Origin of the sequence: Nocardiopsis potens DSM 45234 (genome assembly GCF_000341105.1) — a bacterium.
In the GTDB taxonomy this organism is placed as follows: Bacteria; Actinomycetota; Actinomycetes; order Streptosporangiales; family Streptosporangiaceae; genus Nocardiopsis_A; species Nocardiopsis_A potens.
On sequence record NZ_ANBB01000013.1, the window covers coordinates 1 to 55,710 of the forward strand.

Genomic DNA, 55,710 nt, shown 5'->3' on the forward strand with positions numbered 1-55,710 from the left:
TCTGTCGTACCGGGTGCGTAATGTCCGGGGTGTTCGGCCGACCGCGCCCCGCCGGGGCCGGTCCGAGGCCGTTCCCGGACGGACGGAGGCACCCCCTGATGACCGCTGCCGTGAAGGGCCCGGCGAGCTACTTTCCCTCGATCGAGAAGAAGTACGGGCGCCCGGTCGCGGAGTGGCTGGAGCTCGTCCGCTCCTCGCCGCTGACCGGCCACATGGAGCTGGTCTCCTGGCTCAAGAGCGAGCACCGGATGGGGCACGGGCACGCCGGCGCCCTGGTCGCCCACGTCCGCGCGGAGGCCGCCGGGGCGGCCTGAGCCCGGCTCCCCGGTGACCCCTCGGAGCGTTGACGGGGAGACCCGCCCCGAGCCGGGAAGAGGTCAGAGCGCCAGGAGGCCCACCGCGCCGGCGACGAGGACCACCGCCCAGGCCGGGGCCCGCCACACCGCCAGCGCCGCGAAGGCCGCCGCCGCCACCGCCATGGTCCGGGCGGAGGTGACCCCCTCGGTGAACACCGGGTCGTACAGGGCGGCGCCGAGCAGCCCGACCACCGCCGCACCGGCGCCGGCCATCGCCCCACGCGCCCAGGCCGCCGCGCGCAGCCGCTCCCAGAACGGCAGCACCCCGGCGAGCAGCAGTGCCGAGGGGGCGAAGACCGCGACCAGCGCGACCGCCGCACCGGCCGCGGGGCTGCCGGCGACCGGCATCAGCGCGCCGAGGTAGGCGGCGAAGGAGAACATCGGCCCCGGCACCGCCTGGGCCGCGCCGTAGCCGGCGAGGAAGGACTCCCGGTCCACCGCGCCGCCGCCGACGAACTCGGCCTGCAGCAGCGGCAGCACCACGTGGCCGCCGCCGAAGACCAGCGACCCGGCCCGGTAGAACCCGTCGGCCAGGGCGGTCGCGGGGGCGGGGACGGCCGCGGCCAGCACCGGGAGCCCGGCGAGCAGCACGGCGAAGGCGCCCAGGAAGGCCAGGGCCCTCCGGCGGCCGACCGGGGCCGCCGGGCCGCCGTCCGCGCCGCCCCCGGCTTCGGGGGCGGTCCCGGGGGCGGCGGGGCCGCGCAGCCACAGCAGCCCGGCCGCGGCGCCCAGGAGGATCGCCGCGAGCTGGCCGACGGCGGAGGGCAGCAGGAGCACAAGCACCATGGCCCCGACCGCGACCGCGGCCCGCCTCTTTCCCGCGGCCAGCGTCGAGGCCATGCCCATGACCGCGTGGGCGACCACCGCCACGGCCGCCGCCTTCAGCCCGAGCAGCCACCCCGCGCCGTCCTGGGCGCCCACGGCCTGCACGCCGAAGGCGAAGGCGGCCATCAGCACCGCCGAGGGCAGGGTGAACGCGGTCCAGGCCGCCGCCATCCCGGCGAACCCGGCGCGGCGCAGCCCGATGGCCATGCCGACCTGGCTGGAGGCCGGCCCGGGCAGGAACTGGCAGAGCGCGACCAGGTCGGCGTAGGCCTGCTCGCCGATCCAGCCGCGGCGGACCACGAACGCCTCGCGGAAGTAGCCCAGGTGCGCCACCGGCCCGCCGAAGGAGGTCAGCCCCAGCCGGAGGAACACCCCGAACACCTCGGCGGCCGACCCCTGCGGCGCGGGGGCCCGGGTGCCGGTCCGGCTCATCCCGGCTCCCCGCGGCGGTGCGGGGGCGGTACTGGGGTCATGCTCGTCTCCTCGGCCGGTGCGCCCGGTGCCGCTGGGGACCGGTGTACCGTCCGAGGCTACCGGCGCCGCGCGGCGCGGAAGTGAACGGGCGCGGACCCTCCGCGGACCGCCGGGGAGCGGGCGGGGTCAGCGCCGGCCGACCGCGGCCAGGACCGCCGCGGCGGCCTCGGCGGCGGTGAGTCCGTCCGTCTCCACCTCGGTGCCGGCGATCCCGGCGCGGTCCAGGACGGCGTCGAGTTCCGCGTGCCGGTCCAGGTGCCACCGGAGGCCGTCCGGGTCGCCGCGGTGGCGGCGGGCCAGCCGGCGGCGGAGCTCGGCGGGGCCGGTGCGCAGCCGGCAGACGGCCAGGCCGGTGCCGACCGCCTCGCGGCAGCGCCGCAGCTCCTCGGGGGTCTCCACGACTCCGGCCAGGATCAGCATCCGGGCCCCGGCCTCCCGGTGCCCGGCCGCGACGCAGCGCAGGTTGCGCATGAGGAGGCCGAAGTTGAACCGATCGCCGGCGGGGGCGGGCCAGAACCGGCAGAGCTCGTCCAGGTCGATGACGGCGTGCGGGGTCCCGGCCTCGGCGAGCAGTGCGCCGGCGGCGTCGGCGGTGGTGGTCTTGCCCGCTCCGACGGTTCCGGTGATCAGCAGGGCGGGCGGCCCGGGGTGCTCCGCGGAGGGGGTGTCGTGCACGGGGTTTCTCCTGGTGGTCCCGGTGCTCGGGCGGCCGGATGCGGGGGCGCCGCATCCGGCCGGGAGGGGGCGGGGGCAGCCGGCCAGCGCGGTGACCGTGACGTCGATGTTGCCGCGGGTGGCCTTGGAGTAGGGGCACATCTGGTGGGCGGCGTCCACCAGCTTCTGCGCGGAGGGCTGGTCCTGGCCGGGGATGGTGACGGTCAGCTCGACCGACAGGCCGAACCCGTCGTCGCCCTTGCCCAGGGAGACCGCGGCGGAGACGGTGGAGTCGGCGGCGTCGACCTTGTTCTGGCGGGCCACGTTCTTCAGCGCGCCGTGGAAGCAGGCCGCGTAGCCGACAGCGAAGAGCTGCTCGGGGTTGGTGCCCGGGCCGTCGTCGCCGCCCATGCCCTTGGGGACCGACAGCTCGACGTCGAGGCGGCCGTCGTCGGTGCTGCCGCGGCCCTTGCGCCCCTCGCCCTGGACGCTGGCCTTCGCGGTGTAGAGAACGCTCATGTTCACTCCTCGTGGCGTGGTGGTCGCGCCGCCTCCGCGGAGGCGGCGCCGGTGAGCGAGGCGGTGACCCCTTCCAGGCGTTCGCGCAGGTCCCGTGCGTCCTCGGTGGACAGGCCGGCCGAGCACAGCAGCCGCTCGGGGATGCCGGCGGCGCGTTCGCGCAGCCGCGCGCCGCGCTCGGTGGGCACCGCCCGGACCACCCGCTCGTCCTCGGTGGAGCGCTCCCTGCGCACCAGGCCGGCCGCCTCCAGGCGGCGCAGCAGCGGCGAGAGGGTGCCCGAGTCCAGGTGCAGGGCGGTGCCCAGCTCCTTGACCGGGACGGCGCCCCGCTCCCACAGCACCAGCATCACCAGGTACTGCGGGTAGGTCAGGCCGAGGTCGGCGAGCAGCTCGCGGTAGAGCCCGGTGAACGCCCGCGACGCCGAGTAGAGCGCGAAGCAGAGCTGGTTGTCCAGCGAGAGCGCGTCACTCCCGTACTCGTCGTGCACGTCAGGGTCCTTCCTCGTTCGCCGATGAACCTAGCATATTAGGTTGTGCGCAATCTAGTTGCACAAAACCTGTTTTTCGAGAATCCTTCACGGAGCCATCCGGGAATGAAAACGGTTTTCGTTGGCTTGTAGAGTACGGGCAGACGCCGGGAGACCGACCCCCGACCGGGCGCCGCCGGGCGCCGCCGGGCGCCCGCCCAGCGAGGAGGCAGCATGAAGAAGGACATCCACCCCGACTACCAGCCGGTGGTCTTCCGCGACAAGGCCGGCGACTTCGCGTTCCCGACCCGCTCGACCGCCACCTCCCAGGAGCGCATCACCTGGGAGGACGGCCGCAGCTACCCCGTCATCGACGTGGAGGTCTCCAGCGCGTCCCACCCCTTCTACACCGGGAAGGGGCGCGTGGTGGACACCGCCGGGCGCGTCGAGCGGTTCCGGCGCCGCTACGGCGGCTGAGCACCGGCCCGCGCCGGGGCGGGGATCAGATCGCCTTCCACCGCTGCAGCAGGTGGAAGGCGCCCCACCCCGGCAGCACCGGGAACCAGAACGTCAGCACCCGGAACAGCAGCACCGCGGGCAGCCCCACCGCGACCGGCACCCCCGCCACCGTGGTCAGGCCGGTCAGCAGCGCCGCCTCCACCGCGCCCAGCCCGCCCGGCGTCGGCGCGGCCGACCCGATCGCGTTGCCCGCCAGGAACACCACCGCCACCGCGGCGATCCCCGCCTCGCCCCCGAACGCCGCCACCGAGAAGTACAGGGCCAGCACGAAGAAGACGGTCAGCAGCACCGTGCCGCCCACCCCCATGGCCAGCCGCTGCGGCCGCTGCAGCAGGTCCAGCAGCTGCGGCAGCACCCCGCTGAAGTAGGGCCGCACCCGCTCCAGCACGAACGCGCGCAGCGCCGGCACCAGCAGCACCGCCGCCGCCACCGCGACCACCGCCACCACCAGGCCGATCAGCGTCCCCGACGGGGAGAAGTCGGTGAACCGCCCGGTCCCGGTGATGTAGGCGCAGAACAGCAGGATCGGCACGTGCGTGATCAGGCCGACCGCCTGGGACAGCCCCACCGCCGACACCGCCAGCCCCGGCGAGGCCCCCCGGCAGGCGACGTAGCGGGTGTTCAGCGCCAGCGTGCCCAGCCCGGCCGGCGCCGCGATCCGGATGAACGACCCGGCGTACTGCACCAGCACCGTCATGCCCAGCGGCAGCCGGAACGGGACGAACCCCATCAGCGCCAGCGCGGCGGCGAACATGCACCCGGTGGCCGCGGCGAACGCCGCCCCCGCCCAGGCCGGGTCGGCCGCGGCGATGGTGGACAGGTCCACGCCGGCCAGCTGGTTGGCGAGCACCAGGCCCACCACGGTGGCCACCGCGAAGCTGAGCACCGTGCGCGGGCGCATCCGCTCCAGGCGGGCCGGGCGGGCCGGGGCCTCCGGCGCCAGCCCGATGATGCGGGTGCGCAGCTCCCCCAGCACCTCCCCGCGGCCCCGCAGCCGCCGGCGCAGCCCGAACGGCAGCGCGGCCGGCTGCAGCAGCGGCAGCACCGCCGCCACCGCCTCCAGCCCCTGCACCCGGACCGCCGCGTCCACCGCCCGCTCGGCGCCCACCCGCAGCGCCAGCAGGGTCAGCAGGGCCGCGCAGTCCAGCGAGGTCTTCAGCGGCGGCGCCGCCACCGCCCCCGAGGACAGCCCGGTGAACGCCGCCCGCCCCGCCGTCGTCCAGCCCACCGTGTCGCCGTTGAGGGAGCCGTGCGCCACCCGGTGGCGGTGGAGCAGCCCCAGCTCCTCCCAGAGCCCATCCAGGACCGGGTCGGTGAGCTCGGCGGTGTCGGCCTCGTCCAGGGTGCGCAGCCGCATGTGCTCGGTGACCAGCGCCGCGGTCCCCGCCCCCGGCTCCCCGACGGCCTCGACCCGCGGTGCAGCCGCCCCTGCGGCCCGCGCCGCGAAGCACATCAGCGCGGTGTGCTCCAGCCGCCGGCCCAGGCTCAGCATCAGCGGCGGGGCGACCGGGCCGCGCAGCAGCGCCACCCGCACCAGGCGCTTGAGCACCCGGGGGGTGTCGTCGGCGCACAGCAGCACGATGTCCAGCCGGCGGTCCGGCAGGTCGGCGGTGAACCGCAGGTCGCCCTCGCCGCCGGTGCCGGCCGGCTCCAGCGCCAGCGGCTCCAGGCCGAACCGGCGCAGCTCGCGCAGGAGCGCCCCGGCCAGCGGGGCCGGCCGGGAGGCGCCGACCGCGTACCCGGCCAGGGACGCCCCGGTCGCCCCGACCAGCGCGGTCAGCGCCAGCGACGGCACCGTCAGGAACCCGGACAGCAGCACCGACAGGGCGGTCACCGCGATCCCGCTCCACAGCGCGGTGCGCAGCCGGCGCACCCGCACCGCGCCCAGCGCGGCGACGTAGCCGATCGCGGCCGCCAGGTAGGCGTGCAGCGGCGAGCTGAGCGGGCCCGCCTCCACCGTCCCGGTGAGCAGCTCCGGCGGCCCGCCGGGCCCCGACAGCGCCAGCACCGCGGCGTTGACCGCGCCCGCGCCGCCGTAGCCGAAGGCCGCAGCGGCCAACCCGCGCAGCAGGTCCCGGAAGGCCCGGCGGACCATCCGCTCCACCGCGACCACCGCGGCCAGCACCAGCACCGCGATGTTGGACACCGCCGCCACCAGCGCCAGCAGCGACGGCGGCAGCAGCGCGCGCAGTTCCTCCGGGGCCGCCGGGTCGCTCGGGTCGGCCCCCAGCGCGACCGCCGCCGGCACCGCCAGCAGCAGGACCGTCCCCGCCGCCGCGACCAGCAGGTCGGTCGGCCTGCGGTTCCCCGCCCGGATCCCCCCCAGCGACTCGCCCGCGCTCCGTCTCGGCCCCTCTGATTCCGCTCTCACGCCCCCAGACTGCCGCACCCCGGGGGAGACCCGCGCCAACGGCCCGCCGCACGCCCGCCCGGGACGCTCCCCGGGCGGGCTCAGTGCCCGGACAGCGCCGAGATCAGGTCGCTCACGTGCACGACCCCGGCGACCTGGCCGAACTCGTTGACCGCCACCAGGTCGTCGTAGACCCGCTCGCCCGAGGCGCCCGCCTCGCGGAGCGCGACCAGCGCCGGGGCGTGCCGGGGGATCGTCCGCGGCGGGTCGGCCAGGCGCTCGGCCGGGCGGCCCGCGTGCAGGGCGTGCCCGTAGGGCCCGGTCACCGCCAGCAGGAACCTCGACCGGTCCAGCACCGCCGCCGGGCGCTCCCGGTGGTCGATCAGGATGACGCTGTTCAGCGCCGGGTCGTTGGTGAAGACCTCCAGCACCGCCTGCGCCTGGGCGTCCAGGGGCATGTCCGCGGGCGGCCGGATGAACTCGCTGACCCGCGGCCCGCCGTTCAGGTCCGGGCCGCCGGCCCGCACCGGCATCTCCGGGATCTGGCGGACCCGCACACCCGGCGCCCACCCCTCGTCGGCGAAGAGCGGGCCGCTGCCCAGGCGCACCCCCGCGTCGCGCAGCGCCGCCAGCTGCTCCGCCGTGGACACCCCCGCCGCCAGCGGGAACACCCCGCCGCCGCGGCCGATCCGGGCCAGCCCCTCCACCTTCGCCGTCCGCCGCTCGTCGCCGGGCAGGCCGGCCACCGTCTCCGGGGAGAAGCGGAACAGGAACGGCTCCATGTCCAAGATCAGGTCCGGGGAGAGCACATCGGTGCCGAAGGCGCAGCGGAACCCGGCGCCGCGCACGTGGCGCACCGCTCGCACCACGTCCGGGCGGCCCAGGCCGGCGAGGTCGGCGCCGAGCATCAGGGTGACGTCGCGGGGGCGGCGGCCGGAGCGGCGCAGCGCGGTCTCCAGCAGCGCGGGGACCTGCGGGCTCGCCGCGGCCGCCGCGGCGGGGACCGGCAGCACCAGGGGCAGCAGCGGCTCCTGCGCGGCGACCCTGCGGCCCACCGCGGCGAGGCGCTCGGCCTCCACGGAGACGTCGAGGGGGCCGCGCGCGGCGGCGGGCGGCGCCGCCTCCACGGCGAGCACCGCCCCGGACTCCAGGTCGATCACGGGGCTCAGTACGGGCGTCTGCGTGGCGTCGGGCGATGCCTGGGCGGACGGCGGAGGTTGCGGCCGTGCATGCGGCAGCGCCGACGGGGGCGGGGTGGACACGGCACCATCCTCCCCCGGCGCTCCCCCTCCGTCACGGGTCTCCCGGCAGAGTTCAACCGCCCCTGGCCCACTGTTCAACGGCCGCTCAACCCCGCCCCTCCGTGTTTCCGCACGGTATCGCCCTACCGACCGGCCGTGGCCGTATGAGGACACGCTCCGTTCACCCCCGCGGGCGGCGGTCCCGCCGCGGACCGCCATTACGGTCATGCCGCCACCGCGCCGCCGAACGGCCCTTGCCGGACGCCGCCGGGGCGGTGCGTTACCGTTCGCCACGACCGCCGACCGAGCATCGACGGAGGAACCGCGGCGATGGAGGAGACGGGCATGACGGTGTTCCTGGAGACCGAGCGCCTGGTGCTGCGCCGGTTCACCGAGAACGACGACGGGCTGCTCTTCGGCCTGGACGCCGACCCCGAGGTGATGCGCTACCTGACCGGGGGCCGGCCCACCCCGCGCGAGGAGGTGCGGGAGCGGATCCTGCCCGCGATGCTGGGCTGGTACGAGCGCTCCTCCGACCGGGGGTTCTGGGCCGCCCAGACCCGGGAGGGCGGCTTCCTCGGCTGGTTCCACCTGCGCGAGCCCACCGGCGCCGACCCCGACCGGCCCGAGCTGGGCTACCGGCTGCGCCGCTCGGCCTGGGGCCGGGGCTACGCCACCGAGGGCTCCCGGGCGCTGGTGTCGGCCGCGTTCGCCGACCCGGCGGTGGACCGCGTGTTCGCCCGCGCCATGGCGGTCAACGCCGGTTCCCGCCGGGTGATGGAGAAGACCGGGATGCGCCTGGTCCGCACGCTCGACGAGGGCGGCCACCCCGTCCCCGGCTCCGAGCACGGCGTCGTGGAGTACGCCATCACCCGCCCGGAGTGGGAGCGGTCCTACCGCCCCTGACCGGAACCGGCGGCCCTTCCCCGCCCCGGCGGCCCCTGCTCGGAGGCCGCCAGGTGTGCGGGGTCCTCCGGCCCGGCCCGCAGGACAGCGGTCCCGCCCTCCCGAGGAGGAGCGGAGCGGCCCCCTGGCCCGGCCGCACCCCGGCGGATCCGGAGCCGCCCCGCCGCCCGGCGGGAGACCGCCCGCCGGTACCTGACAGGACCTGGCAGGATCCCGCCGCATACTGGGGGCATGCGCGCCGACCGACTCCTCTCCTTCCTGCTCCTGCTCCAGAACCGGGGCCGGATGACCGCGGCCGAACTCGCCGAGGAGCTGGAGTGCTCCGAACGCACCGTCTACCGCGACGCCGAGGCGCTCGGCGCCGCCGGCGTGCCGATCTACGCCGACCGGGGCACCGGCGGCGGCTACCGGCTGATGGAGGGCTACCGGACCCGGCTCACCGGGCTCACCGAAGGCGAGGCCGACTCGCTGTTCTTCACCGGCCTGCCCGGCCCCGCCGACGCCCTGGGCCTGGGCTCGGAGCTGGCCCTGGTCCGGCTGAAGCTGCTCGCCTCGCTCCCCGGCGAGCTGCGGGAGCGCGCCGAGCGGGTCGGCACGCGGTTCCACCTGGACGCCACCGCGTGGTGGCGCACCCCCGCCGCCACCCCGCACCTGGCGGCGCTGGCCGCCGCGGTCTGGCAGGAGCGCACCGCGGAGATCGGCTACCGGCGGTTCGACGGGAGGACCGTCCGGCGCACCGTCGATCCGCTGGGCATCGTGCTCAAAGGCGACACCTGGTACGTCCTGGCCCGCCCGGCCCCCGCCGCCGGCCCGGCCGGGGCCGCGCCCGGGACAGAGCGCGCCGGCGGGCCGCCCGGGCGGCGGGGAACCGGAGAGCGGCGGGATTCGGACCGGCAGGTGCGCACGTACCGAGTCGACCGGATCACCGAGTTCACCGACACGGGGCTGCACTTCACCCGCCCCGACGGCTTCGACCTGCCGGCCCTGTGGGCCGCCTGGGCGGAGGAGTTCGAGGCCTCCCGCTACACCCTGCGCACCCGGGTCCGCCTCACCGAGCGCGGGCTGGGCCTGCTGCCCGTGCTCTCCTCCCAGCGCACCGCCGCGGGCGCCGAAACCGCGCGCCGCCTCCCCGACGGCCGGTACGAGGCCGACCTGGTGGTGGAGTCCGTGCCCATCGCCGTGCACGAGTTCTCCGCCTACGGCGCCGAGCTGGAGGTCGTCGACCCGCCGGAGCTGCGCACCGCCCTGGCCGAGCACCTGCGCGCGGCCGCGGACCGCTACGCCCCCGCCTCCGGCGCGCCCCCGGAGCCGCCCCGCGGGCAGGACCCGCCGGACTCCCCCGCCGGCCCCCGCGGCGACACCCCCGAAAACGCGGTTTGACCCTCCAGCGACGGGAGACTCCACAGTGGTCCCCATGGACGCACAGCACGGCCCGGAGGGCCTGCACACCATCGGCGAACTGGCCCGGCGCACCGGCCTGAGCGTGAAGACCATCCGGTTCTACGCCGACGAGGGCATCGTCCCGCCCACCGCCCGCAGCGCCGCGGGCTACCGGCTCTACGACGCCGAGGCGGCCGCGCGCCTGGACCTGGTCCGCACGCTCCGCGAACTCGGTTTCGGCCTGCCGGACATCCGCGGCGTGCTGGACGGCGGAGGGGGCCTGGACCGGGTGGCCGCGGCGCATGCCGAGGCGCTCGACGCCCGGATCCGCATCCTGCGCCTCCGCCGGGCCGTGCTGCGCACCATCGCCCGGAAGGAACCGACCGCAAGGGAGATCTCCCTGATGAACCGCCTCGCCCAGCTGTCCGCCGAAGAGCGGCAGGCGATCCTCGACGACTACCACGATCACGTGTTCGGCGGCCTGGACATGGCCGAGCAGCCCGCCGCCAAGATCCGCTCGATGCGGGTGGAGCTGCCCGACGACCCCACCCCCGAGCAGGTCGACGCCTGGGTGGAGCTGGCCGAACTGGTCCAGGACCCCGGCTTCCGGGAGCGCACCCGGCAGATGGCCGAAGAGGGCGCCCGGGCCCACGCCGCCGGCGAGGACCCGCAGCCCGGCCCGGAGGCGCAGCAGGCCGCCGGGATCGTCATCGAGACCGGCCGCGCCGCGCTGGAGGCCGGCACCGCGCCCGACTCCGCCGAGGGCCGCGCCGCGCTCGCCGCCGCCATGGCCCGCCTCACCGGGGCCGACCCCTCGATCGAGGACACCCCGCAGGGGCGGGCCCGGCTCGCGGACGACTACGCCGTCTTCACCGACGCCCGCGTGGAGCGCTACTACCGGCTCCTCGGCCAGGTGAACGGGTGGCCCGCCTTCGAGCCGAGCGTCCCCGCCTTCGAATGGTTCATCGCGGCCCTGCGCGCCTCGGCCGCCTGACCCCGCGGGGCCGGCGCGGCGCCTCCGTGCCGGCCCCGCCCGTTCCGGACGCGCCTGCGGCGCCGGGCGGACCGGTTCCGGGGCGGTGGCCCGGCCCCCTTTTCCAGGGCCGGGACCGGGTCCGTCCGCCGCTCGCGCCCCGGCCCTCGCTCCGCGCTCGCCCGGGAAACGCCGTGGGCCCCCTCCGCACGATCGCGGAGGGGGCCCACGGCGCCGGGCCGGCGGCCGGCTAGAAGGACTCGAAGAACCCGTAGTAGCTCAGCGCGCCGTTGGTGGCGATGAGCGCGACCGCGGCGAGCATGACCCCCACGATGAAACCGCTGCGCAGCGAGCGGATCAGGTACTCCAGCGACAGCACGTTGTTCAGCAGGAAGTAGCCGAGCTGCATCGCCAGCACGAACCCGGCGAAGTTGAAGCCGTCCATCAGCTCCTCGCCCCACAGCCCCTCGTAGTACCAGGGCTGCCCGGTCCACACGTCGGTGGCGGTGAACCACTGCCAGGCCTGGGCCGCGCCCCAGCCCAGCGGGATCTGCAGGATCGGGATGACCAGCAGCGGCACGAGCTTGACGAAGCCCCACACCCCCGGGCTGGACGCGCGCCGCGCGTCGGAGCGGGCCCGGCGGGCGGCCTCCTCCTCGGCGCGCAGCCGGTCCCGGTGGGCGCGCTCGGCCTCGCGGCGGCGGCGCTCCTCCTCGCGCTGCGCCTCCTGGCGGCGCCGCTCCTCCGCCTGCCGGTAGTGCTCCTCCTCGGCCCGCCGGCGCTGCTCCTCCTGCTGCTGGGCGCGGGTGGCCGAGGCCGTCTCCCGCCCGGAGCCGCGGTACAGGTCGCCGTAGGCGTCGTCGGCGGCCGGCGGCATCGCCGAGGTCGCCCCGGGCCCGCCGGACGGGTCGTAGGCCGCGGTGCGCCCTGCGCCCTGCCCGTACTGCGCGGTGGGCTGGGGGCCGGCGGCCGGCGCCTGCCCCGGGTACTGGGCGGTGCGCCCGTCGGCGCCCATCACCGAAGTGGCGTCGCCTCCGCCGGGCCCGCCCATGGCCTGGCCGGCGGCGTAGCCCGCCGCAGCGCCGGCGGCGCCGGCCGCGCCCGCGCCCAGCACCGAGGTGCGGCCGTCCGCGGCGCCCTCGGTGGCCCCGGTCGCGGTCGGGGCGCCGCCCAGTGCGGCGTTGACCTTCTCCACCTGGTCGCGGATGCCCTGCTGGAAGACGGGCGGCAGCCAGGAGGCCCCGCCGGGGGCGTCGCCGAGGAAGTCGAGCAGCTGGCCGGGGGTGGGCCGGTTGCGGGCGTCCTTGGCCAGGCAGGCGGCCACCAGCCGCTGCAGCGACGCCGGCACCGCGCTGATGTCCGGCTCGTTCTGGATGATGCGCATGACCATGGTGTGCATGGCGCCCTCGCCGAACGGCCCGGTGCCGGCGGCCGCGTAGACCAGCACCGCGCCGTAGGCGAACATGTCGCTGGCCGGGGTCATGTGCTCGCCCTGGACCTGCTCGGGCGACATGAAGCCCGGCGTGCCGATGATGGACTGGGTGGCGGCCGTGCCGTCGGTGGCGCGGGCGATGCCGAAGTCGATGACGCGCGGCCCGTCCTCGGCGAGCAGCACGTTGCCCGGTTTGAGGTCGCGGTGGATCAGCCCGACCCGGTGGATCTCGCTGAGCGCCTCGGCCAGGCCGGTGGCCAGCACCCGCAGCGAGTACTCGGGCAGCGGGCCGTGCGCCTGGACCGCGTCGTCCAGCGGGAGCGAGGGCACGTAGGAGGTGACCAGCCAGGGCACCTCCCCTTCGGGGTCGGCGTCGATGACCGGGGCGGTGAAGGCGCCGCTGACCTGGCGCGCCGCGGTGACCTCGCGGGCGAACCGCTCCCGGAAGGAGGGGTCGGCGGCCATGTGCGGGTGGATCCGCTTGATCGCGACGGCCCGGCCCCCGGCGGAGCGGCCGAAGTAGACCTGGCCCATGCCTCCCGCGCCCAGTCGGCCGATCAGGCGGTACCGCCCGATGCGCTCCGGGTCGCCGTGCTCCAGTGGGCCCACGTTGAAACCTCCGTTGATCGCCGCCGCGGGGTGGCCGCCCCTTCCCGCGATCGTAGCCGGATCTTCGGGCGCGGCCCGTGTCCTCAGGAGGGCGCGTTCGTCCTTTTTTCCCGGCGCCTCACCCCTCATCGGAAGACGCCCAGTCTAGGGGGTGGGAGTACGCTCCAGGCCGACCTTACTGCGTAGATCCTAGTGGGGCGCGCCATGTCCCGCGGCCCGTTCGACGCCCCTTTCCGCAGGAGTCAGCCTGCGGACCATGGCACGCCTGCTCCCTCCCGAGCAGTGGTTCGCCACCCTGCCCACCGCCTACCTCACCGCCTCCGGGCTGATCACCGCCCCGGACGGCCGGGTCCTGCCGGTGGAGCCCGACTACCGGGAGCACTGGACGCTGCCGGGCGGCGTCGTGGAGCAGGCCGAGGAGCTGGACGGCGCCGCGTTCCTGGACCCCGGGACCGCCCTGGACCGCATGCACCCGGCGCTCTCCCTCCGCCTGGCCGCCGCCCTGGAGGCCCGCCGCACCGGCCGCACCGCCTACGTCGCGACCTGACCCCGGCCCGCCCCGCTCCCCCGGCGCTCTTCTTCAGCGGACCGAGGTCTTCGGCGCGCCCGGATCAGCGGGCCAGAAAGCGCGCCGTATCCAGGTCGAAGCCGAACGGCTCGGGGACCGCGAGCCGCTTTCCGAAAGCCACGGTCTCCGACTTGCGGTACTCGCCGTTCTCCGGGGCCGTGTAGAGGGTGACGGTCGCCCGGAGCGGGTCGATGAGCAGGTAGGCCGGGATCATCGCCGCCGGGTAGATGCCGAGCTTGAGGTCCCGGTCGTTCTCCGCGTTGGTCGGAGAGACCACTTCCGCGACGAGCAGGACGTCGTCCGGCGGGATATGGCTCGCGTCGGTCGCCAGTACTTCGTACGGTGCGACGAACAGGTCCGGAATGGTGCTGCGTCCGATGTGATGCATCCGGATCTCAAGGTAGGACTCGACATCGTAGCCCTGCGGAAGCACAGGCTTGATCTGCCAGAGCAACTCGAAGACATTGCGCTGGTGCTTGCCCGCGGGGGTGGGCGACATGGTGATCTCTTCCTTGAGGATCTCCACCCGGTATCCCGCCGGGGGGTCGAGGGAATCGAGTGCCTCGAACAGGTCGGCCGCGCACTCGGGTGTGGTCACTGCCATCTGCGGCCTCCGTGCCATGAGGTGCCGTCCCCTCGATCCTGGTGCATCGCCCACCGGCGCCGCACAGTTTTCAGGTTACTCGTCCCCCTTTTCCCAAGGGTTCAGCGCACCGGGCGCTCGAGAGAGGACTTCCTGTAGAAGTCCGCGGCTCCGGATGACGGGCGGATCAGGCCGGTTCCGGCGGGGCGACGGTGATGCCCAGGGAGGAGAGCAGCATGCCGGCCTGCTCCGGGGAGATCACGGCGCCGCGCAGCGCGTCCGCCCGCTCCAGGCGGATCTCGCCCAGGTCGGCGCCGCGGAGGTCGGCTCCGCGCAGGTCCGCCCCGGCCAGCAGGGCGCCGCGCAGCCGGCTCTCCCGCCACACGGTGCCGCGCAGGTCGGCCTCTGTCAGGTCCGCCTCGTCCAGCCGGTCGGCGGTGAAGGTGCGGCCGCGCAGCGCCATGCCCTTGAGCGAGGCGAGCATCAGGTTGCACCGGGTGAAGGAGGCCCCGATGCCGCGGGAGGACGCGAAGTCGGCCCCGGTGAGGCGGCAGCCGGTGAAGGCGGTGTCGGCGAGGACCGCGCCCGCCCAGCGGGTGCCGGCCAGGTCGGTGCCGTCGAACGCCGCGTCGGCGCACTCCGCGGAGGCGAAGGAGGCCTTCCCGGCCGTGCCGCCCTCGAAGCGGGCGCCGTCCAGGTCGGCGCGGTCGAACCGGGCCCCGTCGGCGGCGCACCGGGTGAGCACCGCCCCGGTCAGATGGGCGCCGCTCAGGTCGGCGCCGCGCAGGTCGCACTCGGTGAGGGTGAGCGGTCGCCCGGAGACGGCGGACAGCGCGGCGGTGAGGTCCCGCCCGGAGAGGTCGGCGCCGCGGATCTCCCCGCCGGCGGCCAGTTCGTGCAGGTGGTCGGTCATGCGGGCAGGCTAGGGGGCGGCGCTGACAGGCCGGGGCCGCCGGGCGGGTCGGAGCCACCGTGCCGGGTGGAACGGGGCCCGGCGGGAGCGCGGGGTGCGGGCGGGCGCACCCGCCCGCACCGGGGTCACTCCACCTTGTCGGGCTCGGTGCCGGGGTCGCCGTCGAGCAGCTCGACCAGCCGCGGCGGGAGCTCGTCCAGGGCGTAGTGCAGGCTGAGCACCGACCCGAAGGAGAGCGCGCCGTTGAGCCGGCTCATCTCCGGCATCTCCAGGACCCGGCCCTCCTTGGCGGTGTCCAGCTTCTTGAAGACGTCCCGGCCGGTGACGCTGTCCTCCTCGGCGCCGTAGAGCCCGACCAGCAGCACGTCGGCCTCCAGCGTCTCCAGGTCCTCCAGCGCGACCTGCTTGGGCTCGCGGTTCTCGTCGGTGAACAGCGCCTCGGCGTCCTCGGGCAGGGAGAAGCCGAGCTGGGTGAGGAAGCCCGGGGCCGGGCCCTCGGCGTAGGCCCAGGCCTCCCCGGCGATGGAGCTGGCCAGCAGCGCGGTGGACTTCGCGAAGTCGGGGTTGTCCTCGCGGATCTCCTCGAAGCGGGCCTCGATGTCGGCGATGAGCGCCTCGGCCTTGTCCTCCTGGTCGAGGGCGGTGCCGACCATGCGGGCGATGTCCTGCCAGGGGGTGCCGTAGTCGGCGTGGTCGGCGTGCTGGGCGACGGTCGGCGCCAGCTCGGACAGGGTGGTGTACTCCTCCTCGGTCAGCCCGGAGTTGACGCCCAGGATGAGGTCGGGGCGGAGGCTGCCGATCTGCTCGAAGTTGAGCTCCTCCACCGGGAGCACCTCGGGGGTCTCGGCGTCGCCGAGCGCCTCGGCGGCCCAGGGCCACAGCGCGCCGGGGTGCCCGCCGAACCATTCGCGCACGCCGACCGGGGCGACGCCCAGCGCCAGCGCGTAGTCCTGCTCGGTGAGGCCGACGGTGACCACGCGGGAGGGGGTTCCGGAGATCTCGGTGCTGCCGTACTTGTGCTCGATGGTGCGGGTCGGGCCGCTCTCGCCCTCGCCGCCGGCGGTGCCGCTGCTGCAGCCCGCCGCGCCGAGCGCGGCGATCCCGCCGATGCCGAGGAGGGCGCTGCGCCGCGAGAGGGCGGGGCCGGAGAGGGCGCGCCGCGCGCGCCGGGTCCGCCGTGCTGTCCTGGTGTCCACTGTGCCTGCTCTCCTGAACGTCTGCTGCGGCCGGAGCGCGGGGCGCTCCGGGCACGGCGGCGCCTCCCCTGTTCAGAGGGGACGATCCGCCCATCGATCAGGGATTAGGTTAGCCTAAACTGACATCGCCGCGAGCAGTGGGGGCCGAGGAGGCTCCAGGGCCGGAAGGCGCGCCCGGCGGCCCGCCGGGACCGGCCGGGTGCCCGGCCGCCGGGGCGGGGCGAGGGAGGTCCGGGGCGGTGTCCGCGGGCTTCCCGCGCGGAGCCCCGGGCACGCCGCATCCCGGCCGCCGGTCGGAGACCGGAGACGAAAGCGCCCGCGACCGCGCCTGCAGGCCTCCCGGGCGGAGCGTCCGATGCGGCGTCCGGCGGGCGGCCGCGCGCAGGGCGCCGCCGGCGCGCCCCTCGCGGCGCGCCCGGGGCGCGGGCGCACCGCGCCCCCGGGCGGTGCCGGTCAGGCGCCCCGGGCCAGCAGGGCGCGGGCCCGGCGGGCCACCGGGGGATCGACGAAGGTGCCGTCCTCCAGCCGGATCGCCGCCGACCCGGCCGCCTCGGCCTCGGTGAAGGCCCGGTCCACCGCGCGGGCCCAGGCCAGGTCGGCCGCCGAGGGGGCGAAGCACTCCCGGACCGCGGCCACCTGGCCGGGGTGGATCGCGAGCTTGCCGCCGAAGCCCAGCCCGCGCGCGGCCTCGGCCGAGGCGGCCAGGCCCTCGGCGTCCGAGAGGTCCAGGTGCGGGCCGTCCAGCGGCGGCGCGACCCCCGCCGCCGCGCAGGCCAGCACCAGCAGCGACCGCGCGGTGAGGAACGCCCCGTCGGCGTCGGCGCCCAGCTGCGAGGCGAGGTCGGCCGGGCCGAAGGCCAGGGTCAGCACCCTGCGGGACGCGGCGGCCAGCGAGCGCGCCTCCAGGACGCCCTCGGCGGTCTCCACCATGGGCACCAGCGGGACGCACCGCTCCGACCCGGCGGCGCGCTCGGCGGCGGACAGGGCCCGGTCGGTCGCGGCGACGTCCTCGGCGGTGCCGGTCATCGGCGCCACCACGAACGCCACCCGGTCCAGCAGCGGCTCCAGGGCGGCGAGGTCGCGGGCGAACTCGGCGGTGCGCGGGCCGTTGACGCGCACCGCGACCGGCACCGCGGGTCGGCTCGGCAGCAGCGCGGCCAGGCCGGCGCGGGCCTGCTCCCTGGCCGAGGGGGCCACCGCGTCCTCCAGGTCGACGATGACCGCGTCGGCCTCTCCGGCCAGGGCCTTGGGGAGCAGATCCGGCCGGGTGGCCGGGACGAACAGCGGGCTGATCGGGGTCATCGGTCCTCTCCGCAGGTCGGTGGGCGGGGCGTCAGCGGGCGCGGCGGCGGCCGGCCGAGCGCGCCACCAGCTGGCGGGCGATGACGTCGCGCTGGATCTCGTTGGTGCCCTCGCCGACGATCATCAGCGGGGCGTCGCGGAAGTAGCGCTCGACGTCGAACTCGGTGGAGTAGCCGTAGCCGCCGTGCACGCGCACCGCGTTCAGGGCGATCTCCATGGCCGCCTCGGAGGCGAACAGCTTGGCCATGCCGGCCTCCATGTCGGCGCGCTCGCCCGCGTCGTAGACCTCGGCGGCGCGGTGGGTGAGGCAGCGCGCGGCCTCCAGGCGGGTGGCCATGTCGGCGAGCATCCCGCCGACCGCCTGGTGCTTCCAGATGGGGCGGCCGAAGGTCTCGCGCTCCTGGGCGTAGGCGAGCGCGTCGTCCAGGGCCGCCTGGCCCACGCCCAGCGCCCGCGAGGCCACCTGGATGCGGCCGATCTCCAGGCCCCGCATCATCTGCGCGAACCCGCGGCCCTCGGCCCCGCCGAGCAGCGCGCCGGCCGGGGCGCGGTGGCCGTCGAAGGACAGCTCGCAGGATTCCACGCCCTTGTAGCCCAGCTTGGGCAGGTCGCGCGAGACGGTGAAGCCCGGCCCCGGCTCCACCAGCAGGATGCTGATGCCCTTGTGCGCGGGCTCGGCGCCGGGGTCGGTCTTGCACAGCAGCGCCACCAGGCCCGAGCGGCGGGCGTTGGAGATCCAGGTCTTGGCGCCGTCGACGGTGTAGCCGTCCCCGGTGCGGCGAGCGGTGGTGCGCAGGGCCTGCAGGTCGGAGCCGCCGCCGGGTTCGGTCAGCGCCATGGTGGCGCGCAGCTCGCCGGTGGCCATCCGGGGCAGGTAGCGCCGCTTCTGCTCCTCGGTGCCGAAGTCCAGCAGCAGCTTGGCGACGACGGTGTGGCCGCCCATCGCCCCGGCCAGGCTCATCCAGCCGCGGGCGAGCTCCTCGGTGATGCGGGAGTAGCACACCGCCGACACCGCGGCGCCGCCGTAGGACTCGGGGACGGCCAGGCCGTAGATGCCCATCCCCTTCATCTCCTCGATGAGCTTCTCCGGGTAGGCGTCGGCGTGCTCCAGGTCCCGGGCGACCGGGCGGACCTCGCGGTCCACCCAGTCGGCGACGGTGTCGACGATGAGCCGCTCTTCTTCGGGCAGGCGGGGCATGGCGGGCCTTTCTGGTGCGGTGGGCGGTGCGGTCGGGGGGCGGTGGTCCGGCGGCGGGCTCAGCCGGCCGGGGCGGGCAGGTGCCCGGCGGCGAACGCGGCGGCGTCCGGCCAGGTCAGCGCCGCGATGTCGGCGGCGAGCGCGGGCGCGCAGTCGGCGATCTTGGCGTCGAGCTCGGCGGCCGTGGGCGGGCGTCTCGGCGCCCCGGGCGGCAGGCGGAGGGACGCGGTGCGCACACCGCCGCCGCGCAGCGCCGCCTCGATCTCCACCTCGCCTTCGAGCAGGCCGCCCGCGCCGGGGCCGGGCTCGGTGCGCACCGCCGCCACCAGGCGGCGGGCCTCGGGGCGGCGGACCGCGGCGTCGGTGAAGGAGGCGAACCCGGGGCGGCCGTCCAGCAGCGCCGCGGCCACCGCGTACTCCAGGCTGAACTTCCCCTCCAGCCCGGTGCGCGGGGAGCGGTGGATGAGCGGCTGCAGGGTGCAGGCGGGGGTCCGCACGGTGACCGCCTCCACCCGGGCGGGGTCCAGGCCCAGCTCCAGGACGGCGCTGATCGGCCGCTGCATGGCGTAGCAGCAGGGGTACATCTTGACGGCGAGCCCGCCCGGGACGGCCGGGCCGGGGGCGGGGTCGACCGGGCCGCCGCCGGCCAGCTCCAGCCACTGGTCCACGGCGGCCGGGTCGGCGGTGGCGCCGTCGGCGGCCAGCGCCGCCGCGCGCAGCCCCGCGTCGGCGGCGAAGCCGACCTGCAGCGCCTTGGCGGAGGTGCCGAAGGCGCGCTGGACGCCGCCGGCGGCGGGCACCGCCAGCGCGAGCGCCCGCTCCACCCCGGCGGCGTCCAGCCCGGCCTTGACCGCGGCCGCCGCGGCGGAGCCCAGGGCGCCCGCGGCGCAGGTGGCGTGCCAGCCGGCGGAGTAGTGCCGCCACCCCAGGGCGGCGCCGACGCGCGCCATGACGGCGGCGCCGGCCAGGTAGGCGCGCTCGGCGCGCCCGTCCGGGCCGGGCGCGGCGACGGCGGCCGGCACGCAGACGACGCTGATGTGGGCGGTGGACTCCATGTGCAGGTCGTCGAAGTCCAGCACGTGGCCCGCCGCGGCCAGCCGGCCGGCCGGGCCGAGGTGGCGGGTGAGCGGGACGATCGGGTCGCCGTGGGCGGCGGCCGCGGCGGCGGCGGTGTCGCGCAGCGCGCGCAGGGCCAGGGCGCGGTCGGCGGCGTCGGGTTCGGGCCCTTCGGCGGCCAGGCGGGCCAGTGCGGCGGCGGTGCTCATGCGTCCTCGAATTCGGCTCGGGCGGTGGCGGCGGGGTCGGCGGCGGCGCTGTGCGCGCGCAGGTCGGCGCCGGTGGCGTCGAGGTCCCCGCCGATCAGGACGGGGGCGCCGAGGAAGGCGGGGCGGCGCAGCCGGAAGGCGTAGCGGCGCACCGGCCGACCGAGGCGGCGCAGGGGCTCCAGCATCGCGATGGCCAGCAGCGGCCCGTGCACCACGAGGCCGGGGTAGCCCTCCACCCCGGTGGCGTAGGGGTGGTCGTAGTGGATGCGGTGGGCGTTGTAGGTGAGCGCGCTGAACCGGAACAGGGTGGCGGCGGTGGGCTCCAGACGCAGGGAGAGCGGGCCGCCGTCCGGGGGCGGGGGCTCCCCTTCGGGGGCGGTGCGCTCGGGCGGCAGGACGTGGCGGCGGTAGACGACGTCCTGCTGCTCGGTCATCCGGGTGCGGCCGTCCACGGTGAACACGTGCTCCTCGGTGACGAAGAGCAGTTCGCCGCTGCGCCCCCGCTTGGCCTGGACGCGGGCGACCCGCGAGGTGCGCACGGCGCGCTCGCCGGCGCGCAGCGGCTCGGCGACCTCCAGCCTGCCCCCGGCGAACATGCGGTGCCGGCCGGGGATCGGCGGGAGGAAGGCGCCGTCGGCGCGGTGGCCGTCGGGGCCCAGCTCGGACTCGGCCGGCCGGTCGAGGAAGTGGGTCCAGTGCCACAGCGGGGGCAGCGGGTCGCCGTCCCGCCGCACCGGGGAGGGGCGGTCCAGCACCCCGGCCAGCGCGGTGCACGGGCCGGGGTCGAGCGTCTCCTCCCGGGTCTCCTCGGGCGGGTTCCAGCCCTGCACGTACGCGGCGATGGAGGCGGTGTCCTCGCTCATCTCCGTACTCTCCTCACTTCTCCGGCGGGTCGGGTCGCGGGTCTCGGGTCACAGGTCCAGGGAGAACACCCAGGCGCCCAGGGTCAGGACCGCGAGCGGGACCAGGGCGATGCCGACGAGGTTGAGCCACCAGCCGCCGCGCACCATCTGGCCGATGGTGATGTGGCCGGTGGCGATCGCGATGGCGTTGGGCGGTGTGGCCACCGGCAGCATGAACGCGAACCCGGCGGCGAAGACGGTGGTCAGCACCAGCACCAGCGGGTCCATGCCCAGTCCCAGCGCGATGCCGCCGAAGACCGGGACGTAGGTGGTGATCGTGGCGGTGGTGGAGGTCAGCTCGGTGAAGAACAGCATCAGGACCGCCACCGCGACGACCACGGCCGCGGTGGGCACGCCCTCCAGGACGGCGACCCGGTCGCCGATCCAGGCGCTCAGCCCGGTCCGGGTGATCATCGCCGACATGCTCAGTCCCCCGCCGAACATCAGCAGGATCCCCCACGGCAGGTCCTTGGCGTCCTCCCACTCCATCAGCATCTGCCCGCGGGAGGGGCGGACCGGCAGGAGGAAGCAGGCCAGCGCGGCCAGGACCGCGATGCCGGCCTCGGAGAACCGGCCCAGCCACGGCGCCACCGCCTGCACCGGGCCGGTCCCGCTGATCAGCGGGATGAAGATCCAGCTCAGTGCGGTGGTCACGAAGACGGCGGCGGTGATGCGCTCGCCGCGGCCCATCCGGCCCAGCCGCGCGTACTGCTCGCGGATGAGTTCCCGGCCGCCGGGGAGCTCGTCGATGCGCGGCGGGTAGACGATCCGGGTGAGCAGGAACCAGGCCACGGCCAGGAAGACCAGGGCCAGCGGGGTGCCCACCGCCATCCACTGGGCGAAGGAGATGTGCACGCCGTGCGCCTCGGCCATGTAGGCGACCACGAAGGCGTTGCCGGGGGTGGCGACCACGGTGGCGGTGGTGCTGATGGTGGCGGCGAAGGCGATGCCCAGCAGCAGGCAGGTGGAGAAGTTCCGGTCGAGCTCGGCGCCGTCCCTGCGCAGCAGCGCGACCACCGACAGCCCCATGGGCAGCATCATCATGGTGGTGGCGGTCGAGCTGACCCACATGGAGATGAAGCAGGTGGCGATCATGAAGCCGGCGATGATGCGGGTCGGCCTGGTGCCGGTGGCCAGGACCGTGCGCAGGGCGATGCGCCGGTGCAGCCCCCACTTCTGCATGGCCAGCGCCATCACGAAGCCGCCGAGGAAGAGGAAGACGGTCCCGGAGGCGTAGGGGGCGGCGGCCTCGGCGACGTCGGCGACGCCCAGCAGCGGGAACAGGGCGACGGGCAGCAGCGCGGTGGCGGCGAAGGGCAGGGCCTCGGTCATCCACCAGACCGCCATCAGCACCGTCACTCCGGCGACGGCGCAGGCCTGGAAGTCCAGGCCGTCGGCCCAGGCCGACAGCGCGAGGTGGGCGGCGGCGCCCAGCAGCGGGCCGAGGACCAGTCCGAGGGCCCGGCGCAGGGGCATCCGCTGCGGCGGCGCGCCGGCGGTCGGCGGCGCCTGCGGCGGGTCGGTCTCGGCGGGGGTGGCACCGGTGGAGTGCATCGGGGGCCTCCTGGGGGCGGGGTGCTTCGGGGGTCGGGGCGCCGGCGGGGCCGGGGGCGCGGGCTCAGCGCGGCGGGGCCGGGGCGATCTGCAGCGGCGGCTCGGCGATGGAGGCGTAGAAGTCGCCGCCCTTGTCGTCGATGACCATGAAGGCCGGGAAGTCGCGGACCCGGATCCGCCGCACGGCCTCCATGCCGAGGTCGGTGTGGTCGATCGGCTCGGAGGAGAGGATGTGCTCGGCCGCCAGCCGGGCGGCGGGGCCGCCCACCGACCCCAGGTAGAAGCCGCCGCGGGCGCGGCAGGACTCGGCGACGCGGCGGGACCGGTTCCCCTTGGCCAACATCACCAGTGATCCGCCGGCGCGCTGGAAGTCCTCCACGTAGCGGTCCATCCGCCCGGCGGTGGTGGGGCCGAAGGAGCCGGAGGGGCGGCCATCGGGCGTCTTGGCCGGGCCGGCGTAGTAGACCGGGTGGTCGCGCAGGTAGCCGGGGAGGGGGCGGCCGCGCTCCAGGTCGGCGGCGATGCGGGCGTGGGCGATGTCGCGGGCGACGACCATGGTGCCGGTCAGTGCGACGCGGCCGCCCACCGGCACCGCGGACAGGTCGGCGCGGATCCGCTCCATCGGCCGGTCCAGGTCGATGCGGACCGGTTCGGGCAGGGCGTCGGCGTCGACGTCGGGCAGGAACCGGGCGGGGTCGGTCTCCAGCCGCTCCAGGAACACCCCGTCGGGGGTGATGACGGCCTCGGCCTGGCGGTCGGCCGAGCAGGAGACCGCCAGCGCCACCGGCAGCGAGCCGCCGTGCCGGGGCAGGCGCACCACCCGCACGTCGTGGCAGAAGTGCCGGCCGCCGAACTGGGCCCCGTAGCCGATGCGGCGGGTCAGTTCGAGCACCTTGCGCTCGAAGCCGCGGTCGCGGAACCCGCGCCCCTGCGGCGTCCCGCCGCCGGGCAGGGAGTCCAGGTGGCGGGCCGAAGCCAGTTTGGCGGTCTTGAGGGCGGCCTCGGCGCTGGTGCCGCCGACCACGACGGCCAGGTGGTAGGGCGGGCAGGCCGAGGTGCCCAGTTCGCGCAGCCGGGCCTCCAGGAAGGCCAGCATCCGCTCTTCCTCCAGCAGCGCCTTGGTCTCCTGGAACAGGAACGTCTTGTTGGCGCTGCCGCCGCCCTTGGCCAGGTAGAGCAGCCGGTAGCGGAGGTCGGTGCCCGGGGCCAGCCCGATGTCGATCTGGGCGGGGAGGTTGGTGCCGGTGTTGGCCTCGCGCCACATGGTCAGCGGCGCCATCTGGGAGTAGCGCAGGTTCAGCCGCCGGTAGGCGGCGTGCACGCCCGCGGCGATGCGGCGGTGGTCGTCGCCGTCGGTGAGGACGGCGGCGGTGCGCGCGCCGACCACGATGGCGGTGCCGGTGTCCTGGCACATGGGCAGCACCCCGCCGGCCGCCACGCAGGCGTTGCGCAGCAGGTCGGCGGCGACGAAGCGGTCGTTGGCCGAGGAGAGCGGGTCGTCCAGGACCGCGCGCAGGCCGGCCAGGTGGGAGGGGCGCAGAAGGTGCGCCAGGTCGCCCATGGCGGTGTCGGTGAGGGCGGTGAGCGCCTCGGGCTCCACCCGGAGCATGTCGCGGCCGGCGGCGCGCACCACCGAGACGCCGCCGTCGGTCAGCCGCCGGTAGTCGGTGGTGTCGGGGCCCAGCGGCAGGAGCTCGGTGTAGGCGCCGTCGAAGTCCGGCGCCGCGCCGGGGGCGCTCACGCGTCCCGCCCCAGGCCGAGCTCGGCCAGGATGGCCTCGGTGTGCTCGCCGAGCCGGGGGACGGGGCCCATGGCGGGTTCGGCGCCGTCGGGCACGGCCGGCGGCAGCAGGGTGCGCAGCGGGCCGGCCGGGGAGTCCACGGTGCGCCAGCGGTCGCGCGCCGCCAGCTGCGGGTGGTCGGCGAAGCCGGCCATGTCGCGCAGCCGGGCGTTGGCGATCCCGGCGTCCTCCAGCAGCTCCTCGGCGCGGGCGGCGTCCAGGCCGGCGAAGGCCGACTCCACCGCGGCCCGCACCCGGTCGGCCTCGGCCACCCGCAGGGCGTTGGTGGCCAGGTCGGGGTCCTCGGCCAGGTCGGGGCGGCCCAGGACCTTCTCGCACAGCGCCCGCCACTCGCGGTCGTTCTGCACGGCCAGGAAGACCTCCTCTCCGCTGCCGGTGCGGAACGGGCCGTAGGGGGCGATGGCGGCGTGCCGCGCCCCGGTGCGCGGCGGCGGGGCGCCGCCGTAGGCGGCGTAGAAGTAGGGGTAGCCCATCCATTCGCCCAGCGCGTCGAGCATGGCGACCTCCACGTGGGCGCCCTGGCCGGTGCGCTCGCGCCGGAGCAGGGCGGAGAGCACGCCGGAGTAGGCGTACATGCCGGCGGCGATGTCGGCGACCGAGATGCCGGCCTTGGCGGGGTCCTGCTCGGTGCCGGTGATGGAGAGCAGGCCGGCCTCGCACTGCACGAGCAGGTCGTAGGCCTTCTTGTCACGGTAGGGGCCTTCGGGTCCGTAGCCGGAGATGCTGCAGGTCACCAGGCGCGGGTTGCGGGAGCGCAGCTCCTCGTGGCCCAGTCCGGCGCGGGCGGCGGCGCCGGGGGCCAGGTTCTGCACGAACACGTCGGCGGTGCCGATGAGCCGGTCGAGCGCGGCGGCGCCGGCGGGGTCCTTCAGGTCCAGGGCCAGGCTCTCCTTGCTGCGGTTGAGCCAGACGAAGTGGCTGGCCAGGCCGTTGACGGTGGTGTCGTAGCCGCGGGCGAAGTCGCCCGTGCCGGGGCGCTCGACCTTGATCACCCGGGCGCCCAGGTCGGCCAGCTGGCGGGTGGCGAAGGGGGCGGCGACGGCCTGCTCGACCGCGACGACGGTGATTCCGTCCAGTGCGCCCATCGGGGGCTCCTCCTTGCGGGGCGGGGGCGGCTGGGGCGCCGGGGCGCACCCCTGGTGTGAGGGGGGTCACCGCCGGACACCCGGTCAGAGTAATTTATAAAATGCAAAAAGCAAAGATGCGCTAGCCTTCTTCCCATGCCGATCGAGCGCGTCGAGGCGCCCACCAAGTCCGAAGTCGCCTACGCGGCCCTGCGCGACGCCATCCGCTCCGGTGAGCTGGCCCCGGGCGAGCGGCTGCTGCTGCAGGACCTGGCGGGCCGGCTCGGCATGAGCCTCACCCCGGTGCGCGACGCCCTGCGCATGCTGGCCGCCCACGGCCTGATCGAGCAGCGCGCCAACCACGGCGCCGTGGTCGCCGAGTTCACCCCCGAGCGGGCCGAGGAGGTGTACCGGCTGCGCACCGTCCTGGAGCCGATGGCCGCCGAACTGGCCGCCCGGAACGCCACCGGGGAGCGGCTGGCCGAGATGGAGGCCGCCCTGGAGGTCCTCGACCGGGCGGTGGACGACGGCCGCGAGAACGACATCGCCGACCTCAACGCCCGCTTCCACCGCGCGATCTACTCGGCCTCGGGCTCGCCCTACCTCCAGGAGTTCATCGACCGGCTCTGGAACGGGGTCCCCTACCAGGCGATCAGCCTGGCCGGCCGGGCCCGGGACTCCTCCCGCCAGCACCACGCCATCATGGACGCGCTGCGCGCCGGCGACGCCCCCGCCGCCGCCGAGGCCATGCGCGCCCACATCGCCGAGGCCGCCGAACGCACCCTGAGCCAGCTGCGCCGAGGCACCCCCGAGAACTGACCCTGCAGGGCCGGGGCGGGGCGCAGGCCGGTCGGTCGGGCGCGGCGCCCCACGAGGCCGGGGTTCAGGCGGGCACCGACGGCGAAGGCAGGGACGGGCACCGGCCGGTCACCCGAGCGCGGCGCCCCACGAGGCCGGGGTTCAGGCGGGCAGCGAAGGCAGCGGCGGGCACCGGCCGGTCGGTCGAGCGCGGCGCCCCGCGGAGCGAAGGTTCAGACCAGCGGCGACGGCAGCGGTGGGGCGGGGCGGGGGTGGTCGCCCGGGCGCGGCGCCTCACGGGGTGGGGTCGCCGTGCCCGGGCCGCCCGGGCGTCGGGGCCGGCCGCCTTTGAAACCGCTGCACCTCCCTGACCTGGGCGAACACGCACAGTGAAGGCCGGGAGGAGCGCCCTGCGCACCGCGAGAGCACCCCGATGATTCCTGGGCGCGCATCCCGGCCCGGATCGGGCCTCCCAGGCCCTGATTAGCCCTGATCGGGCCGGTGTTCGGGGGTTCGAGCCGCCCGCAAGGCCGGGAAGCAGGGGGCCGGAACCCGGGAAGAGCAGGAGTGCGGGCTAGATGTCGCTTTTGCCCTGCCGGAAGGGCCCGCCTTGGCCACTCCGGGTAACCGAGGAGAGGGCAACGGGGGCTTCGGGGCTTACTACTCGCTGGTAGATGTAATCGGGGTGCTGCAGAGGTGCGCAGGGCGCCCCCACCCCCGCCCGATCCCCGCCGCAAACCCGGCATGCGGGATATAACCACCCCGGCGGTGCGGGCAGGCTCGACCGCACCGCCGGGGCGCCGCCTCCCCCACCGGGAACACGCACCGGGCCTGGCCGGTGAACGCGGCGTCCGACCCGCTCTCGCCTTCGCCGCCCGCTTGAACCCTCACCCCGTGAGGCGCCGCACCCGGGTGAGGCTCCCGGCCCCGCCCCCACCGGCGCCGTCGCCACTGGCTTGACCCTTCGCTCTGCGGAGCGCCGTGCCCGACCGACCAGCCGGCACGCCCCCTTCCCGCCGTCGCTGCCCGTCTTGACCTTCGCTCCGCGGGGCGCCGCGCCCGGGCGACCACCCTCACCTTGCCCCTTCCGTTGCCGTCGCCGCCCGTTTGAACCTCCGCTCCGCGATGCGCCGCGCCCGACCGACCGGCCGGTCCCCTCGCCGCCCTCGCCGCCCGCTTGAACCCCCGCTCCGCGATGCGCCGCGCCCGGCTGAAACGCCGATGCCCTCCGCCTCCTCGTCGCCGCCTACTCGAACCGCCCCGGTGGCGCCTCACCGGGGCACCTCGGCGGCCCGGTCGGCCCGACCGGGCCGACCGGGTTGGCCGGCCCGACCGGGTGCGCGGGTCAGTCGCGTAGGCGGAGGGCGAGGAAGAGGTCCACCCGGTGGTCCAGGCGTCCCAGGTCGCGGCCGGTCAGCTCCTCTACTCGGCCGATCCGGTAGCGGAGCGTGTTGACGTGCACGTGCATCGCGTTGGCGCAGCGCTGCCAGGAGCCGGAGTGCTCCAGGAACCGCTCCAGGGTCTCCACCAGGTCGGAGCGGTGGTCGCGGTCGTAGGCCAGCAGCGGGCCCAGCAGCCGCTCCCGGTAGGAGTCGCGGATCTCCTCGGGGACCGAGGCCAGCAGCAGCTCGTGGGTGTCGATCTCGTCCCCGGCCACCACCTGGGCGCGGCCGCCGCGCAGCCGGGCCAGGCGGCGGGCGTGCCGCGCCTCGGCGGCGGCGCCGCGCAGGTCGTCCAGGGGCCGGGCGGTGCAGCCCACCCCCACCGCCAACCGGTAGTCGGTCAGCCCGGGCTCCAGGGCGCGCGCGCCGCGCTCCAGTTCGGCGCGGAGCGACTCGGCCCCGCCGCCGTCACCGCCGCCTCCACTGCTGCCGTCGCCGCCACCGCCGTCGCCCCGGTCGCCCCCGTCGCCGACCGCGGCGACGGCCAGCACGTCTCCGTCGCCGGTGACCACGGTGTCGGGGCGGCCGGCCAGCAGCTCGATGATCACCCGGCGGGCCAGGTCGGGCAGGCGCGGCTCGGGGCTCAGCTCGGCGCTGACCGCCACGAGCGGGGCGCCCCCGGGGTCGGCCATGCCGCCGGCCCGCAGCAGCGCGGCGGCCTCCTCCATCCGGTGCCCGGTGAGCAGCCGGGGCAGGCCCTCGGCGTGCCGGGCGTCGTTGAGCGCCCGCTCCTCCTCGCGGCTGCGGGCCAGCACCGCGATGGAGGAGAGCTCGGCGGCGGTCTCGTGGGCCTCCTCGGCCCAGGAGCGGTGGTCGCCCGCGCACACCAGCAGCCACCGGGCCAGCGGGTGGGACTCGCGGGTCTGCACCGGCAGCACGGTCAGCACCCGCGGCGGGGCCTCGCCCGGGGCGTGCACCTCGCGCGGGAAGGACGGCGCGGTCAGCGCCCGGTGCGCGATCTCCAGCCGGGTGTCCTCGCCGAGCTCCGGGCCGGCCGCGGCGACCGCCCGCCCGGTGCTGGAGACCACCCAGGCGTTCATCCCGGCCTGGTCGGCGGCGTGCGCGAACACCTCCGGGAAGTCCGCCCCGGCGGCGACCTCGGCGATGAACCTGCGGTGCCGGTCGTGCCGCTCGGTGATGGTGGTGAAGCGGTTCCGGTTGAGCAGCCGCAGCACCTCTTCGGTGACCGCGCCGAAGGAGGTCTCGGTGGGCACCTCCACCAGCGGCATGCCGTGCCGCTCGCAGGCCCGCACCAGGTCGTCGGGGATCTCGCCCAGGGCGGTGCCGGCGCCCAGCGCGACCGCCCCGGCCTCGACCAGCGAGGCCACGAAGGTCTCGGAGTCCTCCGGGCGGGTATGCCACATCATGCCGGTGAGCACCAGCTCCCCGCCGGACAGGTAGCGCGCGGGTTCCAGCAGGTCGGTGGTGTAGGCCCAGCGGATCGGCAGGTCCGACTGGTCGCCGCCGCTGAGGACCCGGAGCCTCAGCCGCGGCAGGGAGAGCAGTTCGCCGAGCCGCATGGGCGTCCCTTCGTACCGGCGTGTCGCGGAGTCCGAACGCCGCCCGTACAGCGGACGGGAGCGTCGGTGTGGCGGACACGTTAACTCAAACCCGGCGGTTGTAGGAATCCACCAACCACCGGCGCCGACCAGCAGGTCGGTTCGGCGCTTCACCGGGTGGTCGGCGCCGGTTCCCCGGTGGTCTACTTCACATACACGCACGGCGTAGACCACACGGGCGAGGCGGACCCGCTCCGCACCGGACCCGCTCCGCACCGGGCCAGCGACGAGGACGAGCATGGACTTTTTGCGCCCTTCCACCTTGGAGGAAGCGCTCGCCGCCAAGAGCGAGCGCCCCGCCGGGGTGCCCATCATGGGCGGCACCGACGTCATGGTCGACCTGAACTTCGACCGGAGCCGCCCCCCGGCGCTGATCGACCTCACCCGGATCGCCGAGCTGCGCGAGTGGAGCCTGGAGGGCGGCGCCCTCCGGCTGGGGGCCGGCGTCTCCTACACCCGGGTCATCGACGGGCCGGGCGCGCACGCCCCCGCCCTGGCGCAGGCCTCGCGGTCGGTCGCCTCCCCGCAGATCCGCAACCGGGGCACCGTCGGCGGCAACCTCGGCGGCGCCTCCCCGGCCGGGGACTGCCACCCGCCGCTGCTGGCCGCCGGCGCGGTGGTCGAGCTGGCGTCGGTGCGCGGCGTGCGGCGGGTCCCGGCCCGCGACTTCTACCTCGGGCCGCGCCGGACCGCCCGGCAGGACGACGAGCTGATCACCGCGGTGCTGCTGCCCCGACCGGCCGGCCCGCAGCACTTCTCCAAGATCGGCACCCGCAACGCGATGGTGATCGCGGTCGCCGCCTTCGCCCTGGCCCTGGACGCGGAGAAGCGCACGGTCGGCACCGGACTGGGATCGGTGGCGCCCACCCCGGTCCGCGCCGAGGAGGCCGAGGAGTTCCTCGCCGCCGAGTTCGACTGGGACACCGGCGCGCCGCCGGCCGAGCCGGTGGTGCGCCGCTTCGGCGAGCTGGCCGCCTCGGCCACCCGCCCCATCGACGACCAGCGCGGCTCCGCCGAGTACCGCAGGCACGCCGTCGGCGTGATGGCGCGGCGCGCCCTCGCCTGGGCGGCGGCCGAGTACCGCGGCGGCCTGGGGGGAGGAACCCGATGCGCGTGACCTTCACCGTCAACGGCGAGGAGGCCTCCGCCGACGGCGTGTGGGCGGGCGAGAGCCTGCTGTACGTGCTGCGCGAGCGGCTCGGCCTCCCCGGCAGCAAGAACGCCTGCGAGCAGGGCGAGTGCGGTTCGTGCACCGTCTACCTGGACGGGGTCACCGCCTGCTCCTGCATGGTGGCGGCCGGCCAGTGCGAGGGCCGCGACGTGCGCACCGTCGAGGGCCTGGCCGAGCAGGGCGGCGAAGGGGCGGAGAGGCGCCTCGCCGCGGTCCAGGAGGCCTTCGTCGAGATGGGCGCGGTGCAGTGCGGTTTCTGCACCCCGGGCCTGCTGGTGCAGAGCCACGACCTGATCGCGCGCACCGCCGCCGCGGGCAGGGGCGTGCCCGCCGACGCCGAGATCCGCGAGGCGCTCGCCGGCAACCTGTGCCGGTGCACCGGCTACGAGAAGATCATCGACGCGGTGCGGGTCGCCGCCGAACGCGAGGCCGCCGAGGCCGGGGAGGCAGTATGAGCAGCGGAACCAGCGGCGCGGGCACCGTCGTCGTCGACGGTGCCTACATCGCCACCGTGGGCGGCGCCGAGTACCCGGTCGGCCACATGGTCATCGAGGACGGGCGGATCACCCGGGTCGGCTCCGGCGCGGCACCGCCGATCCCCGGGGCGCGGCGCATCGACGGCCGCGGCTGCCTGGCCACCCCCGGCCTGGTGAACACGCACAACCACCTCTACCAGTGGGCCACCCAGGGGCTGTTCACCGACGGCACGCTGTTCGAGTGGCTGGTCGGCTCCTACGAGGTCTGGCACCGGCTGGACGCCGAGGCGGTGGCCGGCACCACCACCGCGGGCACCGCCTGGCTGGCGCTGTCCGGCTGCAGCACCGTCTCCGACCACCACTACATCTTCCCCTCCGGGCGGGGCGACATCGCCGCCGCCGAGGTGGAGGCGGCCCGCGCGGTCGGCGTCCGGCTGGACCTGGCGCGCGGCTCCATGGACCGCGGGCGCTCCCAGGGCGGCCTGCCGCCGGATGCGGTGGTGGAGAGCACCGACGGGGCGCTGGCCGGCACCGCCGCGGCCGTCGACGCCCACCACGACCCGGCGTTCGACTCGATGACCAGGGTCGCCGCGGCGCCCTGCTCGCCGTTCTCGGTCAGCGCCGAGCTGATGCGCGGCGCCGCCGAGCTGGCCCGGGACAAGGGCGTGCGGCTGCACACCCACCTCGCCGAGACCCTCGACGAGGAGGAGAAGTGCGCCGCGGAGTTCGGCTGCACCCCGGTGGAGTACGCCGAGAAGCTCGGCTGGCTGGGCGAGGACGTGTGGTTCGCGCACGCGGTGCACCTGTCCGACGCCGCCATCGCGCGCATCGCCGAGACCGGCACCGGCATCGCGCACTGCCCCACCTCCAACGCCCGGCTGGGCGCGGGCATCTGCCGCACCACCGAGCTGCTGGCCGCCGGCGTCCCGGTGGGCCTGGGCGTGGACGGGCCGGCCTCCAGCGAGCTGACCCCGCTGGCCGGCGAGATCCACCAGGCGCTGCTGATGGCGCGCGCCCGCAAGGGCCCGCAGGCGCTCACCGCCCGCCAGGCGCTGCACATGGCCACCCTGGGCGGCGCCCGGGTGCTGGGCCGCCACGCCGAGCTGGGGTCGCTGGAGCCCGGCAAGCTCGCCGACGTGGCGCTGTGGCGCATCGACGGGTTCGGCTACGACGTCATCGACGACCCGGTGGTGGCGCTGGCCTTCGGCCCCGTCCCGCCCCTGGAGCACCTGCTCGTCGGCGGCCGGACCGTGGTGGAGCGCGACGAGCTCCGCACCGTCCCGCAGCAGGCCGCGGCCGAGGCCGGCCGCGCCGCGCACCGGAGACTGGCCGAGGAGGTGGCCCGGTGACCGCGCCCGGCACCACCCGGGCGCCGGCCGGGCTGTCCAGCGGCACCCCCGACGGCATCGGCACCAGCCCCCGCCGCCCGGACGGCACCCTCAAGGCGACCGGCGAGTTCGCCTACTCCTCCGACATGTGGGCGGAGGACATGCTGTGGGGGATGACGCTGCGCAGCCCCCACCCGCACGCCCGGATCCTGGGCATCGACACCACCGGGGCGATCGCGCTGCCCGGCGTGTACGCGGTGCTCACCCACGAGGACGTGCCCGGGGAGAAGCGCTACGGCCTGGAGTACCGGGACCAGCCGGTGCTCGCCTTCGGCAAGGTGCGCTACCGGGGCGAGCCGGTGGCGGTCGTGGCCGCCGACCACCCGGAGACCGCCCGCCGCGCGCTGGACCGGATCAGGGTCGGCTACGAGGTGCTCGAACCGGTCTCCGACCCGCGCGCCGCCGCGTTCGACCCCGACTGCCCGCTGGTGCACGAAGAGGAGCCGCCGGAGGCCCGCGAGGAGTACGGCCGGCGCGGCAACCTGGTCCGGCACCAGCCGATCCGCACCGGCGCGTTCGCCTCCGGCGCCGCGGTGGAGGAGCTGCGCGCCCGGGCCGGCGCCGTGGTCGCCGCCGACTACGAGGTCGGCATGCAGGACCAGGCGTTCCTCGGCCCGGAGTCGGGCATGGCGGTGCCCGCCGAGGACGGCGGCGTGGACCTGTACATCGCCACCCAGTGGCTCCACGTCGACCAGCGGCAGATCGCGCCGGCCCTGGGGCTGCCCGAGGACAAGGTGCGGCTGACCCTGGCCGGGGTGGGCGGCGCGTTCGGCGCTCGCGAGGACCTGTCCATGCAGATCCACGCGTGCATGCTGGCGCTGCGCACCGGCAGGCCGGTCAAGATCGTCTACGGCCGCGAGGAGTCGTTCTACGGCCACGTGCACCGGCACCCGGCCACGATGCGCTTCGAGCACGGCGCGATGGGCGACGGGACGCTGCTCTACGCGACTCTGGAGATCGTCCTGGACGGCGGGGCCTACGCCTCGGCGACCCCGGCGGTGGTCGGCGTCGCCTCCTCGCTGGGCCTCGGCCCCTACGAGGTGCCCAACGCGCGGGTGGACGCCTACGGGGTGTACACCACCAACCCGCCGTGCGGGGCGATGCGCGGCTTCGGCGCGGTGCAGGCCTGCTTCGGCTACGAGTCGCAGATGGACCGGCTCGCCGCCGAGCTGGGCATGGACCCGGTCGACCTGCGGATCAAGAACGCCGTGTCGCAGGGGTCCCGGATCATCACCGGGCAGGAGATCGACATGCCGCTGCCCATGGCGGAGATGCTCCGGCGCTGCCGGGACATGCCGATGCCGCCCGCCCGCGAGGAGCTGGAGGACCCGTCGGACCTGCGCACCCTGCCCGGCGGCACGGGCAACACCACGCACGGCGAGGGCGTGGTGCGCGGGGTCGGCTACGGCGTCGGCCTGAAGAACCTGTGCTACTCGGAGGGGTTCGACGACCACTCCACCGCGCGGGTGCGGCTGGAGGCCGTCGGCGGCGAGCCCGCGGTGACGGTGCACACCGCCGCCGCCGAGGTCGGCCAGGGCCTGGTCACCGTCCAGGGCCAGATCGCCCGCACCGAGCTGGGCGTGGAGCGGGTGACCGTCCTCCCCGCCGACACCCGGGTGGGCTCGGCCGGCTCCTCCTCTGCGTCCCGGCAGAGCTACATGACCGGCGGCGCGGTGAAGACCGCCTGCGAGGCGGTCCGCGACCGGGTGTTCGCGCTGGCGCGGGAGCGCGGGACGATCCCCGCCGGGCACTCCGGCGAAGGGCTGTCCCTGGCCGGCGGGAAGCTGGTCTCCGCCTCCGAGGGGGTGCTGGCCTCCCTGGCCGAGCTGCTCGGGGGCGCCGCCGTCGAGGAGACCCGGGAGTACCGCCACCGGCCCACCGAGATGCTCGACCCGACCCGGGGGCAGGGCTCCTCGCACACCCAGTTCGGGATGTGCGTGCACCGCGCCGTGGTCGACGTCGACCTGGAGCTGGGCCTGGTGAAGGTGGTGGCGCTGGACGCGGTGCAGGACGTCGGCAAGGCCCTGCACCCGCAGCAGCTCGCCGGGCAGATCCAGGGCGGCGCCGCCCAGGGCCTGGGGCTGGCGCTGATGGAGGAGATCCAGGTCGAGGAGGGCCGGATCAAGAACCCGTCGTTCACCGACTACCTGATCCCCACCATCCTGGACACCCCGCCGATGCGCATCGACGTGCTGGAGCACCCCGACCCGCACTCGCCCTACGGGCTGCGCGGGGCGGGCGAGCCCCCGACGCTCTCCTCCACCCCGGCGATCGTCGCCGCGGTGCGCCATGCCACCGGCCGCCCGCTCACCCGCGCTCCGGTCCGCCCGGAGGACATCGCGGGGATCGGGCCGCGGCGGCCGTGATGCGGGGGCGGCGGTGGAGCGGGCCGGCCGGTGCGGCGCCCGGGGGCTTCGGCCCCGGGCTCGGTCGGCCCGGTGTTCCCCTCCTCCACACTCCGCCCCCGGCGGACCGGGGCGGCCGGGAGCGCGTGCCCGGCCCCCCGTCCGCCGCCCCGCGGGGCCTCCGGAGGAGGCCCCGCGGGACACAGGACCACCCGCTCCTCCCCCTGCGCGGGGGAGACCGCGGGGCGAAGAACCGCCCGCCCGTCTCCCGCCACCACCCTCAGCGGAGACCCTGCGGGTCGCAGACCTGCCCGCCCCGGTCCGCCGGCGCCCTCGGTCGCCGGGGCGGGCAGCCATACCGCATCGACCCCTCCGGACCCAGGAGGAACCAGGGCGCCGGGCACCGGGACACCCCCGGGTGCCCGCACCGCCCCGCCGCGCACCGCGGCGCGGGCCGCCGGTAAGGTACACCGGCTCCGGACCGGCCCCCATGGACCGGCCCGCTGCGGCACGGCCATGACGGGCCTTGCCAAAGATCGATACGCAAGGTAACGATCCCCCCACTACCGGTGACCGGGCAGGGCAAGCCCGGCTCCGAATCCCTCCAGGAGGGGCAGACATGACTCAACTCGACGCGAAGGGGTCCGGGCCGGAGCAGCCGGCCCAGGCCTCCGGAACCGCTCGATCCTGGCTCGACCGGTTCTTCTTCGTCACCGAGCGCGGCTCCAGCTACGGGCAGGAGATCCGCGGTGGCCTGACCACCTTCATGGCGATGGCCTACATCATCGTCCTCAACCCGATCGTGCTCAGCGGCGCGCAGGACATCAACGGCTACGCGCCGACCTTCGCCCAGCTGACCACCATGACGGCGCTGTCCGCGGGCATCGCCACCATCCTCATGGGGGTGGTGGGGCGGGCCCCCATCGCCCTGGCGGCCGCGCTCGGCGTGATGGCCGTGGTCGCCTACCAGGCGGTGCCGCTGATGACCTGGCCGCAGGCGATGGGCCTGGTGGTCTGGCAGGGCATCGCGATCATCGTGATGGTGGTCACCGGGGTGCGCACCGCGGTGATGAACGCGATCCCGCACAACCTCAAGCTCGCCATCGGCGTGGGCATCGGCATGTTCGTCGCGCTGATCGGCCTGAAGAACGCCGGGTTCGTCAGCGCCGGCGAGGGCAGCCTGCTCCAGCTGGGCACCACCGGGCACCTGTCCGGCTGGCCCGTGGTGGTGTTCGTCATCGGCCTGCTGGTCGCCGCGATCCTGCTGGCCCGCAAGGTGCCCGGCGCGATCTTCTACGGCATCCTCACCGCCACGGTGATCGCCATCGCCGTCACCTACGCCTTCCGCATCCCCGACGAGACCTGGGGCGACTCGGTGCCCCGGCTGCCGGACACCCTGTTCGTCGCCCCCGACTTCAGCCTGCTCTTCCAGATCGACCTGTTCGGCGCCTGGACCCAGGCCGGGGTGGCCAGCAGCGCGGTCATCCTGTTCACCCTGGTGCTGGCCGGCTTCTTCGACGCCCTGGGCACCATCCTGGCGGTGGGCAACAAGGCCGGCCTGACCGACGACAAGGGCCAGATGCCGCGCACCAACCAGATCCTGGCCATGGACGGCACCGGCGCCGTCACCGGCGGCCTGACCAGCTCCTCGGCCACCCTGGTGTTCGTGGAGTCCACGGCCGGCGTCACCGAGGGCGCCCGCACCGGCCTGGCCAGCGTGGTCACCGGCGGCCTGTTCCTGCTGGCGATCCTGTTCTCCCCGGTCTTCGGCATGGTCCCCGGCCAGGCGGCGTCCTGCGCGCTGGTGCTGGTGGGCGCCATGATGATGATGGGCGTCAAGGCCATCGACTGGGACGACATCTCGATCGCGGTCCCGGCGTTCCTCACCATCGCGCTGATGCCGTTCACCTACGACATCGCCACCGGCATCGGCGCCGGCATCATCTCCTACACCGTCATCAAGACGGCGATGGGCCGGTTCCGCGAGGTCGGCTGGCTGATGTGGATCCTGACCGGGGTGTTCCTCATCGACTTCGGCCTGGCCGGGATCGAGCGGATACTCGGGATCTGACCCCTCCCCGCCCCCGTCCCCCTCGCAGCGGCGGTGCCCGCGTCCCCTCCCGGACGCGGGCACCGCCGCTGCGCACCGGGGTATTACGGCCGGCCGCGGCGCTCCACCCGCAGCGTGGCGATCTCGAACGGGCGCAGCTCCAGCCGGACCGCGCCCTCCTCGGCCGCCGGGGGCGGGGCCGAGTCCAGCGGGCGCTCCAGCAGGTCGACCCGGGACGCCGCGCCGGCCGGGAAGCCGAAGCCGACCCGCACCCGGGCGCGGGCGCCGCGCGCCTCGTACAGCCGCACCACCACGTCGCCCGAGCGGTCCTCGGCGAGCTTGACCGCCTCCACCACCGCCCCCGGGTGGTCGGCCTCCACCAGCGGCGGCACCGACCCGCTCCCCGGCACCCGCCGCTCGGGCAGGTTGATCCGGTAGCCCTCGCGCGCCGCGTCCACCGTCTCCGCGCCGGGCACCAGGGCGTAGCCGAACCGGTGGACGCCGTGGTCGGTGCGCGGGTCGGGGAAGCGCGGCGCGCGCAGCAGCGACAGCCGGACCGCGGTGGTGGTGCCGCCGTCCGGGCGCACCCGCCGGGACACGTCGTGGCCGTAGGTGGAGTCGTTGACCAGGGCGTGGCCGTAGTCGGGCTCGGCCACCCGGATCCAGCGGTGCGCGCACGTCTCGAACCGGGCCGCGTCCCAGGAGGTGTTGGTGTGCACCGGGCGGCGCACGTGCCCGAACTGGATCTCCGAGGCGGCGTCCTCGGCGCGCACGTCCAGCGGGAAGGCGGCCTTGAGGAACTTCTCCGACTCCCGCCAGTCCACCTCGGTGACCAGATCCACCCGGGCGGCGCCGGGCCGCAGCACCGTCCACTGCACCGCGGTGGAGTCCCCGAAGCGGCGGCGGGCCCGGACCGCGACGCCGCCGCCCCCGGCGTCCTCCACCGCGACCTCCTCGGCTCCGTCCAGGTCGCGCACGGTGTTGCGGTAGAAGGAGTCCACGTCCCAGGCGTCCCACATGTTCGGGAAGTCCGGGTGGATCTGGAGCAGGTTGCCGCGCTCGCCCGGGGCCAGCGCCTCCCGGCCGGCGGCCAGGTCGTACACCGAGGCGAGCAGCCCGCCGGCGTCGACGGCCACCCGCAGCACCCCGTTGTCCAGCACGTGCGCGCCGCCGTCCCGGGTGTGCCGCACCTGCGGGCCGGGCCCGGCGGCGGGGGCCGCGCCCAGCGCCGGCACCCCGCCGCGGGCGTGCGGGGCCGCGTTGAACACCAGCTCCGCGCCCTGGTCCGCGCTCCCCCGCCCGGCGCCCGCCGCCAGGGCCCGCTGGGCGTCGCCGATCACCTCCTCCAGCTCCGCGGCGAGGCCGGCGTAGGTCTCGGCGGCCTCCCGGTGCACCCAGGCGATCGAGGTGCCCGGCAGGATGTCGTGGAACTGGTGCAGCAGCACCTGCTTCCAGATCCGCTCCAGCCGGTCGTAGGGGTAGGCGGCGCCGGTGCGCACCGCCGCGGTCGCCGCCCACAGCTCCGCCTCGCGCAGCAGGTGCTCGCTGCGCCGGTTGCCCTGCTTGGTGCGGGCCTGGCTGGTGTAGGTGCCGCGGTGCAGCTCCAGGTAGAGCTCGCCGGCCCAGACCGGCGCCTGCGGGTACTCCTCCTCCGCGGCGGCGAAGAACTCCGCGGGCCGCTCCAGCCGCACCCTCGGCGAGCCCTCCAGGTCGGCCAGGCGGTCGGCGCGGCCCAGCATCTCCCGGGTGGGCCCGCCGCCGCCGTCGCCCCACCCGAACGGCACCAGGGACCGGGTGGCCGCGCCCTTGTCCCGGAAGTTGCGGGCCGCGTGCGCCAGCTCCCGGCCGGCCAGCTCGGAGTTGTAGGTGTCGGCCGGCGGGAAGTGGGTGAAGACCCGGGTGCCGTCGATGCCCTCCCACTGGAAGGAGTGGTGCGGGAACGGGTTGGTGCGGTTCCAGGAGATCTTCTGGGTGAGGAACCAGCGCGCCCCGGCCAGCCGGACGATCTGCGGCAGCGCCGCGGAGTAGCCGAAGGAGTCGGGCAGCCACACCTCGGGGGTGTCCACCCCGAACTCCTCGGCGAAGAACCGCTTGCCGAACACGAACTGGCGGGCCATCGCCTCTCCGCCGGGCATGTTGGTGTCGGCCTCCACCCACATGCCGCCCACCGGCACGAACCGGCCCTCGGCCGCCTTCTCCTTGACCCGGGCGTAGACCTCGGGGCGGTGCTCCTTGATCCACTCCAGCTGCTGGGCCTGGGACATCGCGAAGACCAGGCCCGGGTGGTCGTCCATCAGCGCGGTGACGTTGGCCGCGGTGCGCGCCACCTTGCGCACCGTCTCGCGCAGCGGCCACAGCCAGGCCGAGTCGATGTGGGCGTGGCCCACCGCGGAGACCCGGTGCGCGCTGGCCTCGGCCGGGGCGGCCAGCGCCGGCGCGAGGGCCTCCCGGGCCCGCCCCGCGGTGCCGCCGACGTCCTGCAGGTCGACGGCGTCCAGGGCGCGCTCCAGCGCGCGCACCGCCTGCCAGCGGCGGGCCGAGTCGGCCGGCAGCTCCCGCATCAGCTGGTCCAGCACCTCGATGTCGTGCACCAGCTCCCACACCTCGGGGTCGAACAGCGCCAGGTCGACGCCGCGCACCCGGTACAGCGGCCGCTCGGGGGCGGTGGCGGCGTCGCCCAGCTCGGTGGGGCGGAACGGCGGGGCGCCCAGCACCACCGGGTTGGCGGCGGCCTCCACGAAGTACTCCGCCCGCTGCCCGCCGGCCGCCGGCGCGCCCACCCGCAGCCAGTGGTTGCGCGGGCTGAGGCCCTTCACCGCCGCGCCGCCGGCGGTGTAGGCCAGGCCCTCGCACTGGAAGCCGGGCATCCGCTCGTCGAAGCCCAGGTCGACCAGGGCCTCCACGGTGCGCCCGGCCCAGGCGCCGGGGACCTCGCCGCGGATCCGGAACCAGGTGGTGCCCCACGGCGGGCCCCACTCCTCGCCCGCCTCGGCCGGGCGGTAGGGCGCGGCCAGCCCCTCGGCGACCGGGACCGGTTCGCCCGGGGCGTCCCAGCGGGCGATCTCCATCGGCACCCGCTCCGGGTGCACGGCGGGGCGGATCCGCTCCTCCAGGACCCGGGCGACCCGGTCCTCCACCTGTGTGCGGTCGTCGTGCATGTCCACCTCTCCCATCAGGGCCCGTCGCGGTCCTCGGTCACCGGCGGCGCGCCTCCGCCGGGGCGGGGCGCGGTCGGCCGCGCCCGGCGGCGCGGGTCCCCGGCCGGCCCGCGGCGGCGGGGGCGGCCGGGAGGGGCCCGGCGGGAGGGAGCGGCCATCGGTGTGCTCCTTCCCCCGCCCGCCCCGTTCCTCCCCTGCGGCCCGGCGGCGGCAGCGGTTCCGCAGGGCGCCGGCGGGGCGGCGGGCACCCGGGCGGGCGGGCCGGATCCGGCCCGCCCGCCCCTGTCCACAGGGGAGGGCGCCACGCCCCCGCCTGTCACTCCCGGCCCCTAGGGTGGAGACCCCCTGACAGGGGCAGGCGCACGGAGTCAGACACGGGCGCGGCGCGGGGCCGACCGGGGTGGAAGCCGGGCGGCCCCTTCTCGTCTCCTCCCGCCCCTGCCGGAGCATCGCCGCAGGGCCCCTCCGTGCTCCCCGCCCCGGCGCGGTTCCGTTCCCCCTCTCCTCCCCGGTCCGCCCGGCGCGGGTCTGGTTGAATGAGCGACCGCCGGAACGGAAAGGTGGAAATGGACGAAAAACGCGGCAAGCCGTGGTTCTCCGCGCCCGCGGCGCTCATCTGCTGGGCGGTGGCGCTGTTCCTGCTGATCGGACCGGTCCCCTGGAACGGCGAGGAGTACGGCACGGGGCCCTCCTGCGAGGTGGGCATGGGCAGGGCCCTGGACGTCAGCCAGAGGTTCTACGACGACCCCGACTACTGCTCGCAGACGGCGACGCACCAGATGCGCACGGCGCTGCTGTGGATCCTCGCGTCATTGCCGTTCACGGTGGCCTGGGCCCGCCACCGGGGCGCCTGACCGCCCTCCCCCGGGGCCCGGCGGCGGTCACCGGCCCTCGGCCTCTCCGGCCGGGGCGGGGGTGCCGCCCATCGCCCGCCGGTACAGGTCCTCCAGGGCGCCGTCGAGCGGGTGGGGCAGCGGCCTCCCATCGGCGTCCAGCCGGTTCCACCGCATCAGGTTGACCGCCACCGACATCTGCCGCTCGCCGTCGGCGCTGATCATCGAGACCGCCCCGGCGCCCCAGACCGTGCCGTCGTGGCCCCAGGCGGTGCCGCCGCCCGGCAGCAGGCTCCGCTTCAGGCCCAGCCCGTAGTCGATCGTCTTCCCCTCGAAGGAGACCACCGGGACGGTGCGCTGCATCTGCTCCAGCGAGGAGCGGGAGACGATCTTCCCGGCGAGCAGCGCGCGGAAGAAGGCGTTGAGGTCGGCCGTGGTCGACACCAGGGCGGCCGCCGGCCCCACCCAGGACATGTCGTAGACGCTGTGGTCGCGCGGCGGGTCGAGCAGGCCGAACCACGACTCGTACATCCGCGGGTGCGGCCCCTCGATGCGCGGGGACGCCGGGAAGGCGGTGTCGCCGAGCCCGGCGGGTTCGATGGCGTCCCGGGTGATGCACTCCTCGGCGGTGTCCCCGGTGACCCGCTCCAGCAGCCGGCCGAGGAGCCGGTAGTTGGTGTTGGAGTAGGCCCCCGGCGTCCCGCCCGGGGCGCCGGCGGCGGGGGCGGCGACGCCCATGCCGATCAGCTCGTCCGCGCCGAACCGCCGGAACCGGTTGTGGCCCAGGCTCTCCGGCCGCATCCGCGCCGGCGCCGGGAACCCCTTGAGGGACGGGAACGCGCAGGGGATGTAGTCCGGGAGGCCGCTGGTGTGGTCGAGCAGCATCCGGACCGTGATCGCCTCCCCCCGCTCCCCCGGCACCAGGTGCGGCAGGTGCCGGCCGATCGGGTCGTCCAGCCCGAACCGCCCCCGCTCGGCCTGGCGCAGCACCGCGGCGGCGGTGAAGGCCTTGGTGATGCTGCCGACCCGGTGCCGCATGCCGGGTTCGGCCGGGCGCCCCGCCTCGGCGTCGGCGAACCCGGCCGCGCCGCGCCACACCCTCTCCCCGTCGCGCACCTCGGCGAAGACCCCCGGCATGCCGGCGCGGTGCACCGCCGCCAGCGCGTCCTCCAGCTCCTCAGGGTCGAGCGGTCTCCTCATGGCCTGCGGTCCTCTCCTGGTCGGCGGGCGGTGCTGCGGGTCCGGTCCTGCTGCCGCGGGCATCTCCGCCTCACCCGGCCAGCGCGCGGCGCAGCACCGCGCCGAGCTCGGCGATCTGGCGCTGCGACACCTCGGTGGACAGGATCGCCTGCGACCCGTGGAAGGTCCCGGCCCACTGGTGCAGCTCGACCGGGACGCCCGATTGGAGCAGGCGCTGGGCGTAGGCGATGTCCTCGTCGCGGTTGGGGCACAGCTCCGCGGAGGCGATGTAGGCCGGGGGCAGGCCGGACAGGTCGGCGGCGCGCGCGGGGGCGGCGTAGGCGTCGGCCGGCGCGGAGCCCAGGTAGTGCCGCCACGCGGCGGCGACCTTGTCCCGGTCCATCCACGGCGTGTCGGTGAAGTTCCGCTGCGACCAGGTCTCCTGCCGGTCGTCGAGCGCGGGCTGGTTGAGCAGCTGGAAGCGGATCGGCGGGCCGCCCCGGTCGCGGGCGCGCAGCGCCGCCCCGGCGGCGATCCCCCCGCCCGCGCTGTGCCCGCCGACCGCGATCGCCCCCGGGTCGAGGCCGAGGCCGACCGCGTTCCCGGCCGCCCAGTCCAGCACGGCGCAGGCGTCGTCCATGGCGGCCGGGTAGGGGTTCTCCGGGGCGAGCCGGTAGGCCACCGAGACCACCGCCTCCCCGGAGGCGGCGGCGAGCCGGGCGGCCCAGGGGTGCTCGGTCTCCAGGTCGCCCATGACCCACCCGCCGCCGTGCAGCCAGACGAGGGCGCCCCGCGCCCCGTGCGGCCGGTAGACCCGCACCGGCACCCCGGGGCCGGCGGGGACCACGGCGTCCTCGACGTCCATCCCGGCGGTGTCGGGGGCCGGCACCGAGGTGGCCAGCCGCGCGTAGCTCTCGCGCTCGGCCGCCGGGTCGGCCAGGTCGACCTTGGGGAACAGGGAGAGGAAGGCTTCGAGTTCGGGATCCATACCGGCCATCCTGGCCGCCGCCGGCCCCGGGATCATCCGCCGTCCGTCGGGCTTCCGGGCCCGCCCGCGCACCGTTCGGCGCCTATCCTCGTGCCATGGAGGCATTGGCCGAACGGCTGTCACACCTGGACTCCCAGGCCGGGGGCGCGCTCCGGGTCATCATGTTCTACGACACGCTGATGCGGCGGCGGGCGGACCTCCCGGCGCTGGCCCGCGCCTCGGCCGGCCTGGCCGAGTGCACGGTGGGGATCCGGCTGCACGGCACCGGGCGGGCGGTCCGCTTCGCGCCGGACGGCCGGCCCGACGGGTCCCCCGCCCCGCCGGAACCGGTCTCGGAGCCGATCACCCTGGACGAGGAGGAGATCGGCACGGTGTGGCTGGAGCGGCCCGCACCGCCGAAGGCCCTCGACGAGCTGGTGCTGGACCGGCTCGCCCTCGCCGCGGCGGCGGTGGTGGAGCGGTACGGCCCGGCCCGCACCACCATGGCCGACCCCGCCCTGGTCGAACTGGCGGTCAGCCCGGACGGCGACGAGGCGGCCCGGGCCCGCGCGCTGCGCCTGCTGGGGTTCGCGGCCGGGCTGCCGGTGTGCGCCGTCGCCGTGCGCTCGCAGGTCCCGCTCGACCGGGTCGGCGCGCTGATCTGCCCGTCCCGCCCGGTGAAGGCGGCCCCGCTCGGCGACGTAGGCGTCATCCTGGCCCAGGCCGTGGACCGGGACCGGTTCCCGGCCGGGGTGCGGGCGGGCATCGGCGCCGCCGGCGGTCCCGCCCCGTCCTGGCGGGAGGCGCGGACCGCGCTGCGCTTCACCACCCCGCGCCGGCCGGTCGTCCACCACGGCGACCTGGGGGCGCTGGCGCTGCTCGCCGGGGTCCCCGCCGACACCGCGCGGGACAACCCCGACGTGGCGGCGGTCGCCCGCCTCGCCGGCGCCCCCGAGGACCTGGAGACCCTGGACGCCTACTGCACCGCCGGCTCCCTGCGCCGGGCCGCCGACCTGCTGCACCTGCACCACAGCAGCGTCGCCCGCCGCGTCGAGCAGCTCGGCCGGGCCCTGGGCATCGACCTCACCGACCCCACCGGCCTGGTCCGCGCCAGGATCGCCCTCACCGCCTGGCGGCTGCTGGACGACTGAGCGCCGCCCCGGAGGGGCGGCCGCTCCGGCCGGTTCCGGCCGCCTGCGCGGGCCCGGCCCCGGAACCGCCGGGGAGGGCCGCGGCGTCGGAGCGGCGGACAGGCAGCGGCTTCCCTGGAGGTGGGATGGTCCTCTCCGCGTACACCGATCCGCCCGACCCCGTCGGGGCCCTGGTGCTCGGCCTCTTCGGCCTGATGTTCTTCTGCGCGGGGGCGGGGGTGCTGTTCCGGGAGTTCCGGCTCGACCTGATCGGTGCGCGGGTGCCCGGCAGGGTGGCCGGGATGCAGGGGGGCACGATGTCCGGCGGGGACGGGTACAGGATGTCCACCCGCGCAGCGGTGGTGGAGTACCGCACGCTCGACGGCGACGTGATCGTGAAGGCCCACTTCTACCGGTACGGCGGCCGGCTGCGCCCCTCACAGTCCCCCGGCGACACCGTGGAGGTGCTCTACCTGCCGCGGAACCCGGCCGTGTTCCGGATCGCCGACGAGCCCCTGGCCGCCTGGATGGGGCCGCTCTTCTTCTGCATGGGGCTGTCCCTCCTGGTGTTCTCGGCAGCGCTGGCCGGTGCGCTGCCCGCGTCGGCCTCCCCCGCCACCGCGTGCGCGGGCGCCCTGCTGCTGGCCGCCGGGATCGCGCTGATCCGGTTCCGCTCCGCGCGGCGCGGGGAGGGCGGCTCCCGGGCCGTGACGGTGATGGGCCTGTGCGTGCTGCTGTTCGTCCTGCCCGGGCTCCTCATGCTCGGGGGCGGCGTCGCGGGCTGACCCCGATCCGGCCGTCGGGAACCGGGCCGCCGGAACCCCGGGCGGAAGGGGCGCGTCGGAGCGGTGGAAGCGGACCGGAGCCCCCAGGAAGCGGAATGAACCAGCTGGACCAGATCCTTTCCCCGCACACGCTCGTGCACCTGCTCGGGACCCTGGTGATCGGGGCCTTGGGAGCGGGGGCCGCCTTCCTGGGGGGCAAGGCGGCGCTCCAGGAGATCCGGCTCGACCTGCGCGGGAAGCGGGCCCCGGGACGGTGGTCGGGATGCACCGGAAGGACGTCCGTGTGAAGGGGCGGCCCCGCCCCCACAGCGCGCCGGTGGGGGAGTACCGCACCCTCGACGGCGAGCTGCACCAGAAGACCGGCCCCTACCTGCGCAGCGGCCCCTCGCACCCCGACCACGCCGTCGGGGACTCCGTCGAGGTGCTGTACCTGTCCGAGGACCCCTCCGTGTACCGGATCGCGGACGAGAACATGGGCAAGTGGACCGCGCTGCCCTTCCTCATCGCGGGGCCGCTGCTCCTGCTGCTCGCGGCCGGGCGGGCCGGCCTGCTGCCCGCCCCGGCGTCCACGGGCGCGGCCGCCGCGGGGGCCCTGCTCGCGGTCGGCGGCACCGCCCTGGTGATCGGGCGCGAATGGACCCGGAAGGGTCCGCCGCGCTGGGGTTCGGCGGCGGCGCTGTCGTGCTTCACCCTGCTCTCCGGCCTCCTCCTGCTGCTGTACGGGTACGGGACCGCGGGCTGAGTCCCGCCGCGCGCCCCGGCCGGCGGCGCCGGCGGACCCTCCGCCTCCGGCCCGCCCCCGGTTCCCCGGCCCGGCGGCCGCCTCGGCCCGGTGAGCGGCACCGCCCGAGGGTCCGCGCACCGGAACGATCGCGGGCGCGGAGTCCGCCGTCGAACCTCTCCTCACCGAGCCGCGCCGGTGCGGCGGGCGGGCCGGAGGCGGCATCGGCCGGGAGGTCAGCCGCCTCCGCCGCCACCGCCGCCGCCACCGGCTCCCCCGCCACCGCCGCCGGCTCCGCCTCCGCCCATGCCGCCCCTGGAGCGGGTTCCGCCGCTGCCGCCCCGCTCCTTCACCGCGCGCGCTTCGAGGTTCATCCCGATCGCCCCCAGCACCAGGAAGACTGCCGCGGTGACCACGGCGGCGGCCACGATCCCGCCCGTGCCCGGCCCGCCGGAGTCCGCGGGCCCGGGGTCCCCGGCCACGGCGATCTCACCGGCCCGGCCGGTCACATCGACGCTGAAGGCCTGCCCCGGTTCGACGCGGTCCTGGGTGAACACCGCCCGGTCCCCGTCCCGCCGCACGTCCGTGCATCCGGCTCGGGAGCCGGGCGCGCCCGCGTAGCAGCGGGCGGTCTCGATACCGCCGGGCATGGCCACCCGGACGCGCACCGACTCCACCGGGACCGTCCAGCCGTCCCCGATGACGTCCTGGAACAGCCGCGGCCGCTCCCGGCCGTCCAGGGTCAGCAGGCCGCCGTACTCGTAGGCGATGACGAAGGTCTTCTCGCCCTTCAGCTCGGGGTCCGCGCCGGGCCGGCCGATGCGGACCTCGGTCCGCCCGCCGGCCTCCCGGACCTCGGTGGCGGCGACCCCGCCGGAGTCCTCCACCCGCACCCGGTCCAGCTCGAACGACCTGGTGCCGCCGCCGTCGATGCTCCCGCTGCCGGGCAGGTCGCGGCGGACCTGCCCGCCGTGCCCCGCGCCCAGGTCGTAGGTGATCTCCTCGCGGACCTGCACCGCACCGCCGGGGGTCACCGAGACGTCGGCGTCGAACGAGGTGACCGACCGCCCCTCGCCGGCCGCCGCCGGCGCGGCCGCCCACGGTCCCCCTGCCAGGAGCACCGCCGCGCCGACCGCCGCCGCCCCGCGCACCGCACGCCGCCGCCCGCCCGCTCCCGCTGAGAACACCATGGCCCCACCCTGCCGGATCCCCGGATGCCGGCCGCCGCCGGGGGCGCCTCGGCCCCGGCGGCCTCCGGGCCCGGGAGCCGGAGGATCGGGAACGCCCCTCGCGGGCGCCCGGGGCCGCCGCGCCGGGGGCCGGCCCGGACGCCTGGGGCGGGCAGGAGCCGAACCGTTCCGCCTCCCTGCCGCGGCCGCGTGCAGCATGATGGGCGAAGGCGACGGCGAAGGAGACGGCGATGGACCGCATTCCGCTGATCGGCGGGCCGCTCGACGGCGAGACCGTGCACCCCTCCGAGGTCCGCGACGGCCGGTACACGACGGCGCGCCGCATCGATGCCGGCGACGGCCGCGAGCCGCACCGGGAGCAGGTCACCTATCTCCTGCGCAAGGGCTCGACCCCGGTCTTCACCGAGACCTACGCCCAGGTGGTGGAACTGCGCCGCCGGTACCTGGAGGCCGGCGAGCGGGAGCGGGAGGAGATGATGGAAGAGGCCGCCGTCGCGGAGGCCCGGGTCACCGAACTTGCCAGGGTGCGGGAGTGGCTGGAGTGGGCGGCGCCCTGACGCGGTCGGAGCGGCCCGGCGCCCCCGCGCCGGGCCTTCGCCGCGTTCGGCTCGGGCGCCCTCGTCCCGTACGGGTACGGCGGCGCCGCCGGCGCGCCGGAGGCGGTCCCGCACCCGACCTCCCGGTCCCCGGCCGGGTCCCCGGCCTGCCCGGCGGCGCCGGCGGTCAGCTCTGCGGCCAGCACGCCATCGCGGTCCGGGCGACGGCGGCCAGCTCCTTCGCGTCGGCGCCGTCGCGGGCCTGCTGGGACATGCCCTGCACGACGGCGGCGTAGTAGCGGGCCAGCGCGCGGGGGTCGGCCCCGGGCGGCAGCTCCCCCTCCGCGCGGGCGGCGCGCAGCCGGCCGTCCAGGGCCTCGACGTTGGCGTTGCGCATTCCGCGCAGCAGCTCTTCGATCTCGGCGTCGGCCGGGGTGATGTTGGTGGCGGCGCTGATCACCAGGCATCCGGCCGGGTGCGCGGGGTCGGCGTAGTGGCGGGCGGCCTCGTCGAGGATGCGGGCGAACGCGGCGCGCGCGGTGGCCTCCTCGGCCAGGGCGCGGCCGACGAAGTCGCCCTGGGGGCTGCGCCGGTAGGCCTCCACCGCCTCGGTGAACAGCTTCTTCTTGTCGCCGAAGGCGGCGTACAGGCTGCCGGTGCGGATCCCCATGGCCGCGGTGAGGTCGCTGAGGGAGACCGCCTCGTAGCCGCGCTCCCAGAACAGGCGCACTGCGGCGGCCAGGGCGGCGTCGCGGTCGAAGGCGCGCGGGCGGCCGCGCGGGGTGGTCTTCTCGGCCATGCCCCCGATTATAGAGGGATCGTTCAAGAAACCGTGCTACCGTCTTTCTTGAACGATCCCTCAAAAAATCGTGGAAGGGTTGACCCCGCCATGCCCAGACCTCTCGAAGGCAAGAACGCACTGGTCACCGGCGCGAGCCGAGGCATCGGCCGCGCCATCGCCGAACGCCTGGCCGCCGACGGCGCCACCGTCGCCGTCGGCTACGCCAACCGCCGCGACGCCGCCGACCGGGTCGTCGCCGCCATCACCGCCGCAGGCGGTACCGCGTTCCCCCTGCCCGCCGCGCTCGGCGCCCACGGCGACGCCGCCGCCCTGTGGGCCGCCTACGACAAGGCCGTCGCCGAGCACACCGACCGGACCGGCGTCGACGTCCTCGTCAACAACGCCGCCCTCGGCACCAGCCCGGACCTGGACACCATCACCGAGGAGGAGTTCGACGACCTGTTCGCCACCAACGTCCGCGCGCCGCTGTTCATCGTCCAGCAGGGCCGCGAGCGCCTCCGCGACGGCGGCCGCATCATCAACATCTCCAGCGGCACCGCCCGGCTGGCGATGCCGGGCATCATGGCCTACGGGGCCACCAAGGGCGCCCTGGAGACCCTCACCCTCAACCTCGCCCAGCTCCTCGGGCCACGCGGCATCACCGTCAACTCCCTGGCACCGGGCATCGTCGACACCGACACCAACGCCGGCTGGCTGCGCGACGACCCCGACGCCCAGTCCTGGGCCGCCTCACTGGCCGCCCTGGGCCGCGTCGGACGCCCCGACGACATCTCCGGCATCGCCGCCTTCCTGGCCTCCGACGACGCCCGCTGGGTCACCGGCCGCACCATCGACGCGACGGGCGGCGCCCTCCTCGGGGTGTGAACACGGTGGGGCGGCCGGCCAGCCCCCACCCGAGACGACTCGAACGCCCGGCTCCGGGCCGCCGCGTCCGGCCCCGCACCCGCGGGGCCGGACGCGGCCATGCCGGCGGCCCACCGGCACCCCGGCCGTACCGGGGCGACCGCGGCCGCGGAACTGATGGCCGAGGTGGAGCGGGGGACCCGGCCGGACGCCTACCCGGTGGTGGTGCTGCCCTACCGCGACCTGATCCCGGCGGCGGGCGGAAAGCCGTACCGCGCATCGGGAAGCCTCGCGTGACCCGCGCTGCCGCGTGTCAGGGTCCGGCCGGGGCGAGGGGGCCGGGTCCGCGCGTTCAGAGCCCTCCGGGGGCGCTCAGGGCACGCGGTCGCCCCTCGACGGCCCAGCGAGTACGCGCGCCTCGCGATCGGATCCGGGGAGACATCCCCGATCCCGCGTTCCACCCGGTCGGGTGCGAGGCGACACGTGAGATTGGTATGACACGCGCCCGACTAGCCCAGCGCGATCGCACATGTCCTTACCCGGCTATCCGGCCTCGCGGTCCCCCATGCTGCCATGGCCGGGCGGCCGGTTCGAACCGGTTATCGCGTCCCCCGGGGCGAGGGACGTTCCGCCGGTGCCGCGGAGGAGGACCTTTCCGCTGCACACCGGGTCGAGGGAGGGGGCCTCGCGCCCGTACACGAGGATCCGCGCGACACGCAGGTCGACGGCGGCCTCCCGGCCGCGGACGCGGATGAAGCGGGCGCCCCGCGCGGTCCGCCGCAGGCAGCGCACCACCGCCTCGACGGCGCAGGGCCCGGCCCGCTCCACCTCGTGCACCAGGAGCTCGGCGCACTCCTCCAGTGGGGCTCCGGCCGGGCCCGGCGCAGAGGTCACGGCCGGTACCGGCGGCCGAGTTCGGCGATCTCGTCGACGGTGCCCGACATCAGGGCCGCGGCGTGCTCGGTGACCGCCTCGACGGGCCAGTCCCACCAGGCGGCGGCGGACATCCGCTCGGCGTCGGCCTCGGAGAAGCGGCGCCGGATCTCCTTGGCGGGGACCCCGCCGACCACGGTGTAGGGGGCGACGTCCCGGTTGACCAGGCTGCCGGTGGCGATGATCGCCCCGTCGCCGATCCGCACCCCGGGCATGACCGTCACGTCGCGGCCGATCCACACGTCGTTGCCGACCACGGTGTCGCCGCGGGAGGGGTTGTTGGCCAGGAACGCCTCCATGGTGGCCTCCCGCCACGCCCCCGGGAAGATCGTGAACGGGTAGGCGCTGGGCCCGCTGCTGACGTGCTCGCCGCCGAGCAGGAACCTGGTGCCGGCCGCGATCGAGCAGTACCGGCCGATGACCAGCCGCTCGGGGCCGTAGGCGTAGAGCATCCGGTCCTGCTCGAAGTCGCCCTCGTCCTCGGAGGCGTCGTAGTAGGTGTACTCGCCGACCTCCAGCAGCTCCGAGGTGACCGTGGGGCGGATGAAGACGCAGCGGCGGTCGCCGCCGCCGAGCGGGTGCGGGTCGGTGGGGTCGGGGGTCTGCACGCTTCCGGTGTCTCCTCGGGTCCTTTTCCCGGCGGCGGGCCGCGCCTCGCCTCCGGCGCCGGCCGCCCGGCGCCGGAGGAGTTTATCTCCCCTCCCGCCCCGCCGGACAGCGGGTTTCCGCGCCCGGCGGCGGGCCGGGCTCAGCCGCGGGCGGCGGCGTAGCGGTCCAGCGGGAACCCGGCGCCGGGCTCCGGAGCGGGGCCCAGGGGCACGCCGAGCCGGGCGGCGCCCCGCACCCCGGCCAGCACGGCCCCCGCCGCCCACTCCCGCAGCCGGACCCCGGTCCGGCCCGTGCGCGGCGCGATGAAACCGGTCGAGCGGCGTCCCATGTCCTGGGCCTCCTCCGCGTGCGGGCGCACCGCCGCCTCGTAGGCCGGGAAGGCCCGGGCGTGGTCGCCGCCGGCCGCGTCCAGCTCCCCCGCCAGAGCGACCGCCCCGAGCAGGGCCATCACGCTGCCCTGCCCGGTCATCGGGTCCGGGCAGTAGGCCGCGTCACCGAGGAGGACCACCCGGCCGCGGCTCCAGGAGTCCATCCTGACCTGCAGGGACGGCGCGAAGTGCAGGTCGGTCCCGCGCATGTCGCGCAGCAGCCCGGGAACCTCCCACCCGTCGCCGGCGTAGACCCGCTCCAGGAAGCGCCTCCGCTCCTCCCCGCTCATCCCGCGCATGTCCAGCGGCCGGCGGCTGCGGATCAGGAAGAGGCCCTCAGCCTCGGCGTTGCCCGGGAAGGTGGTGATCATGCAGCCCCGGTAGGGCCACACGTGGAACCGCATGGCGTCGCGCATGCCGAAGCGGTTGGGGACGGTGAAGATCGCGAGGTTGGTGCCGAGGAACCGGGTGTGGTCCGCGGTGCCCCCGCCGAACACCAGCCGGCGCACGGCGGAGTGCAGCCCGTCGGCGCCGACGACCAGGTCGAACCGGCGCGGCGCCCGCCCTTCGAACTCGACGTCCACCCCGCCCGGGTCCTGGTGCAGCGCGGCCACGGTGTCGTCGAAGAGGTACTCGGCGTCGTCGGCGGCCCGGTCGTACAGGATGCGGCCGAGCCGGTCGCGCCGGATCACCACCGCGTCCCTGCCGACCGGCGGGGCGGAGAAGCACCGGTCGCGCGGCCCCGCGACCAGTTCCGCGGACGGGGGTCCGCCGCCCTCGGCGCGCACCCGCTCCAGCACGCCCATCCGGTCCAGCACCCCCGTACCGGTGGAGGAGATCTCGATCCGGTACCCGGCGCCGCGCAGGCCGGGGGCGCGCTCCACGATCACCGGGGCGTATCCGCGGCGCGCCAGCCAGTACGCGAGCGCGGGCCCGGCCACCCCGCCCCCGGAGATGAGCACGGACGGTCTCCCCTTCGGCACGGGCTCCTCCTCGGGTCGGGAACGCGCTGGACGCCCAGCCTGCCCGATGGGGCTGACGGCGCGCTGACAGCGGACGCCCGGGGAGCCGCCGCCCTCCGGCCCGCTCCCCGCCCGGGGCGGGCCGCTCCCCTCCCGGGGCGGCCCGGCGGTCACAGCGCCGGGTCGGACTCCCCGGTCAGGGCCGCGGCCATCTCGTCGGCCACGCGCAGCGCGGCGTAGTGGTTGGAGGCGCCCCAAACGTCGTAGTCGACGGCGTAGACCTGCTCGTCCCGGACCGCGCGCAGCTCCGACCAGACGCCGCCGCCGAAGGTCTCGGGGGCCTCGGGGTAGCCGCTGCCGGACATCACGAACAGCACGTCGGCGTCGGCGCGCTCCAGGTTCTCGTGGCTCTCGGAGATGAAGTCGCGGCCGGCGTCGGCCTCGGCGTGCCCCTCGGGTCGGGCCAGCCCGATGTCCTCGGCGATCCCCCCGGAGAAGGAGTCCGGGGTCTCGATCCGGACCTCCTGCGCGCTCTGCAGGCGCAGCAGGGAGACCTCCTGCTCCGCCGGGTCGCCGGCGGCCTCCTCGATGCGGGCGCGGGCCCCGGCCACCGCGTCGGTGTACTCCCGCTCGGCCCGCTCCGCCTCGTCCTGGCGGCCGAGGACCTCGCCGACCTCGGCGAGGTGGCCGCGCCAGGACTCGGTCCCGGTCCACTCCAGCAGCACGGTGGGGGCGATCGCCTCCAGCTCGGGGAGCATGCCGGCCTGGGCGCCGTTCTCGGTGTCCACGCCGATGATCAGGTCGGGCCGGACCGCGCCGACCTTCTCCAGGTCGACCTGGTCCTCGGCGGCGGAGGCGGAGACGATCTCCAGGTCGGCGCCGTCCGCGCCGGGCGGCAGGAACGGCGCCAGCCCGCCGTCGCCGCCGGGGTCCCCGGCCGTGCCGGCGACCTCCGCCCCCAGCCGCACCGCCGCCGCCAGGGTCGGCCGCCACAGCACCACGACGCGCTGCGGGTCGGCGGGGACCTCGACCTCCCCGTTGGCGGCGGCGACGGTGCGCGTCCCGCCCTCGGCGCCCTGCGGGCCGGCGGCCCCGGACCCGCATCCGGCCAGGGCGGTCAGGACGGCGGCGCCGGCGGCGAGCGCGGCGGCGGTACGGGGAAGGGGCATCTGCACTCCCGTCGGGCCGGGGAACCGGGGACCCGGGTTCGGTTAGGCGAACCTTACCTCGAACCGGGCGGCGCGGTCACGCACCGCCTCCCGCCCGACCGGGACACCCGCCCCACCGCGCACCGGAGCATGCGCAGACCCGCGCCCGGCCCGGCGGCGGGCCATGGCCTGCTCCCCGCCCCGGCGGGCGCGGTCCGCCCGGTCCCCTCGCCCGGTCGGCTTCCCCCCGCTCTCGCGCCCGCCGCGGGCATCCACCGCTCGACAAGATACCCCCAGGGGGTATACGGTCCCCTCAGTCGACCCCGAGCGGCAGGAAGGCCCCCACCATGCGATTGTTCGCGATCCGCGACTACCGCCACCTGTTCAGCGCCCAGGTCATCGCGCTGTTCGGCACCGGCCTGGCGACGGTCGCCCTCGGGCTGCTCGCCTACGAGCTCGCCGGCCCCGCTGCCGGCGCGGTCCTCGGCACCGCGCTGACCATCAAGATGGTCATGTACGTCCTCATCGCGCCGCTGGCCGCCGCCTACGTCGACCGCCTGCCCAGACGGGCGTTCCTCACCCTGCTCGACGCGGTCCGCGCCGGGGTGGTGATCGCCCTGCCGTTCGTCACCGAGGTCTGGCACGTCTACGTCCTGATCGGCGTCCTCCAGGCCGCATCGGCGGCGTTCACACCGACGTTCCAGGCGGTCATCCCCGACATCGTGACCAAGGAGAGCGACTACACCCGCGCACTGTCGGCCTCCCAGGTCGCCTACACCATGGAGAGCCTGCTCAGCCCGGTGCTCGCGGCGGTCGCGCTGACGTTCATGACCTTCGACCGGCTGTTCATCGGCACCTCGATCGGGTTCGCCGCGTCCGCGCTGCTGGTGCTGTCGACCCGCATCCCCGACGCCCGCCCCAGCGCCCACACGAGCGCCCGGGACCGCATCGCATCGGGGATCGCGACCTTCGCCGCGACCCCGCGGCTGAGGGGCGTCATGGCGTTGAACCTGGTGGTCGCCGCGGCGGGGTCGATCGTGGTCGTCAATACCGTCAACCACGTTCGCGACGGGCTCGGCGGCACGCAGGCCGACGTCGCCTGGATGCTCGCCTCCTCCGGCGGCGGGACGCTGCTGGTCGCGCTGGCCCTGCCGCGCGTGCTCGACCGGATCGCCGACCGCGCGGTGATGACGACCGGCGCCGGCGTCCTCGTCGCCGGGGTGACCGCGGCGGTCGCGATGACCGCGACCGGCCTCGCCTCCTGGGCGGTCACCGCCGCCGTGTGGGTGGTCATCGGCGCCGGCATGGCACTGATCATCACCCCGACCGGGCGGGTGATCCGGGCCTCGGTCCCCGCGAACGCGCTCCCCGGGGCCTTCGCCGCCCAGTTCTCCCTGTCGCACCTGGCATGGCTGGTCACCTACCCGATCGCCGGGTGGATCGGCACGGGCACCGGGTTCACCCTCGCGTGGTCGATCCTCGCCGCCCTCACCGTCACCGGGGCCGCGGCCGCACCGGCGCTGTGGCCGCGCGAGCGCGAGGCCGGAGCCGTCCGGCCGCAGGCCCCCGCCGAGGCGGCCGGAGCGGACGGGAAGGCCGGGGAGACCGGGGAACCCGGGGCGCTCGCTCTGCGCGGCGACGAGGCGCAGACCGCGGAAGGCACTCTCGCGGCCGGCCAGTGCGCCTGCACCCGCACCGTCTGACCCCTCGGGCGGGGCCGCGCGGCCGTCTCCATGAGCGATCGGCGGCGGACGCCGGCCCCGCCCGGGGCACATGCCGAAGCCGCCGAGCAGGTCGCCGCGCCGCCCCTCGGACACCACGCACATGCCGCTGCCCCTGCCCGCGTCCCTCGACCCGGGCAGGCGGTGACTCGCCGACGCCCGAAGGGGCCGCCGCCCCGGACCGCCGCCCGCCGGCCGCTCAGCGGAACAGCGCGGCGTTCTCCCGGGCCCACTCGGCGAAGGACCGCGGCGGCGCCCCGGTCAGCTCGCGCACCCCGGCGGTGACCGCGGCCGCGTCCGGGCGCGTCTCCGCCGCGGCCAGCAGCGCCTCGACCAGGGCCGGCGGCCGCCCGTCGGCGAGCATCCGCTCCCGCGCCTCCCGCACCGGGACCGCCTCGAAGCGCAGCGGCCGGCCGACCGCCTCCCCGATGGCGCGGACCTGGTCGGCCCTGCTCAGCACCTGCGGACCGGTCAGCACGCACCCGGCCCCCCGGTGCCCCTCCCCGGTCAGCGCGCGCACCGCCGCGGCCGCGACGTCGCCCTCGTGCACCACCGCCGCCGGGGCGATGTCGGGGCCGCGGACCACCCCCGAGGCCCTGATCTGGCCCGCCCACCCCCGCGCGTTGGAGGCCAGCGTCTCCGAGCGCAGCACGGTCCACTCCGGTACGGCCGCCTCGACCAGCCGCTCCATGCCGGCGTGCAGCCCGGTGATCGGGTCGCTCTGCCGCTCGGCGCCCCGGTCCACCTCGGAGGAGGAGAGGTAGACGACCCGGCGGGCACGGCGCGCGACGGCCTCCAGCACCGCGGGGGCGCCCGCGGTGTCGAGGAAGGGCCAGATCAGGAAGACCGCGCCGACGCCCTCCAGCGCCGCGTCCAGGGTCTCCGGGGCGGCCAGGTCTCCGGCCGCGGCCTCGGCGCCCTCCGGCAGGGCCGCCGCGGGGTCGCGGACCAGGGCCCGCACCGAGGCCCCCTCGGCCAGGAGGCCGGCGGCGACCCGCCGCCCGACGCTGCCGGTCGCACCGGTCACGAGAATGTCGCTCATGCGGACACCAGCCCCTCCCGCCCCGCGGGTATTCCCGCGCCCCGAAGGAACCCGGAGGACGGCGGGCCGGAGCCGGGTCAGTCCGGGACGGCCGCCTCCGGGCCGGCGCGGGCCAAGTGAGCGAGCGCGTCCAGGGCCGCGGCCAGCTCCGCCTCCTCCGGCGCCACCAGGGCCAGGCGGACCGCCGGCGGCGCCCCGCCCCGCACCGCGGTGAACGCCGAGGCCGGGCTGACCGCGATGCCCAGCCGGGCGGCCGCGGCGGTGAACGCCTCCCCGCGCCACGGCTCGGGCAGCCGCCACCAGCAGTGGAACGCCCCCGGGTCGGCGGTGACGTCGAAACCCGCGAGCCGCTCCGCCGCGATCGCCTGCCGGCGCGCCGCCGCCTCCCGCCGGGCCCGCTCCAGCCCGCCGACGACGCCGTCCGCGATGAGCTCGGCGGCCGCCTCCTGGGCGAACCCGGTGGCCGCCCACGCGCCGGAGCGCAGCGCCGCGGCGACCCGCCC

Annotated in this window: 48 protein-coding genes and 1 pseudogene (1 of these 49 only partly in view); 21 read left to right on the forward strand and 28 right to left on the reverse strand. The window is 76.3% G+C overall.

The features are described 5' to 3' along the window. Nucleotides 1-98 precede the first annotated feature (98 nt). Nucleotides 99-314 (forward strand): DUF4287 domain-containing protein, encoded by a 216-nt coding sequence (locus D459_RS0104445; RefSeq protein WP_017591793.1) that lies wholly within the window; start codon nucleotides 99-101, stop codon nucleotides 312-314. A gap of 63 nt (nucleotides 315-377) precedes the next feature. Here D459_RS0104445 and chrA read toward each other — a convergent pair whose 3' ends face one another. The 3 genes and pseudogenes from chrA to D459_RS0104460 form a co-directional block, all read right to left on the reverse strand. Then, nucleotides 378-1,613: a chromate efflux transporter gene (chrA, locus tag D459_RS0104450; RefSeq protein ID WP_017591794.1), complete on the reverse strand. Its 1,236-nt coding sequence runs from the start codon at nucleotides 1,611-1,613 to the stop codon at nucleotides 378-380. Between the two features lie 804 nt (nucleotides 1,614-2,417). Then, nucleotides 2,418-2,828, reverse strand: a pseudogene (locus D459_RS30725) (organic hydroperoxide resistance protein); the annotation flags it as partial. A 2-nt stretch (nucleotides 2,829-2,830) separates the two neighbouring features. Then, nucleotides 2,831-3,316 carry a MarR family winged helix-turn-helix transcriptional regulator gene (locus tag D459_RS0104460; protein WP_017591796.1) on the reverse strand — a complete coding sequence of 162 codons (486 nt, stop codon included), beginning with the start codon at nucleotides 3,314-3,316 and terminating at the stop codon, nucleotides 2,831-2,833. 213 nt (nucleotides 3,317-3,529) lie between these two features. On the opposite strand from D459_RS0104460, the gene D459_RS0104465 reads away from it, so the two are divergent. Continuing rightward, nucleotides 3,530-3,772 carry a type B 50S ribosomal protein L31 gene (locus tag D459_RS0104465; RefSeq protein WP_017591797.1) on the forward strand — a complete coding sequence of 81 codons (243 nt, stop codon included), beginning with the start codon at nucleotides 3,530-3,532 and terminating at the stop codon, nucleotides 3,770-3,772. A gap of 25 nt (nucleotides 3,773-3,797) precedes the next feature. Here the strand turns inward: D459_RS0104465 and D459_RS0104470 are convergent, their stop codons facing one another. Together D459_RS0104470 and D459_RS0104475 are read right to left on the reverse strand one after the other, a co-directional pair. Beyond that, complete coding sequence (locus tag D459_RS0104470) at nucleotides 3,798-6,185, reverse strand: lysylphosphatidylglycerol synthase transmembrane domain-containing protein (RefSeq protein WP_017591798.1); 2,388 nt, start codon at nucleotides 6,183-6,185, stop codon at nucleotides 3,798-3,800. An 80-nt stretch (nucleotides 6,186-6,265) separates the two neighbouring features. Next, a complete protein-coding gene (locus tag D459_RS0104475) occupies nucleotides 6,266-7,324 on the reverse strand; it encodes an EAL domain-containing protein (RefSeq protein ID WP_017591799.1) in 1,059 nt (352 codons plus the stop codon). Between the two features lie 411 nt (nucleotides 7,325-7,735). Between D459_RS0104475 and D459_RS0104480 the strand changes: the two genes are divergently transcribed. The 3 genes from D459_RS0104480 (at nucleotide 7,736) to D459_RS0104490 (ending at nucleotide 10,685) form a co-directional block, all read left to right on the forward strand. After that, the gene (locus D459_RS0104480) at nucleotides 7,736-8,311 is read left to right on the forward strand and encodes a GNAT family N-acetyltransferase (protein WP_017591800.1); all 576 of its coding nucleotides are present in this window, start codon (nucleotides 7,736-7,738) and stop codon (nucleotides 8,309-8,311) included. Between the two features lie 231 nt (nucleotides 8,312-8,542). Continuing rightward, nucleotides 8,543-9,691, forward strand: a complete 1,149-nt coding sequence (locus D459_RS0104485; protein WP_017591801.1) for a helix-turn-helix transcriptional regulator — start codon at nucleotides 8,543-8,545, stop codon at nucleotides 9,689-9,691. 34 nt (nucleotides 9,692-9,725) lie between these two features. Beyond that, the gene (locus D459_RS0104490; protein ID WP_017591802.1) at nucleotides 9,726-10,685 is read left to right on the forward strand and encodes a MerR family transcriptional regulator; all 960 of its coding nucleotides are present in this window, start codon (nucleotides 9,726-9,728) and stop codon (nucleotides 10,683-10,685) included. Between the two features lie 229 nt (nucleotides 10,686-10,914). Here D459_RS0104490 and D459_RS0104495 read toward each other — a convergent pair whose 3' ends face one another. Continuing rightward, nucleotides 10,915-12,705, reverse strand: coding sequence for a serine/threonine protein kinase (locus D459_RS0104495; protein ID WP_026120052.1), 1,791 nt, complete (start codon nucleotides 12,703-12,705; stop codon nucleotides 10,915-10,917). 256 nt (nucleotides 12,706-12,961) lie between these two features. On the opposite strand from D459_RS0104495, the gene D459_RS0104500 reads away from it, so the two are divergent. Beyond that, nucleotides 12,962-13,252: an NUDIX hydrolase gene (locus tag D459_RS0104500; RefSeq protein WP_017591803.1), complete on the forward strand. Its 291-nt coding sequence runs from the start codon at nucleotides 12,962-12,964 to the stop codon at nucleotides 13,250-13,252. A 64-nt stretch (nucleotides 13,253-13,316) separates the two neighbouring features. On the opposite strand, the gene D459_RS0104505 is transcribed toward D459_RS0104500, so the two are convergent. The 10 genes from D459_RS0104505 to D459_RS36495 form a co-directional block, all read right to left on the reverse strand. Further along, on the reverse strand, nucleotides 13,317-13,877 hold the full coding sequence (locus D459_RS0104505) for a Uma2 family endonuclease (protein ID WP_017591804.1): 561 nt from the start codon (nucleotides 13,875-13,877) through the stop codon (nucleotides 13,317-13,319). 166 nt (nucleotides 13,878-14,043) lie between these two features. Then, the gene (locus D459_RS0104510) at nucleotides 14,044-14,769 is read right to left on the reverse strand and encodes a pentapeptide repeat-containing protein (RefSeq protein ID WP_017591805.1); all 726 of its coding nucleotides are present in this window, start codon (nucleotides 14,767-14,769) and stop codon (nucleotides 14,044-14,046) included. 125 nt (nucleotides 14,770-14,894) lie between these two features. Then, on the reverse strand, nucleotides 14,895-15,965 hold the full coding sequence (locus D459_RS0104515; protein ID WP_017591806.1) for an iron-siderophore ABC transporter substrate-binding protein: 1,071 nt from the start codon (nucleotides 15,963-15,965) through the stop codon (nucleotides 14,895-14,897). 453 nt (nucleotides 15,966-16,418) lie between these two features. Continuing rightward, complete coding sequence (locus tag D459_RS0104520) at nucleotides 16,419-17,267, reverse strand: HpcH/HpaI aldolase/citrate lyase family protein (RefSeq protein WP_017591807.1); 849 nt, start codon at nucleotides 17,265-17,267, stop codon at nucleotides 16,419-16,421. Nucleotides 17,268-17,298: 31 nt separating this feature from the next. After that, nucleotides 17,299-18,465: an acyl-CoA dehydrogenase family protein gene (locus D459_RS0104525; protein WP_017591808.1), complete on the reverse strand. Its 1,167-nt coding sequence runs from the start codon at nucleotides 18,463-18,465 to the stop codon at nucleotides 17,299-17,301. 59 nt (nucleotides 18,466-18,524) lie between these two features. Continuing rightward, nucleotides 18,525-19,730 carry an MmgE/PrpD family protein gene (locus tag D459_RS0104530; RefSeq protein WP_017591809.1) on the reverse strand — a complete coding sequence of 402 codons (1,206 nt, stop codon included), beginning with the start codon at nucleotides 19,728-19,730 and terminating at the stop codon, nucleotides 18,525-18,527. Next, the gene (locus D459_RS37305; RefSeq protein WP_017591810.1) at nucleotides 19,727-20,593 is read right to left on the reverse strand and encodes an FAS1-like dehydratase domain-containing protein; all 867 of its coding nucleotides are present in this window, start codon (nucleotides 20,591-20,593) and stop codon (nucleotides 19,727-19,729) included. The genes D459_RS0104530 and D459_RS37305 overlap by 4 nt, the downstream gene beginning before the upstream one ends. Nucleotides 20,594-20,641: 48 nt before the next feature. Further along, on the reverse strand, nucleotides 20,642-22,186 hold the full coding sequence (locus D459_RS0104540) for an SLC13 family permease (protein WP_017591811.1): 1,545 nt from the start codon (nucleotides 22,184-22,186) through the stop codon (nucleotides 20,642-20,644). 64 nt (nucleotides 22,187-22,250) lie between these two features. Next, nucleotides 22,251-23,927: a FumA C-terminus/TtdB family hydratase beta subunit gene (locus D459_RS0104545; protein WP_017591812.1), complete on the reverse strand. Its 1,677-nt coding sequence runs from the start codon at nucleotides 23,925-23,927 to the stop codon at nucleotides 22,251-22,253. Further along, nucleotides 23,924-25,072, reverse strand: coding sequence for a CaiB/BaiF CoA transferase family protein (locus D459_RS36495; RefSeq protein WP_017591813.1), 1,149 nt, complete (start codon nucleotides 25,070-25,072; stop codon nucleotides 23,924-23,926). Before D459_RS36495 ends, D459_RS0104545 begins: the two co-directional genes overlap by 4 nt. Nucleotides 25,073-25,207: 135 nt before the next feature. Here D459_RS36495 and D459_RS30730 point away from each other — a divergent pair, with 135 nt between their 5' ends. Beyond that, nucleotides 25,208-25,870: a GntR family transcriptional regulator gene (locus D459_RS30730; RefSeq protein ID WP_017591814.1), complete on the forward strand. Its 663-nt coding sequence runs from the start codon at nucleotides 25,208-25,210 to the stop codon at nucleotides 25,868-25,870. A 1,324-nt stretch (nucleotides 25,871-27,194) separates the two neighbouring features. Here D459_RS30730 and D459_RS0104560 read toward each other — a convergent pair. Then, nucleotides 27,195-28,811 (reverse strand): PucR family transcriptional regulator, encoded by a 1,617-nt coding sequence (locus D459_RS0104560; RefSeq protein WP_017591815.1) that lies wholly within the window; start codon nucleotides 28,809-28,811, stop codon nucleotides 27,195-27,197. Nucleotides 28,812-29,088: 277 nt separating this feature from the next. Between D459_RS0104560 and D459_RS0104565 the strand changes: the two genes are divergently transcribed. From D459_RS0104565 to D459_RS0104585, 5 genes are all read left to right on the forward strand, one after another. Further along, a complete protein-coding gene (locus D459_RS0104565; RefSeq protein WP_026120053.1) occupies nucleotides 29,089-29,967 on the forward strand; it encodes an FAD binding domain-containing protein in 879 nt (292 codons plus the stop codon). Further along, the gene (locus D459_RS0104570; RefSeq protein ID WP_017591817.1) at nucleotides 29,958-30,476 is read left to right on the forward strand and encodes a (2Fe-2S)-binding protein; all 519 of its coding nucleotides are present in this window, start codon (nucleotides 29,958-29,960) and stop codon (nucleotides 30,474-30,476) included. Before D459_RS0104565 ends, D459_RS0104570 begins: the two co-directional genes overlap by 10 nt. Then, nucleotides 30,473-31,846, forward strand: a complete 1,374-nt coding sequence (locus tag D459_RS0104575) for an 8-oxoguanine deaminase (RefSeq protein ID WP_017591818.1) — start codon at nucleotides 30,473-30,475, stop codon at nucleotides 31,844-31,846. The genes D459_RS0104570 and D459_RS0104575 overlap by 4 nt, the downstream gene beginning before the upstream one ends. Further along, nucleotides 31,843-34,251, forward strand: a complete 2,409-nt coding sequence (gene pucD / locus D459_RS0104580) for a xanthine dehydrogenase subunit D (RefSeq protein ID WP_017591819.1) — start codon at nucleotides 31,843-31,845, stop codon at nucleotides 34,249-34,251. The genes D459_RS0104575 and pucD overlap by 4 nt, the downstream gene beginning before the upstream one ends. 598 nt (nucleotides 34,252-34,849) lie before the next feature. Beyond that, complete coding sequence (locus tag D459_RS0104585) at nucleotides 34,850-36,301, forward strand: NCS2 family permease (RefSeq protein ID WP_017591820.1); 1,452 nt, start codon at nucleotides 34,850-34,852, stop codon at nucleotides 36,299-36,301. An 83-nt stretch (nucleotides 36,302-36,384) separates the two neighbouring features. On the opposite strand, the gene D459_RS0104590 is transcribed toward D459_RS0104585, so the two are convergent. Further along, nucleotides 36,385-39,438, reverse strand: coding sequence for an alpha-mannosidase (locus D459_RS0104590; protein ID WP_026120054.1), 3,054 nt, complete (start codon nucleotides 39,436-39,438; stop codon nucleotides 36,385-36,387). Nucleotides 39,439-40,004: 566 nt separating this feature from the next. Here D459_RS0104590 and D459_RS0104600 point away from each other — a divergent pair. Then, on the forward strand, nucleotides 40,005-40,292 hold the full coding sequence (locus D459_RS0104600) for a hypothetical protein (RefSeq protein WP_017591823.1): 288 nt from the start codon (nucleotides 40,005-40,007) through the stop codon (nucleotides 40,290-40,292). 27 nt (nucleotides 40,293-40,319) lie between these two features. On the opposite strand, the gene D459_RS0104605 is transcribed toward D459_RS0104600, so the two are convergent. Together D459_RS0104605 and D459_RS0104610 are read right to left on the reverse strand one after the other, a co-directional pair. Continuing rightward, nucleotides 40,320-41,471 carry a serine hydrolase domain-containing protein gene (locus D459_RS0104605; protein ID WP_017591824.1) on the reverse strand — a complete coding sequence of 384 codons (1,152 nt, stop codon included), beginning with the start codon at nucleotides 41,469-41,471 and terminating at the stop codon, nucleotides 40,320-40,322. Nucleotides 41,472-41,541: 70 nt separating this feature from the next. After that, complete coding sequence (locus tag D459_RS0104610; protein WP_017591825.1) at nucleotides 41,542-42,438, reverse strand: alpha/beta hydrolase; 897 nt, start codon at nucleotides 42,436-42,438, stop codon at nucleotides 41,542-41,544. Between the two features lie 95 nt (nucleotides 42,439-42,533). On the opposite strand from D459_RS0104610, the gene D459_RS0104615 reads away from it, so the two are divergent. The 4 genes from D459_RS0104615 to D459_RS0104630 all read left to right on the forward strand — a co-directional run bounded on the left by D459_RS0104615 (nucleotide 42,534) and on the right by D459_RS0104630 (nucleotide 45,074). Next, a complete protein-coding gene (locus D459_RS0104615; RefSeq protein ID WP_026120055.1) occupies nucleotides 42,534-43,568 on the forward strand; it encodes a helix-turn-helix domain-containing protein in 1,035 nt (344 codons plus the stop codon). 125 nt (nucleotides 43,569-43,693) lie between these two features. Then, complete coding sequence (locus tag D459_RS0104620) at nucleotides 43,694-44,332, forward strand: DUF3592 domain-containing protein (RefSeq protein WP_017591827.1); 639 nt, start codon at nucleotides 43,694-43,696, stop codon at nucleotides 44,330-44,332. 95 nt (nucleotides 44,333-44,427) lie between these two features. Beyond that, nucleotides 44,428-44,619 carry a hypothetical protein gene (locus tag D459_RS0104625; RefSeq protein ID WP_017591828.1) on the forward strand — a complete coding sequence of 64 codons (192 nt, stop codon included), beginning with the start codon at nucleotides 44,428-44,430 and terminating at the stop codon, nucleotides 44,617-44,619. Between the two features lie 29 nt (nucleotides 44,620-44,648). After that, nucleotides 44,649-45,074: a hypothetical protein gene (locus D459_RS0104630; RefSeq protein WP_206540758.1), complete on the forward strand. Its 426-nt coding sequence runs from the start codon at nucleotides 44,649-44,651 to the stop codon at nucleotides 45,072-45,074. Nucleotides 45,075-45,289: 215 nt separating this feature from the next. On the opposite strand, the gene D459_RS36335 is transcribed toward D459_RS0104630, so the two are convergent. After that, a complete protein-coding gene (locus D459_RS36335; protein WP_081620447.1) occupies nucleotides 45,290-46,243 on the reverse strand; it encodes a DUF2207 domain-containing protein in 954 nt (317 codons plus the stop codon). A 230-nt stretch (nucleotides 46,244-46,473) separates the two neighbouring features. Between D459_RS36335 and D459_RS0104640 the strand changes: the two genes are divergently transcribed. Further along, nucleotides 46,474-46,800: a hypothetical protein gene (locus D459_RS0104640; RefSeq protein WP_017591830.1), complete on the forward strand. Its 327-nt coding sequence runs from the start codon at nucleotides 46,474-46,476 to the stop codon at nucleotides 46,798-46,800. Between the two features lie 166 nt (nucleotides 46,801-46,966). Here the strand turns inward: D459_RS0104640 and D459_RS0104645 are convergent, their stop codons facing one another. After that, on the reverse strand, nucleotides 46,967-47,578 hold the full coding sequence (locus D459_RS0104645) for a TetR/AcrR family transcriptional regulator (RefSeq protein ID WP_017591831.1): 612 nt from the start codon (nucleotides 47,576-47,578) through the stop codon (nucleotides 46,967-46,969). A gap of 90 nt (nucleotides 47,579-47,668) precedes the next feature. Here D459_RS0104645 and D459_RS0104650 point away from each other — a divergent pair, with 90 nt between their 5' ends. Further along, nucleotides 47,669-48,445, forward strand: coding sequence for an SDR family oxidoreductase (locus tag D459_RS0104650; RefSeq protein WP_017591832.1), 777 nt, complete (start codon nucleotides 47,669-47,671; stop codon nucleotides 48,443-48,445). Between the two features lie 99 nt (nucleotides 48,446-48,544). Then, nucleotides 48,545-48,721 carry a hypothetical protein gene (locus D459_RS35785; protein WP_017591833.1) on the forward strand — a complete coding sequence of 59 codons (177 nt, stop codon included), beginning with the start codon at nucleotides 48,545-48,547 and terminating at the stop codon, nucleotides 48,719-48,721. 246 nt (nucleotides 48,722-48,967) lie between these two features. On the opposite strand, the gene D459_RS0104660 is transcribed toward D459_RS35785, so the two are convergent. The 4 genes from D459_RS0104660 to D459_RS0104675 form a co-directional block, all read right to left on the reverse strand. Next, nucleotides 48,968-49,318 carry a hypothetical protein gene (locus D459_RS0104660; protein WP_017591834.1) on the reverse strand — a complete coding sequence of 117 codons (351 nt, stop codon included), beginning with the start codon at nucleotides 49,316-49,318 and terminating at the stop codon, nucleotides 48,968-48,970. Next, nucleotides 49,315-49,965, reverse strand: a complete 651-nt coding sequence (locus D459_RS0104665) for a CatB-related O-acetyltransferase (RefSeq protein ID WP_017591835.1) — start codon at nucleotides 49,963-49,965, stop codon at nucleotides 49,315-49,317. Before D459_RS0104665 ends, D459_RS0104660 begins: the two co-directional genes overlap by 4 nt. A 140-nt stretch (nucleotides 49,966-50,105) precedes the next feature. Next, a complete protein-coding gene (locus tag D459_RS0104670) occupies nucleotides 50,106-51,317 on the reverse strand; it encodes an FAD-dependent monooxygenase (protein ID WP_152522893.1) in 1,212 nt (403 codons plus the stop codon). Between the two features lie 149 nt (nucleotides 51,318-51,466). Beyond that, nucleotides 51,467-52,465 (reverse strand): iron-siderophore ABC transporter substrate-binding protein, encoded by a 999-nt coding sequence (locus D459_RS0104675; RefSeq protein ID WP_017591837.1) that lies wholly within the window; start codon nucleotides 52,463-52,465, stop codon nucleotides 51,467-51,469. Between the two features lie 326 nt (nucleotides 52,466-52,791). On the opposite strand from D459_RS0104675, the gene D459_RS0104680 reads away from it, so the two are divergent. Continuing rightward, entirely contained in the window at nucleotides 52,792-54,147 is a 1,356-nt protein-coding gene (locus tag D459_RS0104680) for an MFS transporter (RefSeq protein WP_026120057.1), read from the forward strand. A 217-nt stretch (nucleotides 54,148-54,364) separates the two neighbouring features. Here the strand turns inward: D459_RS0104680 and D459_RS0104685 are convergent, their stop codons facing one another. Together D459_RS0104685 and D459_RS0104690 are read right to left on the reverse strand one after the other, a co-directional pair. Continuing rightward, complete coding sequence (locus tag D459_RS0104685; RefSeq protein WP_017591839.1) at nucleotides 54,365-55,207, reverse strand: NAD(P)H-binding protein; 843 nt, start codon at nucleotides 55,205-55,207, stop codon at nucleotides 54,365-54,367. Nucleotides 55,208-55,284: 77 nt separating this feature from the next. Continuing rightward, nucleotides 55,285-55,710, reverse strand: the end of a protein-coding gene (locus D459_RS0104690; protein ID WP_017591840.1) for an aminotransferase-like domain-containing protein. The gene runs 912 nt beyond the window's last position; only the last 426 of its 1,338 coding nucleotides appear in the window; the start codon falls outside the window, past its right edge — the gene reads right to left on this strand; its stop codon occupies nucleotides 55,285-55,287.

Excerpts from the sequence above, each read along its gene's own strand:
- D459_RS0104685 (WP_017591839.1), bottom strand. The coding sequence starts at position 55,207 with ATGAGCGACATTCTCGTGACCGGTGCGACCGGCAGCGTCGGGCGGCGG.
- chrA (WP_017591794.1), bottom strand. The coding sequence starts at position 1,613 with ATGAGCCGGACCGGCACCCGGGCCCCCGCGCCGCAGGGGTCGGCCGCC.
- D459_RS0104600 (WP_017591823.1), top strand. The coding sequence starts at position 40,005 with ATGGACGAAAAACGCGGCAAGCCGTGGTTCTCCGCGCCCGCGGCGCTC.
- D459_RS36335 (WP_081620447.1), bottom strand. The coding sequence starts at position 46,243 with ATGGTGTTCTCAGCGGGAGCGGGCGGGCGGCGGCGTGCGGTGCGCGGG.
- D459_RS0104525 (WP_017591808.1), bottom strand. The coding sequence starts at position 18,465 with ATGCCCCGCCTGCCCGAAGAAGAGCGGCTCATCGTCGACACCGTCGCC.
- D459_RS0104605 (WP_017591824.1), bottom strand. The coding sequence starts at position 41,471 with ATGAGGAGACCGCTCGACCCTGAGGAGCTGGAGGACGCGCTGGCGGCG.
- D459_RS0104510 (WP_017591805.1), bottom strand. The coding sequence starts at position 14,769 with ATGACCGACCACCTGCACGAACTGGCCGCCGGCGGGGAGATCCGCGGC.
- D459_RS0104620 (WP_017591827.1), top strand. The coding sequence starts at position 43,694 with ATGGTCCTCTCCGCGTACACCGATCCGCCCGACCCCGTCGGGGCCCTG.
- D459_RS0104570 (WP_017591817.1), top strand. The coding sequence starts at position 29,958 with ATGCGCGTGACCTTCACCGTCAACGGCGAGGAGGCCTCCGCCGACGGC.
- D459_RS0104565 (WP_026120053.1), top strand. The coding sequence starts at position 29,089 with ATGGACTTTTTGCGCCCTTCCACCTTGGAGGAAGCGCTCGCCGCCAAG.
- D459_RS0104680 (WP_026120057.1), top strand. The coding sequence starts at position 52,792 with ATGCGATTGTTCGCGATCCGCGACTACCGCCACCTGTTCAGCGCCCAG.
- D459_RS37305 (WP_017591810.1), bottom strand. The coding sequence starts at position 20,593 with ATGAGCGAGGACACCGCCTCCATCGCCGCGTACGTGCAGGGCTGGAAC.
- D459_RS35785 (WP_017591833.1), top strand. The coding sequence starts at position 48,545 with ATGCCGGCGGCCCACCGGCACCCCGGCCGTACCGGGGCGACCGCGGCC.
- D459_RS0104540 (WP_017591811.1), bottom strand. The coding sequence starts at position 22,186 with ATGCACTCCACCGGTGCCACCCCCGCCGAGACCGACCCGCCGCAGGCG.
- D459_RS0104530 (WP_017591809.1), bottom strand. The coding sequence starts at position 19,730 with ATGAGCACCGCCGCCGCACTGGCCCGCCTGGCCGCCGAAGGGCCCGAA.
- D459_RS0104490 (WP_017591802.1), top strand. The coding sequence starts at position 9,726 with ATGGACGCACAGCACGGCCCGGAGGGCCTGCACACCATCGGCGAACTG.
- D459_RS36495 (WP_017591813.1), bottom strand. The coding sequence starts at position 25,072 with ATGGGCGCACTGGACGGAATCACCGTCGTCGCGGTCGAGCAGGCCGTC.
- D459_RS0104465 (WP_017591797.1), top strand. The coding sequence starts at position 3,530 with ATGAAGAAGGACATCCACCCCGACTACCAGCCGGTGGTCTTCCGCGAC.
- D459_RS0104585 (WP_017591820.1), top strand. The coding sequence starts at position 34,850 with ATGACTCAACTCGACGCGAAGGGGTCCGGGCCGGAGCAGCCGGCCCAG.
- D459_RS0104640 (WP_017591830.1), top strand. The coding sequence starts at position 46,474 with ATGGACCGCATTCCGCTGATCGGCGGGCCGCTCGACGGCGAGACCGTG.
- D459_RS0104500 (WP_017591803.1), top strand. The coding sequence starts at position 12,962 with ATGGCACGCCTGCTCCCTCCCGAGCAGTGGTTCGCCACCCTGCCCACC.
- D459_RS0104615 (WP_026120055.1), top strand. The coding sequence starts at position 42,534 with ATGGAGGCATTGGCCGAACGGCTGTCACACCTGGACTCCCAGGCCGGG.
- D459_RS0104520 (WP_017591807.1), bottom strand. The coding sequence starts at position 17,267 with ATGACCCCGATCAGCCCGCTGTTCGTCCCGGCCACCCGGCCGGATCTG.
- D459_RS0104480 (WP_017591800.1), top strand. The coding sequence starts at position 7,736 with ATGGAGGAGACGGGCATGACGGTGTTCCTGGAGACCGAGCGCCTGGTG.
- D459_RS0104575 (WP_017591818.1), top strand. The coding sequence starts at position 30,473 with ATGAGCAGCGGAACCAGCGGCGCGGGCACCGTCGTCGTCGACGGTGCC.
- D459_RS0104675 (WP_017591837.1), bottom strand. The coding sequence starts at position 52,465 with ATGCCCCTTCCCCGTACCGCCGCCGCGCTCGCCGCCGGCGCCGCCGTC.
- D459_RS0104610 (WP_017591825.1), bottom strand. The coding sequence starts at position 42,438 with ATGGATCCCGAACTCGAAGCCTTCCTCTCCCTGTTCCCCAAGGTCGAC.
- D459_RS0104625 (WP_017591828.1), top strand. The coding sequence starts at position 44,428 with ATGAACCAGCTGGACCAGATCCTTTCCCCGCACACGCTCGTGCACCTG.
- D459_RS0104650 (WP_017591832.1), top strand. The coding sequence starts at position 47,669 with ATGCCCAGACCTCTCGAAGGCAAGAACGCACTGGTCACCGGCGCGAGC.
- D459_RS30730 (WP_017591814.1), top strand. The coding sequence starts at position 25,208 with ATGCCGATCGAGCGCGTCGAGGCGCCCACCAAGTCCGAAGTCGCCTAC.
- D459_RS0104505 (WP_017591804.1), bottom strand. The coding sequence starts at position 13,877 with ATGGCAGTGACCACACCCGAGTGCGCGGCCGACCTGTTCGAGGCACTC.
- D459_RS0104560 (WP_017591815.1), bottom strand. The coding sequence starts at position 28,811 with ATGCGGCTCGGCGAACTGCTCTCCCTGCCGCGGCTGAGGCTCCGGGTC.
- D459_RS0104485 (WP_017591801.1), top strand. The coding sequence starts at position 8,543 with ATGCGCGCCGACCGACTCCTCTCCTTCCTGCTCCTGCTCCAGAACCGG.
- D459_RS0104590 (WP_026120054.1), bottom strand. The coding sequence starts at position 39,438 with ATGCACGACGACCGCACACAGGTGGAGGACCGGGTCGCCCGGGTCCTG.
- D459_RS0104445 (WP_017591793.1), top strand. The coding sequence starts at position 99 with ATGACCGCTGCCGTGAAGGGCCCGGCGAGCTACTTTCCCTCGATCGAG.
- D459_RS0104645 (WP_017591831.1), bottom strand. The coding sequence starts at position 47,578 with ATGGCCGAGAAGACCACCCCGCGCGGCCGCCCGCGCGCCTTCGACCGC.